The organism is Acidiferrimicrobium sp. IK, assembly GCF_025499425.1.
Lineage (GTDB): Bacteria > Actinomycetota > Acidimicrobiia > Acidimicrobiales > Palsa-688 > Acidiferrimicrobium.
In genome coordinates this window covers 1-54,516 of sequence record NZ_JAIMCB010000022.1, presented here as the reverse complement: position 1 = coordinate 54,516, position 54,516 = coordinate 1, and the positions used below count along the sequence as shown (strand labels likewise).

The window sequence follows — 54,516 nt, the reverse complement described above, 5'->3', positions numbered from 1 at the left end:
CCAACCTCGCCAGCACGCTGTTGTCTGTAGGCGCCATCGACCAAGAACCGATCTCTCGGCTCCGCCCGCCACATGACTACCTCACCCGAACCCCGCAGGTGGTGGACCCCGCTATCCAGTTACCGCTGGTCTTCTGATCGGATGCAAAGGTCTCCATTTATCTCCCTCCCAGGTATGCGTCGAGGACTTCCTGGCGGGACCGGAGCTGTCCCATATGGCCGCTGGCGATCTGCCGGCCCCCGGCCATAACCAAGACCCGGTCGCAGAGGCGCTCCACCGAGCCGAGCTCATGCTCGACGAGGAGTAGCGTCAGCCCGTCGTTGCGGAGCGCTGACAAGGCATGTTCGATGTGGCGGGCCAGGCTGCGGTTAACTCCGGCCATCGGCTCGTCGAGCAGGAGCATCTTGGGCCTGGCCATTAGTGCCCGGCCGATCTCCACAAGCTTGCGCTGTCCGCCGGATAGGTCGCTGGCGTAGTCGTTTTCCTTTTCGCGTAGCTCCAAGCGGGAAAGGATCTCCCGGGCCCTACGGATCTCGGCGGCATCCTCGGCGCCCCACCACCTTCGGCCGCCGAGCGCGCCCCAGATGCTCTTGCCTCGCTGGCGAGGCACAGAAACGAGCAGGTTCTCCATCACTGTGAGCCGGGCGAACTCGCCGCCGAGTTGGAAGGTGCGGATCATGCCGGCCCGAGCGGCCACATGTGATGGGCGACCGGCGAGGTCGATCCCGTCGAAGATCACCCGGCCCGAGGTGGGCCTGGTCTCGCCGCCGACGGCCTTCAGCGCGGTGCTCTTACCGGCACCGTTAGGGCCGATGAGACCGACGGCGGTGCCCGTCTGCACCTCGAACGACACCCCGTTGACGGCCCGGACTGCGCCGAAGTGGACCTCAAGGTCGACCACCCGCAGGATGGCCGCGCCGGTCACCCGGTCCGCCTCCGAATCGGAGGAGGTGGACTCCGCCGGCGTGTCGGTGAGCTGATCAGCCACGAGCGCTCCTTCTGGTGAGTGCCGCTGGCAGGGCCGCCATCCGGTTTCGCCGGGTGGTGATGTCGCTTGAGTACGTGCGACGTCTCTCCGGCAGTACGCCTTGGGGACGGAAGTACAAGAAGATGAGGATCAGCGCTCCGAGGCTCATCCACTGGATGGCACCGATGAGCGCCGGGTTGCCGATGTTCGGCAGGAGCACCGTGCCCTCTAGGAACAGGCCCTGCACCAGCAGGGCTCCGAGGGCCACCCCTCCAAGGTTGCCCCGACCGCCGACGATGACCGCGGCGAACAGGCCGAAGGTCTCGGTGTAGTCCCATCCGGCCGGGGCCCAAGCGGCAATGAACTGCACCTCAATGGCTCCGGCTAGGGCTGCGATTGCGCCGCCGATAACCATGACCAGGAGCTTCACGGCGGCCACGTTGTGCCCGACAGCAGCGGCGGCCGCCTCGTTCTCCCGGACGGCCCGCAACACCCGGCCTAGCGGTGAGATGTGGATGCGGCGTACCACCTCAAACACCACCGCCGCAGCCAGCAGAGCCAGCGCCAGGTAGAACACCTCGTAGCCCACCTGGCTGAGGTGCAGCACACCCTTGAACGGCTGGGGAATCAGGGCCAGACCAACCCCGCCGTTGAGGAACCCGGGGTCGGCAGAGACAATGTAGGAGCCCATGATGGATACCACCAGCAGGACCATGGCCTGGTAGTCACCGCGCAGACGGCGGAGAACCAGCAGGCCGACCAGCAGGCCCAGCAGGCCACCGACCACCGCGGCCGCTAGCCACGGGATTGGCCAAGGCATGTGGGCCCCCCAGAAGTAGTGCTGATAGCTGGACGAGTTGGGATGACCCAGGCTGAGAATACTGGCGGTGTAAGCGCCCGCAGCCACGAAAAGGATATAGGCGAAGTTGAGCACCCCAGTGTCGCCGAACTGCAAGTTCAGACCCCAGCAGGCGATGACGCCAACCACGACGTATACAGCTAGGGTGAGCAAGTAATAAGCCATTTAGGCGATTCCCTTCGCTTCCGCCGCCCCGGCCATGATGCCGGTGGGTCGGACCAACAGGACCAGGATGAGTACAGCGAACGCACTGATCGGTGCATACGCGCCGCCCAGCACGATGGCGCTCTCCTCGAGCAGCACGCCGATCGCTAACGCCCCGAGCATCGCCCCGTACACCTGGCCAACCCCGCCAAGGACGGCTGCGGCGATAATTTCGATAAGGAACGTGTCACCCATGGTGTAGGAGACGCTCGACAGGCTGATACCGAGCATTACCCCGGCTGCCCCACCCATTAGGCCCGATATCAGCCAGGCGATGTCCGTGATCCGCTGGGCCGGGACGCCGCTCGAGCGGGCCAGGTCGGTGTTCGAGGCCACCGCCCGGATCGCCTTGCCGATACGGGTGTACTTGAGGAGGCTATGGGTCGCCACTGCGATCCCCAGTCCGATGGCCATTACCACCAGTTGGGAGTGGGTGAATGACATGGCCCCGAGGTGAACCACGCCCGTACCGGTCATCTGGTAGTTCACCGACATGGTGCCCCAGATGATTTCAACCAGATACTCGATGAGAAGCGCCAGGGCGATGGTCACCACCACCATGCCGAAGAACGTCGTTCCCCGCTTCGCGAACCGAGCGAGAAGGAACCGGTTGAGCAGTGCCGAGAACACCGCCCCGAACACCGCGCCCAGCACTAGTGCCAGCCAGATGCTCATCCCGGCCTGCGTGCATATGAACGCGATGTAGGCGGCGAAGGTCATCTGCGCCCCAAAGGCGATGTTCAACACGCCAGTGGCGGAGAACTGCAGGGTGAAGCCGACCGCTGCCGGCAGCAGTATCGATGCAGTGACGATCCCAAACCCGAGGGAGCTCAACATGGAGTTCATGCCCGCCGTCCTCCTTTCCGACTGCAGTGGCAGCCAACCATGATCACCCCGCCGCCTTGACCATCAGATCGGTGGGGGCTTGGCCGAGGACCTGCGGGTTGCTGCTCTCGGTCAAGGCGTTGAAGTCCGCAGCAATGTTGTGGTGTGGGTCCAGACTGATTTGGCCGAGCGCGCCGACATACTGAATCTTCTGGCCCGCCTGCAGGTCCTTGACCCCGGTGGCGAAGTCGTGCACCACCGTCTTGCCGGCCCCAGCCTCGGTCAGGCCCATGATGTCCGAGTTGTACACCGTTGGCTTGATCGAATGGGCCTCCACCATGGCCAACGCAACCAGGTTGGCGGCGTCGTAGTAGGACAGGGTGAAAGGGTCCTTCAGGTACTGGTTGATGCTCGGCACATTTTTCGGGGCGTTGTGCATGGCTTGGTTGAATGTCTGCCAGCCGGCGGTCGAGGTGGATGGGGTGGACGCCTCGAAGGCAGTGAAGGACTGCAGCGCGCTGGCACCGATGGCCCCTGACACGGCGGTGATCCAGGCGGGCTCCTCCTCGGTCTCCACCACGTAGGTGGGAGGAAGGTTGGTCAGTTGCTTCAGTTCGGCGAAGAAGGTGGCCGACATGGGCGCAGAACCGTCGTAAAAGATGACCTGCGGGTGCGAACTGGCCACCTTCTGGGCCTCCGTGCTGTAGGACGGCTGCCCAGGGGTCAGCTGCACGTTGGCCACGATCTGACCGCCCAGCTTCTTGAACCCGGAGATGGCAGCGGGGCCGTCGGCCTGGGACTGCGAGCCGGTCGCGAACACCGCGGCCGCCCTGGTGAAGCCCTTACTCTCGGCCCACGCCGCCATGGCATAGCCCTCAGCGGCGTCGGGTGGCACTAGCCGCCACATGTAGGGGTCGGTATTTGAGTCGTACTGGGTGTCGCCAGTCATGAGGAAGGACGGGATGTGGGCCTGTTGAAAGAGCGGCTCAGTAGATAGCGCCTCGTCCGAGCTGGGCCCGAACACCGCTACCACCGAGCTGCTGTGCGCTACGAGGGCGTTGGCCGCCGGCACCGCATCCTGGGGGTCACCACGAGTGTCAGAACTGGTGCAGGTGAGCTGGTGACCGAGCACTCCGCCCGCCTTGTTGATCAGGTAGGTCGCTGGGTAGCAGCCCGACAGCGCCAAGTCGCCGTACGAGGCGTCAGCTCCGCTGAAGGGCACGAAGTTCGCAATCTGCAGTCCCCCGGATCCGCTTCCTCCTCCGGAGGACGATCCTGATCCTGCTGCTGTCGTGGATTGGCCGCTGCTGCCGCATGCCGACAGCGCCAGCGCCCCCACGGCCACGGATGCGACTGCTGCGAAAACGCGACCCCGCTTGCCGAGAACAGCTCCTCCAAGATCCTGCTGGGAAACCCCCACACTCTTCCCTTTCTCACTGTTGGATTGTGAGTCCCCGGTCCGACATTCCCGGACCTGTGCGGTACTCGAACTCTGATGTTGCGAAGTGTACGGATGCCCAAGGGGCACTTCCATGTACAGGGTGCATAGCTGCCAGCGATCCACATGGGCGGGATGACGAAGAGCTCCCTGGCCGCCATCGTCGGTAATAGCGAGCTGTCGGAGCCGTCTTCTACGGGAACTACTCCGAAGCAAGAGTTGAATTGAGGTAGGGAAACATGCTGTCTCGTCCATGGCAGAAACCCTAACGACGGCCCGTCACGGGCCGATGCGGGGACGGTTAACGCCATGTTTCAGCGCCGTCAGCGCCGGCCGAAAGCCGTCTGGGAGGTGTGCCAGTAGCCGCGCCAAGGACTACAACCGTGCAGAGACAATGCCGCGTAAAGCCCGGGCTCGCGCCATCGAGCTAACCCGAATACCGCAACTTTCTGGTGACACAAGTCCATTAACCAGCCCCCCGACCAGCGACTTACCAAGTAGAAAACACGTCGATGGTAGTCGGCTCGCCCGCCGGTTGTCAGGTACGGGCCGATGCCACCGCGGCTGTCGCGTTCTCCAGGGCGGCGGCCAGCTCGGCCGCGCCCACGGCGACCACAAGGTCGCTGTGGTCAGCCAGCTCGGGGACCATGTCCGCTCCCACGGTCACCACCAAGCCGGCGCCGCGCACTGGGTCCAAGTCTCGAGGGCCCTCAAGGTCCACCCCGATGAACACCGACGGCGAGATAGATCGCTTGACAAGGGATACCTCAGCCCGTGAGGCGACCAGCCCTCCGGCAACCGCAGCAGCGGTGCCACCGAATCCCCATCCTCGGGTCTCGACCTGTCGCTGCAGCCGGTCGGCCAGCCTGGGGTCAACCCCGGCGCCCACGCACAATAGGACGGACGCCAAGTCACCCTCCATGGCGGAGGGGTGCGACGGCTGGCCCCCGGCACCGAGCACGCTGGCGGCTGCAGCGAGGGCCGATTCGTCGAGTTCGACTGTTTCGACCGTCCCAGTCCGCCCATGGTCGAGGGCCAGCGGCTGGCAAGCCCCGGGGCGCAGGGTCCCAAGTGCCGGCGTTGTGCGAGCCACGACCCGTGCCATGGCACTGCCGCACCAGGCCGGCTTTAGCCACACTAGGTCTGTGCGGCCGCCGCCCGCTGGGTGAGGAGCGGTGTCTAGGCCCACGAAGTCGCCGGTTAGGCCTAGCTCGAGTCGAGCCGCTACCCGGGGAAGGTAGTGACGGCCACGGCTCGACCAAGGGGCGATGACCGCGACCGGCTGATGCTGCTCGATTAGGGGAGCCAGGGCTGCGGCCATCACCTCGGCCGGCTGCCCCTCGAGGTGGGCCGCGGTTCCGACCAGCACCCGGTCAGCACCGGCGGCGATCAATCGATCCGGTCGGGTCCCCGCTGAGTCTCCTAGGAACACCGCCACCACCTGGGCGTTCAGCCGTCCCGCCACCCTGCGGGCACAGGCCAGGCCTTCCAGGGATGTCGGATGCAGATCATCGCCCCGACTCTCGGCCATCATCCATATAGGCCGGGCTCCGCTCTCGGGGGCGAAGGCTTCAACGACGGGGACGTCGCCGAGCGGGACCGCGACGCGGGCGTTGATCACCTCGATGGCCTCGTCCAGCCCGGCGGTCCGGCCCGACCGAACGTGTCTGATATCGGTGACGTTCTGCACGTAGGTGCGTGACCCGCGAATGCCGTACCCCGCCGGGTCACCGCCCAAGCGCTCGATGTCCCACACTTCGATGGAGCCGGACCGGGCGACGGGGGCCGCCGGTCCGGCAGCGCATCCCGCCTCCACACTGATAACTGCCGGGGTCGGCAGGATACGCCGGTTCTCCCCATCGTCGGTCTCCTCTACTACGGTGACGTATCGGTCGCCGAACTCCATCGCGACCACACCGGAGGCGAAGGCCAGCCCGGCGATCTCGGCGATCTGGGCGGGGGTCTGGGCGGTGCCGCCATCCATGGCACTGCGACCGCAGAGGAGCACGTCGGCCTGCTCGATCCGCATGGCCTGTGCCAGGGCGCGGGACGTGGCCAAAGTGTCAGCGCCAGCCAGGCCGCCGTCACACAGATGGATTACGCGGTCCACACCCAGGCCGGCGACCTCATCGAGGAGAACCCCAATGCCTGGGGGGCCCATAGTCAAAGCCACCACCTCCTGCCCGTCTGAGCAGGACCTGCCAGCCAGAGCCACGTCCAGTGCCAACAGGTCCAGCGGATTGACCATGCTGGCCACCCCCTCGCGCACGATGCGATTCAGGCCCTCATCGAACCGCACCGCGCCGGGAGCCGGGACCACCTTGACCGCCACCAGGATCTTCATAAGAGCTCTCCCCCTCCTTCTTCCTGCCCGGGTCAGCCGGCCCTAGAACCGGCCGCCGTCCTGCCATTGCCGCCGACGTCACCGTCGCCGTCGGCCATCAACCGCTCGAAGGCGGCGATGGCTGCTGCTCCCACCGCCTTGTCCTGGGTGCCGTTGCCGCCGCTCACGCCGATGGCGGCGACCACCTGGCCGTCGTGGACCAGCGGAAAACCGCCGACGAAAATGGCGAACCGGCCAGGGATCATCTGGTTGATGCCAAAGGCCTCATTGCCCGGCAGGGCGGGGCCGTTGGGCGGCTCGTTGAAGAGGTGCGTGGCCCGCTGGTGCCCGGCCGACGTGAATGCCTTGGCCGTGGCGATCTCCACGCCCGTCAGACGGGCGCCAGTCATGCGGTGGAGGGCCACGATGTGCCCGCCATCGTCGGCGATACAGACGGTCTCTTTGACCCCGATCCGTTCCGCTTCCTCCTCCGCTGCCCTCAACACGACGAGCGCATCCTCTAGGTCAATTCGATAGACCTTGTGCACTGGTTTCCTTCCTGTTCGATGATCTGTGCCTGTTGTCAGTCGTAGGTGCTGTAGACGGTCTTGGTCTCGGTAAAGAAGTCGATGGCCTGACGCCCACCCTCGGGGAAGGCGCCGGAGCTGGACGCCCGCCACCCCCCGAAGGGAGGAGCCACGCCGTTGCCTGTGGTCCTGCCGTTGATCTTCACCAGCCCACAGCGCACGTCCCGGGCGAAGCGGCTCGCGGTGGTCAGACTGGCGGTGTGGAGGGCGGCGACGAGACCGTGCCCGTCGGCGTTGATGTCACGGACCGCCTCGGCTACCGAGTCGACAGCGACGATGCTGAGCACCGGACCGAACATCTCCTCGCGAAGCAGGCGGTGATCGGCGGGGACGTCGCCGTAGAGGACGGGCGCCACCCAGTAGCCGTCGGGGTCCACGTCCTCGGCGATGCGACCTTGCGCCAGAAGCCGGCAGCCGGCATGGCGGGCAGAGGCGAAAACGGCTTCCAGGCGCGACTTCTGCTCGGCCGTGGCGACCGGCCCGAAGCTGACGTCGGGGCGGACGCCGGGGCCGACCACGAGCTCAGACACCCGAGCGCTCAGCATCTCGGTGAGCCGGTCGGCGACGGAGCGCTCGACTAGGACCCGGTCGGTGGCGGTGCAGGTCTGGCCGGCCTGGCCGAACGCCGCCTTGGCGATATCGGTGGCAGCGCGCTTCAAGTCGGCGTCGGCGGCGACCACCGCCGCGTTGCGGCCGCCCAGCTCCATCTGGATTCTGGCGAAGCGGTGCAGCGAGCCAGCTAGGCGCTCACCTACGCCATCGGATCCCGTAAAGGTCACAGCCCTCAGCCGGGGATCGCCGGCCAGCGCGGCCATGGTGGCCGGGTCGGCGCCCTGCACGAGGCCCAACAATCCGGCGGGCATACCGGCGTCGTTGATAATGCGGACCAGCCGGTCCCCGGCGGCCGCCACGACCGGCGACGGCTTGAACACTGCCGCGTTGCCGACAGCCAGAGCAGCGGCCAGCTTTCGGGCGGGCAGTGAAAGGGGGAAGTTCCAGGGTGTGATGGCACCAACCACCCCCAGCGGGGATCGCAGCGTATAGGCCGCGGTGCCTGGCTCCTCCTCGGGGAATTGGGTGCCCTCGACCATGTAGGCCAACTGGGCGGCGAAGGTGAACTGCTCGGCCGACTTGATGACCTCGACCGTGGCCTCGGCCACGGTCTTGCCTTCCTCCCGGACGATAAGGGCGACCAGCTCGTCCGAGCTGGCGGCCAGCCCGGCGGCGATGGCGCCCATGACCGCAGCCCGGCGGGACGGGGTGGTACGGGCCCAGCCAAGCTGTGCGTCGACAGCCGCGTCCAGGATCTTTTCCAGCTCGTCGGGCGTGGTAGAGGCGATCTCCGCCACGACGTCGGAGGGGGCGGCTGGGTTGACGCTGCGAATGTCCATAACTATGCCGCCTCGTCCCTTACAAAAAGGTCATTTTCGGCCCCGCACAAGGGACACCACCGAGGCGGCTCGACACCCTCGTGGACGTAGCCACACACTGTGCAGCGCCACCGGTAGGTGACGGTGCCGTCCTCGCCGAGGAGTACCTTGACTCCGTCGGACACCTGAAGCTCGAAGTCATCGAAGATGATTCGAACCCCCGCCGCTATCTCTTCGGGATCAAGAAGATCCAGCTCCCGATCTGTCAGTGCTGTCGACATCTAGCCCGACGGTCCTTCCCTGTCTCCGCTGGTCGGGCGCCATGCCCCGATGTCGCCCAGCCTGGCAGCCGGTGACGGGTGGAACAATGAACAGACAGCACGGAGACCCTGAGGAGAATCGTGCATCCTGCACAGGCACCCCCGGCACCGGTCGGGTTCCCGGCTGTCCCGTTTCCAGGTCAGACCGCTTCGGCTCGGGCCGCCTCGGTAACGGTCCTGGCAATAGCAGGGACCACGTTGGGGTCGAACACGTTCGGGATGATGTAGCTGGCACTGCGCCGCTCGGGAGTCACCATGGAGGCAAGGGCCCGCGCCGCGGCCAACTCCATGCTGGTGGTGACCCGCCGACAGCGGGCGTCGAGAAGGCCGCGGAAGAACCCGGGGAACACCAGCACGTTGTTGATCTGGTTTATGTCGTCGCTGCGGCCCGACGCCACCACCGCGGCGTGACGACGGGCCACGCGCAGGTCTACCTCGGGGCGGGGGTTGGCCAGGGCGAAGACGATCGAATCGGGTGCCATTGCAGCCACGTCGTGTTCGCCGAGCAGGTCCCCAACACTGACGCCAATGAACACATCAGCGCCGGGCATGATGTCGGCTAGCCGACCGGTTAGCCGGCGGGAGTTGGTGCGCAGGGCGACCTCCTGGCACGGGCCGATGAGACCCGCCTTGCCATCGTAAAGAACCCCGTCGCGGTCGGAAGCCACGATGTCGGTGGCCCCGGCGGCCAGCAGGAGATGGATGACCGCAGTCCCCGCCGCCCCCACTCCCGACACCACAATGCGGGCGTCCTCCAGGCGCTTTCCAACTAGCGCCAGGGCGTTCCACAGCGCTGCCAGCACGGCGATGGCAGTGCCATGCTGGTCGTCGTGGAATACCGGGATGTCCAGGCTGGCTCGCAGGCGCTGCTCGATCTCGAAGCAGCGAGGCGCGGCAATATCCTCCAGGTTGATACCGCCGTAAGCGGGGGCAATGATCTCCACGGTGCGGACAATCTCGTCCACGTCCTGGGTTGCCAGGCACACCGGCCAGGCGTCCACGTCGGCGAACCGCTTGAACAGAACGGCCTTGCCCTCCATAACCGGCAGAGCAGCCTCCGCACCCAGGTTGCCAAGCCCGAGAACGGCCGACCCGTCAGTGACCACGGCAACGGTGTTGCGCTTCATCGTCAGGTTGTAGACGTCGTCGGGATGGCGGTAGATGGCCTCGCAAACCCTGGCCACCCCGGGGGTGTAGATGCGGGCCAGATCATCGCGATGAGCGATGGGCGCCCGGGCCGAGACGGAGATCTTGCCGCCCAGGTGCGATAGGAAGGTCCGGTCGCTGACGTTGCGGACCTCCACGCCGGGGAGGCTCTCGAGACGACTCGCCACGAGGCGCATATGCTCCGCCCCGAGGGCGTCACAGCTGACGTCGACGGTGAGGTAGTCCCCGAGGGACTCCACAACATCGAGAGCGGTCAGCACCGCCTGGGAGGCGGTCACCGTGGCCACCAGGTCACCAGTGGCGGTCGCGGTGTTAGGGACCGACACCCGCAGGGTGACGCTGAAGCCAGGGCTGGGCTCGGCGGCCAAAAGCGTCGACGCCGGGCTGGGGTTGGTGAAGTCGACCATCAGAGGTCACCGGCGGCCCGAATGGCGGCCACCAAGGCGACCTCCACCGGCGCCCCGCCGGGCAGGGAAGTCACCCCGATGGCAGCCCGGGCGGCCGGGGGGCTGCCCAGCATGTCCGCGAGCAGCGCCGAGCCGCCGTCTGCCACCGCTGTGTGGCCGGTGAAGTCGGCGGCAGCGGCGATCCACACCGTCATGGTCAGCACCCGTTCGACCCGGTCCAGGCCACCGGCGCCGGCGGCAACCGCGGAAAGGGCATTGGCGGTTGCCAGGGCGGTGGCCTGCCGGGCCTGGACCGGGTCCAAGTCGGCGCCGACCCGGCCGGTGAAAATCAGTGCGCCGTCGCGGCGGGGGGTCATCCCGGCGGTGTAGGCGATGCCCTGGTGGACGACCACCGGCTGGTAGTGGCCCTGGGCCACCGGCGGCGGGGGCAACTGGCCGCCGGGGGGCAGGCCGGCGGTCACGCCGGCACCACCGCTCCTACAGTGCGGGGATCCGCGGAGGCGATCATGGACCCGCAGGCGTCGCCTCGGACGACCACCTGTTGGGCGCTCCGGAGCCCAAGTGGGCCGGCCCACTCCAACCGGGGCTCCTCCACCGCCAAGGCAACGACGTCGTGGGGACTGAAGTCTTCCTCCACCCGGATACCGGCGTGGCTGGGCATGAGTTCCCAACGGGGCGTGACCACAGCATCGGACGGCCAGGTTTCGGAGCGGATCAGATCAGCCATCAACTGGGTGTTCCAAGGCACCTGGTTGATCCCGCCCGGGGTGCCGCCTACCGCCACCGCAGGCGAGCCCTCCCTCGCCACGGCCCACGCGTGCAGGGTGGTCGACGGTCGGCGGCCGGCCTCTGGGAAGTTTCGGGAGCCGACCCGACTGGAGAAGCCCCGCCCAGCTCGGTTGGCCAATATCAGGTCCAGCCCGTCGACCACGAGGCCGCTACCGAAGCGGGGGAAGGAGTTGGAGTGAATGACCACCGCCATGTTCCCGTGCCGATCTACGCCGCTTACGATCGACGTGCCCCCATCGGCCACCGACTCGCCGTTCCGTATACGGAATCGCTCCACCGCGCCGACCACCGACCGGTAGGTGCGGGCGGCGGTCAGGGACCCAAGGTCACCGAGTCCGCCCAATGCGTCGAGGAGGACCGGTCCGTGAGTAGGGGCCGGGGTTGTCCACACTCGATGGCCGCCGACCCGGCTCTCATCACAAGCCTTCCAGACAGCGCCCCCGTAGTCGGCCAGGTCGTCCATCTCGAGCACCCCGGCCCGGGACTGCACCGCGTCCACAACGGCCCGCCCCACCGGGCCGGTCATCAGGCCGGCACCGCGGACCACCCACTCGTCGAGAACCTTCGCCAGTCCTGGAAGGCGGGTGACCGCGCCTGACGCGATGGGCGATCCGCCAGGGAGGTAGACGGTGCCAGCCGGGTTCTGGGCGGTCAGCAGCGAGGTGGACAGCGTCGTCAGCAGGGTGCATACCTTGGACCAGGCGAACCCGGTGGTGGCGGCACGAATGGCCCCCTCGGCATGCCGAGAGCGGTCGAACACCCCCAGCTCAGATAGCGCAGCGTAGCCAGCCGCGGCGGCCGGGACCCCAACCGACGTGGGCCCATCCACCGTCATCCGGCCGGCGGCGGCCAACGCGGCCAGACGGCGGGGTGCGCCCCCGACGGCGATCAGGGCCTCGGGCCGGGATTGGCCGTCCCGCACCACCAGGGCTACCAGGTCCCCTCCCAGTCCGCATTTGGGCGGCAGCAGTACGGTCTCGGCCAAGGCAGCGACGGTCACCGCGTCGAACACGTTGCCGCCGTCCCTGAGGCACTGGGCCCCGAGGGCGGCGGCCAATGGCGCGGCGGCGGCCACCACCCCGTGGGGGCTGCGCCCGGTGCACTGCTCGGCCACCACGGCCCGCATCCGGGCCCATCCCAGGGACGCGTCCTGGCGGCCGTCAATCAACCCCTGCGCTTCAGGTTTACCCAAATCGTCCTCCGGTCGGTGAAATTCTCGATGGCGCTGGAACCCAGGTCGCGGCCGACGCCCGAGTCGCCGCCCAGTCCCCCCCACGGGAGGCGATTGTCGGTGTGGCCATAGGTGTTGACCCAGACGGTGCCGGCCCGGATCCGGTCGGCGACCGTGTGGGCCCGGGCCAGGTCGTTGGTCCACACCGCGGCGGCCAGCGTGTAGGGCGAGTCGTTGGCCATCGCCACTGCCTCCTCCTCGGAGGAGAACCGCATGACTGAAACCACCGGACCGAAGATCTCCTCCCGGCCGACGACCATCCGGTTATCCACGCCGGAGAACACGGTTGGTGCCATGTAGTAGCCGGGGCCCTCTAGGCGCTGACCGCCGGTGCGCAGCACGGCACCCTCGTCGATGCCCTGCTCGACATATGAAAGCACCCGGTCCATCTGGCGCTGGGAGATCAGCGGGCCCAGGTAGGTGTCTGCGGCGGTCGGTTCCCCCACGCGCAGGTTGGCGGACCGTTCAACCAACCGGTCGGTGAACTCCTCAGCGATGCGCTCGTGGACCAGCACCCGGGTGCCGGCCGAGCAGACCTGGCCGCTATTGAAGAACACCCCGGCGACGGCCGCCTTAACGGCCGAGTCCAGATCTGCGTCGTCGAAGACCACATTCGGCGATTTTCCGCCCAGTTCCAGAGTGATACGGGGGACATTGGGCGCTGCTTTTTCCATGATCAGCTTCCCGACGCCGGGGGATCCCGTGAAGGTGATCTTGTCGATGCCCGGGTGGGTGATCAGCGCCATGCCAGCTCCAGGACCGGGCCCTGGCAGGATGTTGAGCACCCCGGGGGGGAGGCCGGCCTCCAAAGCGAGCTCTCCCAATCGCAGCGCCGAGAGGGGTGTCTCGGCTGCCGGCTTCATGACCATCACGCACCCGCAGGCCAGGGCCGGGGCAATCTTCCACATGGCGTTCATGAGCGGGAAGTTCCACGGGACGATTCCGGCCACCACTCCGACCGGCACCCGCTTGACGTACGTGAGGGCGTCGGGGCGGACCGGGACCACCTCGCCGGTGATCTTGTCGCACCACCCGGCGTAGTAGTCCAGGCAGTCGATGACGGTGGGCATGTCCTGGCGGCGCACCGCGGCCAGAGGCTTGCCGGCATCGAGAGACTCAAGGTGGACCAGCTCTTCCTCGTGGGTTCGGAGCAAGTCGACCAGGCAGCGCAACATCTTGCCCCGCTCGGACGCCTGCATCTTCGGCCACGGGCCGTCCTCGAAGGCGGAGCGGGCGGCCAGCACGGCGAGGTCGATGTCGCGCCCGTCGGGTTCGGGCAGCTCGGCGATGACCTCCTCGGTGGCCGGATTGATGGTCGCGTAGCTGGCCCCCGAAACCGACTCGCGCCACTCGCCGCCGATGAGCAACTTAAGAGTCGGCAGCCGGACGGTATCTGGAGGGCCGGCGGCCGGCAGAGGGGACTGGGCGACGACCATCAGATGGCCCCCGCCTTCTGAAGGTCGGCGATGCGCTCCTCGTCCAGGCCGAGCATGTCACGCAGGATCTCCGAGGTGTGCTCGCCGAGAAGGGGGGCGGAGCGGTATTCCACCGGGGAGTCCGAGAGCTGCAGCGGGCAGCCGACGGTCAGGTACTCGCCCCGCTCGGGGTGTTTGATGGCGGCCACCATCTGCCGCCCCCGGAGGGCCTCGTCGCTGATCAGCTCGGAGGTATCGAGCACCGGCCCGCACGGCGCGTCGATAGCGTTGCAACGCTCGTAGACCTCGAACTTGGTGAGAGTGGAGGTCCATTCCTCGATGGTGGCAAATACCTCTGGGAGGTGGTCCAGACGGGCCGCTGGGGTAGCGAAGCCGGGGTCGTCGATCAGGTCCGGCCGGCCCATCTCCTCACACAGCGAGGTCCAAATCTGGGGTTGGAGAATCAGGTACACGAAGTCGTTGGGGCCGCCGGGGGCGCAGCGCAGCGCCGCGCCGGGGTGGCCGCCGCCGGATGCGTTACCCGAGCGGGGCACGGCACCGGTGGTGCTCTGCACGGGGTACTCGTTCAGCGGACCTGACTCGAGGCGCTGTTGGTCGCGCAACTTCACGCGGCACAGGTTGAGCACCGAGTCCTGCATGGCGCACAGCACCCGCTGGCCCCGCCCGGTGTGCATCTCGCGCTGCAGGAGGGCTGCCATGATAGCTGCGGCCAGATGCACCCCGGTCCCGGAGTCACCGATCTGGGCGGCGGTCACCGTCGGCACTCCGTCGGGGTCGCCGGTGGTGCTCATGGAGCCGCCCATGGCTTGAGCGATGGGCTCGTAGGCCTTGGCATCGACGAAGCGGCCCGAGCCGAAGCCCTTTACCGAGGCGTACACCAGCCGGGGATGGCGCCGGTGCAAGTCTTCCCAGCTGAAGCCGAGGCGGTCGAGGACCCCGGGACCGAAATTCTCTACTAGCACGTCCGCCTGGGCCAGCAGGTCGTGCAGGAGGGCCCGCCCGTCCTCGGACTTCAAGTTGATGGTGATCGATCGCTTGTTGGAGTTGAGCATCGTGAAGTAGAGACTGTCCACGCCGTCGACGTCCCGCAGCTGTTGGCGGGTGATGTCGCCCCGGCCAGGGACCTCCACCTTCCATACGTCGGCTCCTAGCCAGGCCAGGAGCTGGGTGCAGGAGGGCCCGGACTGGACATGGGTCATGTCGACGATTCGGATACCTTCAAGCGCTCGGCTGTCACGATCGTCCGCGCACCTGGAAAGCACGTCGTCCGAAGCGAGCGGAGCTTGGATGTCGCTCAAGATTGTCCCTTCGGTCACTTGTACATGGTCTGGTTCTGCGTGCCGGGGGCGTAAGCGTCGGGATCCAGCCACACGTTGATCACCGCGCAGGTTCCCGATCGGCGGGCCCGTTCCAGCGCTGGGGCCAGGTCCTCCGGGCGGCGCACTGCCTCCCCGTGGATGCCGAGCATGTCGGCAAACTTCTCGAAGTGAACGTCGCCCAGGTAGTTGGCAACTGCTCCCCGCTCCGGTCCATATTTCTGGATTTGCCCGCAGCGAATTTGGTTCATGTACGAGTTGTTACCGACGATTGCTATGTAGGGGAGGTCGAAACGGACGGCGGTCTGGATGTCGAAGGCAGTCATGGCGAACGAGCCGTCACCGAAGAGGGCGACCACCTCCCGGTGGGGGTAGGCCAGCTTGGCGGCCATAGCGAAGCCGGTCCCGACCCCGAGGGTCCCGAGCGGACCGGGATCCATCCAGGCGCCCGGCGACTTGGGTTGGATGACGTTGCCTGCGAAGGTGACCACGTCGCCGCCGTCACCGACGAATATCGACTCTTCGGTCAGGAACCGGTCGATCTCGTAAGCCAGCCGGTAGGGGTGGATGGGGGTCTGATCGTTCCGCAGCTCAGGTAGGCGGCGCTCCACCAGCTGGCGTTCCTGGCCGCGCAGCCGCTCGATCCAGCGGTTGCGGGTGTCCTTCTGGGAGGCGCTCAGCGGGCCGGCGGCGGCGGTGACAGCACTCAAGATCGCACCGACATCCCCGACCATGCCCAGATCCACGTCGCGGTTGCGGCCGACGGTGGTGAACCCCATGTCGACCTGAACCACGGTGGGGGCCTTAATGCTGGCCCCGTAACGAAGCCGGAAATCGAACGGGGTGCCGACCACCACCACCAGATCAGCCTCGGTGAAGGCGGCTCGGCGGGTCAGCTGGAAATGCAGCGGGTGGCCGGGGGGCAGCGTGCCCCGGGCCGCTCCGTTCATGTACACCGGAATCTGAAGGGAGTCGGCGAACTCGAGTGCCGCATCGGTGGCACGGCAGGTCCACACCTGCTGGCCGAACAGCACGCACGGCCGCTCTGCCTCCTGCAGCAGCTGAGCCAGCCGGGCAATGTCGTCGGGATCTCCAACCGAGCGCGTAGACGCCCGACTCTTGCCAGCGACAGGAACGCGGGCCGCGGAGAGGGACACCTTGCGGTCAAGGATGTCGCGAGGAATCTCCAGGTACGAGGGACCACACGCCCCGGCGAAGGCCTCCCGAGCAGCCATGGTCACAAAATCGGCCACCCGAGTGGTGTCGGGCACCGTGGAAGCGAACTTGGTGATGGGTCGCATCATTTCCACGTGCGCCAAGTCCTGCAGACCGCCCATGCGGTGCTGGCTGAGGGCGGCCTGGCCCCCCACTAGCAACATGGGGCTCTCGGCCCGCAGCGCATTGGCTACCCCGGTCACTGCATTGGTGGTGCCCGGCCCGGCCGTGACCACCGCGCAGCCAAGCTGTCCGGTCATGCGGGCGTAGCCGTCGGCGGCATGGGCTGCGACCTGCTCGTGGCGCACGTCGATGATGCGGATGCCCTCGTCCAGACAGCCGTCATAGACGTCGGAGATGTGGCCACCGCACAGGGTGAAGATTGTGTCGACACCCTCGCTACGGAGGGCCCGGGCCAGTAGATGGCCTCCAGATACCGGGGCATCGACCGGTTCGGACTCCCTCCCCCCTACCTCGCCTTGGCCTTCTGATGCCATCCCGAACTCCCCTCTTCTCGAACTGGTCTTGGACGTATGTGCGGGCTGGCTCAGACCTCGCCGTAACGGCGGACCAGCTCCCGGTGCAGGCCGTCCATGTACATCCAGCGCATTTCGGTGGCCTGGTGGACTAGGTCCAAGCAGCGCTGTTTCTCGGCGGGGGTGTCGGCGTACTTCTCCACGATCTGGTAGCCGCGCTCGCCGTGAACCACGTCGGAGGAGATGTGTACGTCGAAGAAGATGGTCTCATCGGTGGTGAACCCGTACTTCTCGCGCAGCGGCGGCAGCTGGCGGATGTAGATGCCCGGCGTCTGGGACTCCAGGCCCACGATCAGCGCGGCCGATGCACCGACGAAGTCGTGGGACTTGGCCAGTGTCTCGCACCAGTAGCGCAGACCATTGGTGGTAGGCAGAGCCGGAGTGGACAGGATCTGATCCCGGGTCCAGCCGCAAGCCTCACCGAAGTGGATAAGAAGCTCAGTGTGAGGGGTGCCCATCTCCTCTTCCCACATGTTCTGAAGGAGGAAATCACGGGCGTCCTTGTGCGGACAGTCGGCGAACATGGCTCCCAGCCATTCCGAAAAATGCCCCACGTAGTGGAGGTGCTGTGCCACCCAGAACGCGAAATGATCCTTCTGCAGGCGCCCCTCCGACCATGCCACTGAAAAAGGCGATGCCTGAGAGTGCTTACCGGCCACCGCAGCCTCTAACTGCAGGCGGAAGGGGGTCTTCTCCTCTTGCGCCGGGGGGGTAATGGTGATGGACATCAAATGCCTCCTCAGGGACGATTCTTTAGTGACGTCGAGCGCAATCTAAGGGTCATCCTCAGCAGCTACAATGGTCGACGTGCACAACTTTGGGGTTCCATCTCTGGCAGTTGTCACAGACGGTCAGCCGACGCACCCGGGAAGCCGGTTGCGGCCGTGAGCGTCCACCACAGTCCGGGCGAGGCGGGGATGCAGCACTCGTTCACGGTGGCGTCGCTGCTCGAGGAGCCACTGCTGCGGGCCTCCGCTGTGGTCGGCGGCAGCCCAGAGAGCCGGGAGGCGCGAGTGGAGTGGAGCCTTCCCCTCTCCGATGCCCTCGTCGCTGGAGCGGCGCTCAAGGGGGTGGTGGTGGTAGGCCAGGCGGAGTTGTTGGACTCCGATCCGGTAGTGGCGGCCGAGCAGATGGACCGGCTGCACCAGGGGGGGGCCGCTGCGCTGGTCGTGCTGACCGGCCCGGCCCAGCAGAGCGCGGCCCCGGAGGTGGGGAAGTCCCCGCCGCTACCGGTGATCATGGCGCCGCCTGGCACGAGTTTCGCAGCCGTCAATCGGCTAGTCGCAGAGAAGCGGCTGACGCAGGACGCCCATGCGATGGCCTACGGCGTGAGCGTGCACCGGGAGTTGGCCGACGTCCTCTATCGGGGGTCAGGCCTGTCGGCCATGGCTCGGCGGATCTCCCGGCTGTCGAACTGCCCGGCGTTCCTGCTCGGCATCAACTTCGAGGTGCTGGCCTACGAGTCGTTGAGCGCAGCGGCAGTGCCCGATCCCGAGGAACTGATTCGAGTGCTCCGCCAGCAGTTGGCATCTGAGCCAGCACCGCCCGGAACTCACGTCGGCGCCCGGTGCCTGGAGGTGGACCTGGAGCAGCAGACGGTCAGCGTCGTGGTCGACCCCATGGTGCTGGGCGGCACTACGTACGGATGGGTGGTGATTGTGGAGTTCGACCATCCCCCACACCGCCACGACCTCGCCCAGCACCTGGTGGTGGCCGAGCAGGCGGTGATGATCACCGGCTCCGAGATCCTGCGGCTGCGCAGCATCGAGGAGTCCGAGGAGCGGGCCCGGGGAGACTTCGTTCATGCCCTGCTACACGGCCGGTTCACCAGCTCCCACGAGCTGTCCAATCGCGCCGCCCACCACCACTTCGACGTGGAAGGGGTTTACGCAGTGGTGGTGGCACGTGGCGTGCTCGACGCGGCCACGACCACCGGCCTCAGCCGGTCGGCCAGCGTGGTGCGCACCGTGCAGCAGCTTTCCGACGGGCCCGAAACGACCATGGCGACCCCGCTCGGCGACTTGCTGGTGGTCGTGCGCAAGGTGTCACGGGCAGGCCGATCCCGAGCCGCGGCGAGCCCGGCGCAGGAGGCCGGCGAGTTCGCCCAGGCGCTGCTCGACCTGCTCGGAGGGGCGGAGTCGGGCGTCAAGGCGGCGGTAGCCGTGGGCAGGCCCGGCAAGGGTGTGCCCGGCATCATGAACAGCTACCGGGAGGCCCGGGTGGCCTTGGAGGTGGCTCGTAGCCTGCGCTTCGACGGCGTGGCAAACTATGGCGACCTGAGGGTATTCGCGGTGCTGGCCCATGTGGCCCAGGAGGCCGACGGCCGAGCCTTCGCGGAGGAAACCTTCGCTCCGCTACTCGGTGCGGTAGACCGGAGCGAGGACCTCGAGGCGGTACTGATGGCCTACATCGAGAGCGGCGGGAACCTAAACGCCGCAGCCCGCAACCTGTACATGCACCGCAACACGGTGCTCTACAAGCTGGACAAGGCATCTCGGCTTCTGGGCGTAGACGTCCGCCAAGCCGAAAACCAGTTCACCATCTGGCTGGCGCACCGCATCCGGGTACTGACCGAAGCGGAGACGGAGGTCAGTCGAGAGATCGGCCCGTTCCCCTGAACGTCGCCTACCGCGGGTAGGGCAGGGTGGCTAATCGAGTCCGTCGGTTTTGTGCAGAACGCTCGTTGATTTGCCCGGGGGTTGATTCCAACCTGATCCGGTGAACCGCGGAGGGCTGCAACCGGGATCGTTCGGGTCCCGCCGGGCGGAGTGGCTCGTGCAGACCCCGCTGCTGCTCGGCTCGTTCGTCGGCACACTAAGCAACAACATCGTCAACGTCCCGCTTAAGCAGATCATGGGCGGCCTGCACGTGCCCCTGTCCCTGGGGTTCCTGGTGGTGGTGTCGTTCAACGTGACCTTCGCGGCACTGATGCCGGTCACCGGCTGGGCCGGCGACCACTTCGGCCGACGACGGGTCTTCTGCGCGGCCCTGGCCGCTTTGGCCGTGGGCTCGGCCGGAGCGGCCGTAGCCCCCAACCTGACCCTGCTCGTGGCATTCCGGGTGATCCAGGGGGCGGCCACGGCAGCCATTCTGCCCAACGTGATGGCCCTCACCACCCAGATCTACGGCCCGGCGCGACGGGGGCGAGGACTCGGGCTGTGGTCAGCGGCCAACGGTCTGGGCCAGGCCACCGCGCCGCTGCTGTCGGGGGCGTTGGCCGGATGGTTATCGTGGCGAGCCATCTTCTGGCCGAGCGTGCCGGTGGCGATCATCGGGTTGATCGCGGCGTTGCGGCTGGTGCCCGAGACCCCACCGGGCCGGTCCGCCATCGAGTGGCGCGGCGCCAGCTCGATCACGCTCGGAGCCGGTCTGTTGCTCTCGGCCGCGGCCATGGCTCCGGTGGGCGGCACGGCACTGATTGTTGGCGCCCCAATGGCGGTGGCGGGCCTGGTGTCCATGGGCATGTACGTGCGGGCCAGCCACCGCTTCGACCCACCGTTCCTTCCTCCGTCGTTGTTGTCGGAGCCGTCGTTCCTGCGCAGCTCAGTAGCAGTCATCGCCCAGATGTTCTGCTTCGCCGCCGTCATGCTTGCAGTACCGCTGAACCTGGCAGCGGGCAGCGGCGTCTCACCCGCAGCGGTCGGCTTGTACTTATTCGCCCTGCCGGCGACCATGACCGTGCTCTCCCCCCTGTCGGGCGTGGCCATCGATGTCTTCGGACCTCGACGCACCATCCGCCTCGGCTTGTCCATCCTGGCCGCAGCCTTGGCCGGGCTGGGAGTCCTGCTCAATCATCCGGCTCACGCCTCGCTGGCGCTGATCGCCCTCTTGGTAATGGCCGGATGCGGGGTGGCCATGGTCCAGACTCCAGCCGCCACCGGGGCCACCCGCTCCACCGCCGGAAGGCTGGGCGCCGGGATAGGCCTCTTTAATCTGCTGCGCTTCGCCGGCTCCGCCCTCGGCGGGTGCTGGGTGGCGGCGGTGCTCAGCTCGGGGGATCTCTACGGTCCGCTCTTCGCTGGGTGCACGGCGGTCGCTCTGGTCGGCCTGGGCGCCACGTGGGCCGGCACCACACCGGCGGCGGAATCTGCGTCCACCGAGGCGGCCGCCATCTGAGCCTCGATCCACCGCGCTGAGCGTGCAGTGACCGCTGGAACTGGTCGTCCCTCCACTCCACCGCATCTGGCGCACCGCCATCCTTCCCCTGCTCCAGGACCACTTCTTCGGGGAGTGGAACGCGTGGCCAACCGGTTCCCCCTCGAAGATCTCCTTCGGACGGTCGGCGTGACTCCCGAGCACGCCCCAGCCGAAAGGGGCGGGGAAAACGACGGGAATGCCGACTGACCCCGCCGGCCCGGGGAGCGACATCCGGCTCCAGGAGGCGGCCCACCAGCAGTCGTCGAACTCGACGAACGCACCGCCTACCGCTTGGCCGAAGCGGGGGTCTGCGCAGTAGCGCCGCTCGGGCCCGGCCGGTGGGAGGTCCGTGACGCCGGCAAGGTGGGCGTCGTGCGCCTCGACGGTGTCACTGTCTGGGTGCGCCCGAAGGTGCCCGTGGCGAGGCTCCTCTGGCTGCTCGGGTACGCCAAGAAACCGGGATGGCAGGTCGGCGACCTCGTCAGCTACCTGCCCGACGGCGAACTCGTACCGCTGCTCGCCGACGCCTACGCCACCCAGGCCGAACGAGCCATCGCCGCCGGCCTCCTCCAGGGCTACCGCCAGGTCGACGAGGCCAGCCCGGTCCTCCGAGGCCGCCTGCGGACCGACGACCAGCTGCGCCGCCAGTACGGCATCGCTGTCCCCCTCCTGGTCCGCTACGACGACCACACCACCGACATCGCCGAGAACCGCATCCTGCGCGCCGCCAGCGACCGGCTCGCCATCCTCCCCGGCGTCGGCCCCGCCACCCGGCTGCGCGTCCGTCGGCCGCGCCACGACCTCGACGTAACTCCCCTGACCTCAGGAGGGAGTCTTCCGGCGTGGCAGCCGACCCGGCTCAACGCCCGCTACCACGACGCCCTCTGGCTGGCCGAGCTGATCCTCGCCGGCGGCGCCGTCGAGCACGGCCCCGGTGGCATCCGCCTCCAAGGCTTCCTCGTCGACATGTACAAAGTCTTCGAGGACTTCGCCACCGCCGCCCTCGGCATCGCCCTGGCAGCGATCGAAGGCAACGTCGCGGCCCAGGATCCGAACTACCTGGACGAGGCATCCGAAGTGAAGATGAGGCCGGACCTGGTCTGGTACATCACCCGACACCCCGCCGCGGTCATCGACGCCAAGTACAAACCCGAGAAGCCGTGGGGCTTCCCCGACGCCGACCTCTACCAGCTCCTCGCCTACACCACCGCACTCCTCCTCGACCAGGGCCACCTCGTCTACGCCAAGGGCAACGAGGCATCGAGACACTGGCGCATCCGCAACACCGGGATCACCATCACTGCCCACACCCTCGACCTCCAAGCCAGCCCGCTACAGATCCTGGCTGACGTGGACGGCCTCGCCGCCAGATCTCCGCCGCCATCAATCGAGGATCACGATCGCCGACCTGATGGCCGACTACGGGCAGTCCCGCCGGCGCTGGCCACCTCCGAGAGGAATTGCACGAACGGGAAGTAGGTGGCCACGAGGCGCTGCGCCACCCCACTTCGAGCCGGACCGCAGTCCCCCGCCTTGCGCCAGGCCGGCGTCGGCGTCGGCATCGGCGATCGAGGCATCGGCAGGACCGTCCTCCTCAACGAGATCGAGCGGGGCGTGTCCAGCGAGTTTTGGTGGCCGGTACTCACCCACCAGGCGACCCCCGACGACGATCTCGTGGGGTCGCTCGTGGACAAGCTGCCGGGCGCGGCCACTCGAGCGTGGAGTCGAACCGGGCGGCTTCTGCGTGACCTCGACAAGGAGCTCACCGTCAACCTCGGCGTGGTGCGCGCCGACGCCAAGCCGACTGCGTCCCGCTCCGCCAAAGCGACCCGAATGACCGCCTGAAACGCCTGCCGCTAACCGCAGGGGAGTTCGCCCGCTCCCGCCGTAGCGGACTTCTCGTCACCGTCGACGAAGTACACGTCGTGGCCGCCTCCCCGATCTCCACCGCTGAGGATCGCCGAAGTCTCGTGGCCTGCGGTGCGCATCTAAAGACCTCTAAAAACTCTAAAGCGCTCTAACCAGCCGGGGTAGGATCGATCCTGTGGCCAACCCCTTCAAGCCTAGCTTCGGGGTCAGCCCGCCCCTGCTGGCCGGGAGAGACCCCTTGATCGAGCAGTTCGTCGAGGCGCTGGAGGACGGGCCTGGTTCTGCGGGAAGGGCCACCCTCTACACCGGCGCGCGCGGCGCGGGTAAAACCGTGATGCTCAACGCCGTGGAGGCCCAAGCCCGTCAGCTTGGGTGGCTCGTAGTGTCGGAGACGGCGTCGCCGGGATTCGTGGAGCGCATCGCCCGCCAGCACCTGCCCAGGCTCCTCGCCGAGCTCGATCCTGACGCCGTGAAGCGTCGGATCAGCGGAATCACCGGACCTCTCAGTTCTGGAGCAGTGACCTGGGAGACGGAAGACACCCACGTGCCCGACTCCAGCTTGCGAGACCGGATCCAGCGGCTGACCGACCTCCTCGCCGGGAACGAGACCGGCCTGCTGATCACCCTCGACGAGATCCACCGAGACCAGATCGGTGAGCTACGAGAGCTGGCAACAACCGTCCAGCACGCCTTCCGAGAGGAGCGCAACTTGGCATTCGTCGGCGCAGGCCTCACGTCCGCGGTGAGCGATGTCGTCAACGACAACGTCCTCACGTTCCTCCGCAGGGCAGAGCGCCACGCGCTCGGATCCGTCGGCAAGGAAGGTGTCCGCCGGGCGATCCAAGAGCCCACCGAGGCATCCGGGCGGCGGATCGACCCCGAAGCACTCGAGATCATGGTCGAAGGCACCAGGGGCTACCCGTTCCTGATCCAGCTGGTCGGGGCGCAGACCTGGCGTCTGCACCCAAAGGTACGGTCGATCTCGACAGCAGACGCTGCAGAAGGAGTCGCGCGTGCGCTCCGCCGGCTCGGGGCACTCGTCTACGAGCCGGCGCTGAAAGACGCCTCGACCATCGACAAGTCATTTCTCCTAGCGATGGCCAAAGACGACGGCCCGTCGAAGATGGCCGACATCCAACGCCGGTTGGACGTCGACGTCAACTACGCGTCCCAGTACCGGCTGCGTCTCATCGCCGCTGAGCTCATCGAGCCCGTCCGCCACGGCTACGTCGACTTCGCCCTCCCTTACCTCCGGGAGTACTTACGCGACCACGCCGTCGCTGACATCTGACACGGGTCCTTGCTATTGCCTAACTCCTACTCACCGGCAGCCGATTGGCGCATACTGGTGGGATGGGAGGGCCGGTGCTGGACGGGGACGCGCTCGGCGCCGTTCGTTACCGCGGTGGGCACCTGCAAATCATCGCCTCGGCCGGCTCAGGAAAAACGGAGGTGGTGTCGCAGCGCGTGGTGGGCCTGTTGGCTGACGGAGTTGCGCCGGCTGGCATCGTGGCGTTCACATTCACCGAGCGCGCTGCCGCAGAGTTACGCCGGCGGATCGCCGAACGGGCCGAGGAGCGGCTTGGCGTCGCCGTGCTGGATCAGCTCGGTGCCCTCTTCGTAGGGACCATCCACGCCTACTGCTTCCGGCTTCTGCAGAAAGTCGTCCCCCGCTACGAGACCTACGACGTCCTTGACGAGCACGAAGTCACGGCGTTCTTGGCCCGGGAGGCAACCCGGCTCAACCTGAAGCAGCTCGATCCTCGCAACCGGCTGTTCGGATCCATCAGCCGGTTCCTGGCCGGCGCCGAGATCGTTGATAACGAGCTGCTCGACCCGAGAACTCTGCCCGAACCCTTCCGTTCGGTCCTGGCGGAATACCTGGCCACGCTGGAGCGGTACCGGCTGCTCACCTACGGCCAGCAGATCGCGCTGACCGTCGAGGCCCTCGGGGACCAGCAGGTGGCCGGTGCAGTCCATGCCGAGCTTCGACATCTCATCGTCGACGAGTACCAAGACGTCAACCCGGCACAAGAGCGACTCATCCGGCTTCTCACCGGACCCCACACGGCGTTGTGCGTGGTCGGTGATGACGACCAGGCCATCTACCAGTGGCGCGGATCTGACGTCGGCAACATCGTCACCTTCGTTGACCGCTACCCCGACGTCGCGACCTTCGAGATCACCACCAACCGTCGGAGTCGCCCCGGCATCGTCGCTGCTGCGAACCGCTTCGCATCGACGATCCCCGGGCGACTCGACAAAGCGATGGGCGTAGCCCGGCCGCCGAGCGGCGCCTCGGAGGTTGTCGCATGGCGGGCAGAGACCGAGGCGGAGGAAGCGGGCTGGATCACCAACCTGGTCCTCGACGCCCGTGACAACGGCGTCGCGTACCGGGACATGGCGATCCTGGTCCGGAGCCGGGCGGCCTACCGGGCGCTGGTCGACGCGTTCAACTCGTTCGACGTCCCGGTCCAGCCCGGAGGGCGGACCGGGCTGTTCGACCAGCCCGAAGCCCAAGTGCTCGGCAAGACCTTCGCGTGGATGACCGACATCGAGTGGAGGGCGGCGTTCGGGCCAGGGGCGTTGCTCCACGAGGGTGATCTGCTCGAGGAGTACCGCCACGTCTTCGACCTGGACGGCCCTGCAGTCAACCGCCTCCGTCGGCTGCTCCGAGAATGGCGGGGCGCCGTGCCGGCGAAGGACCGCACAGCAGATCTGGTCGGTGAGCTCTACGAATTGCTCGGCGAGTTGGGTGTTCGCCGCTGGGACCTGACCGATCCGCTGCAAGTGAACCGTCTGGGCACCCTGGCCCGTTTCTCCGCACTCCTCGCTGACTACGAATCGGTCCGTCGCCGCGCCCGTGTCGATGTCGACACCCCAGGCGAGCAGGTGGGTGGGCAGGACCGTGGCGACTGGTACTACCGCAACCTGGCCATCCACATCGTCAACTACGCCCAAGGCGCCTATGAGGGCTTCGACGGGGAGGCCGACGTTGCCCTCGACGCCATCGACCTGACCACCGTCCACCGAGCGAAGGGCCTCGAGTGGCCGGCAGTGTTCGTGCCGTCCATGACCGCCGGGCGGTTCCCGTCCCGAAGGACCGGCACGGTCGGGGATTGGCTCGTGCCACGCGATCTCTTCCCGGCCGCCCGGTACGAGGGGAGCGACGCTGACGAGCGACGCCTGTTCTACGTTGCCATGACACGAGCCCGGGATTGGCTGTCGGTGTCCCGTCACGAGCGGGTGACCACGCGGGCCGTCGCTGCGTCGCCCTACTACCTGTCCCTCGACGACCACGACCTCGACCCTGCCGTCGTCGCCGCACCGACGGCCGAGGCCACGACCGTCGCCGACACGACGCTCGAGATCACCTACAGCGAACTGGCGGCGTACCTCGATTGCGCCATGGCCTACCGGCTCCGGACCCTGCTTGGCTTCAAGCCACGCCTGGCCCCCGAGCTCGGCTACGGCAAGGCCGTCCACCACACGCTGCGCACCGTGGCCGACTACACCGCTCGCACCGGTGCGGTGCCCGGAGCGGCGGACATCGAGCGTCTGTTGGACGGTAGCTTCTTCCTCCCGACAGCCAACAAGCCGGCGCATCGCCTCCTGAAGGACGCCGCTCGCCGACTGATCGTGGAGTACTGCACCAGTCACGGTGACGACCTACACCGGGTGTGGGAGACCGAACGGCCCTTCGAGCTGCACCTCGACGGTGTCACCGTCTTGGGCCGGGCCGATGTCATCTTGGACCATGAGGGCGGCGTGGCAACCAACCTGGCCATCCTCGACTACAAGACCTCCACCCGGCCCGGCGACGACCACGACCTCCAGCTGCAGGTGTACGCCGACGCGGGACGCCGCGAGGGACTCGACATCCGAGGCGCCTACGTCCACGACCTAAAGGCCGGCGCCCGGGACCCCGTCGACGTGCAACCCGCGACCTTGCAGGCAGCGGAGGACACCGTGCGCTCAGCAACGCAGCGGTTGCGGGACCGGGACTTCACTCCCTCGCCAGGAGCGCAGTGCCGACGATGCGAGGTGCGGACCGTGTGCGCGGCGGCTCGGACGTAGCACCCGCCGTTTGACCGCCCAGCGCCGCGCAGCGGACCGAAGGCAGGATGCCCGAGCGGGGTTCGTCGGGACGGGGGTTTCACGCCCCGATGACGAACCGGGCGTGCTCGGATCGCAGCATCTGGAACGGTGTCACGCACCGCACTCCCACGCCGATGCACGCGTTGGGGATCTTGATCCGCCTGAGAGTGTTGGCGACCACCTCGTGGGTGACGACGGTGTGGTCATGGGCATGCGCTTGGGCCACGAGGTAGTAGTCGGCGACCTGAAGAAACGTCGATACCGCCGCGGGGTCATAGCCTCCGGCGCTGGCCCAGGCGCTCACTGCCCGCAGGCTCGGCACCGTTGGAGGGTCGGGCTCGAGGAAGAAGCCGGCCACTCGCTCGGCGGCCCACTCGGCCAGCTCATCGCCGCCACCGATGAGCTCGGTACGCACGCTGTCGACGCTGAAGACGAGCCCGCCCTGGTGCGCTTGGTCGATCCAGTCCCAGAAGGCCGGGCAGAAATCGAAGCCGTAATGCAGGTTCTTCGCCTGGATGAAGACGTTCGAGTCCAGCAGGTAGGCCATTAGCTCGTCCCGAGACGAGCAGCCATCTCCTGGAAGGTGGTCGCCTTCTTGAGACCGAGCATCCGGAACGCGTCGCGATGCAGGGTCTGCCCCTCGAGGGTGCTGGTGACCACCGCCCGAGCGAACCGGCGGCTGACCCGGGCCGGCTGGGTGTTGAAGAAGTTCCCACCGCTGCGGCCGCCGCGTGCCTCGACAATCCCCATGATCCGATCCAGCTCCGCTCGGTACGCAGTCCGGTAGGCGTCCCAGGTCAGTCCGCCAGCGTCATGGACCCGGCGGAGCACGACAAGCGTGCTGACCTTGTAGCGGCGGGCGACCCGTTCGAGCTTGTCGGTCAGTGGCTCGTCGGCCAGCAGGTCGTCCCGGCCCGCAGCCAGTGGGAGCAAGACCTCGGCCGCGACCTGGTTGCACCAGCGCTCCGTCGCCCCGCCTCGCTCCGCTGCCGGATCGATGTCGTCGAGTGCCGTCCCGCCGATCCACACGTGCGCCAGCTCGTGGACGAGCGTGAAGATCTGGGCCGCCTTGGTGTCCGCTCCGTTCAAGAACACCAACGGGGCCCGGTCGTCGACCAACGCGAACCCTCGGAACTCCGCAGGATCAAGCCTCCGATGGGTGTTGCTCCCCACGACCCCGCTCACCATGACGAGCACCCCGAGATCCTCCGCCCGCTGGGCCAACAGCCGAAAGGCATCGGACCACGACCCGCCGCGCTCGCCGACAGAGAACCGAAGCGCAGACCGCATGACCGAGGCGGCGTCAACGACCGGGACAGCCACGTCCAACGACCCGACGGCCGCAACCGGCTCCTCGCCGTTGAGCTGGGCGAAGTCCCGATACCACTCCTGGCGTTGCTCGCAGAGGTAGATCGTTTCCAACAGGTCCGGGCTCGCACGCCGAACCCCGACGTCGCCCATCGTCCGGAAGTCCGGGATCGGGATCGACTCCGCTGGAGGTTCAGAGAGGAAGAGAAATCCGACCGGCGTGTGAGTGGCCTGCGCGTAGCTCTCCAACTGTTTCAATGTCGGCAGCCGCTCACCGCGCTCCCAGTCCGCCAACCTAGGAAACCGGTGCCCAAGGTCTCCGACGGTCAGGCCGGATCGCTGGCGGGCCCAGACCAGCATCTCGGGTTCGACTTCTACACGCATGGACACCGAACCATCGTGACGCGCCGGTGAGACATACCGCCCCTCGGCCGCAAGTCGCAGGCGATCACCTTGCGAGCGTCGCCTCTACATCAAGCACCTTGACCACCTCGTCGCCGTAGTCGTTGATGACCTTGACGGCGATCTTCCCAGTCGACGGCGCCGGGAATGGCCGGGAGGCCGTCTGATACAGCGACGACCAGGCCTCCTCGTCGATGTCTGCCTTGAGGGCCTGCTTGAGCCGCTTGTAGGGGTCTTGACCGCCCGTGAAGTAGCAGTGCCGGACGAAGAACGACTCCTCGTCGTAGTCGGTGTCGATCATCCACAACGCAATCTGGTCGGTGCCGCCGCTGCGGACCTCGCCAATGGTCGGGTCGTAGACGTCGACACCTCGGATCTCGACGGTCAACTGACCGTCATCGGTCTGACTGAGGGTGATGTCGGGCTCGCCGAACACGGTGAAGAGGTTGCCGGCGCCGGTCTTCTTGAGCTCCTCCCCCATCACCAGGTCCGCGTTCATCCGCACCAGGAGGACCGGGACCCGCCCGAGGCTGCGCTCGGCGGCGACGTCGAAGCTCTCATCGGTAGCGGCGAACTCCTCGGCAGCGCCGAGCACCTGGGGATCGAAGGCGAAGCCCAGGATGCACAACAGGTCGATGTCCGACGCCTTGGTGGCCTCTCGAGCCGCGTCCTTGACGAACTTGGCGGACACGGTGCCGTACTGCGGGCCGATGGAGACGCCGACTCGGGACGGCCCAGCGCCGTCCCCCTCCCGGGTGCCCACCGCTTGGATGTGGAGCCCGGCGTAGGACTCAACGTCGTCGAAGGTCAGACGCTCAGCCTTGCGACCGTTCTGCACGCCGGCGGCTCGAAGGTTGTCGAGGATCGTCTGCTCGAAGGTCGGGGCGTCAGGATCCTTGGCGGCTTCTCGCTCGGAGACAGGCTCACTGCTCGGCGCGAACGCCAACGAACGGTGCGGTGACAGGCTCTCCACCGTGAACGGACCGGTCACCCGGACCTTGCGCTTGTCCTCGTAGGGCCTGTCGACCAGCTCCTCATACTCAGCGTGGCGCTTGATCGCTGCGTCGATCTGCTCCCGAGACATCCCATCGACGATGTCAGGGTTGTTGGCGATCGACTTCAGGGTGATGTGCTGGACTCGCTCGTACACGAAGCCCTGGCGGATGTCACCGTGAACCTCAGCCGGCGGAGGCGGAGTCGCACTGAGCTCCACCTCCTTCTTGCGACCCTCCTGAGAGTCCCGGAGGAGGTAGTACGGGAAGCGAGCACCCATGACCCGTTGGCGTGCGAGAGCTAGCGCGACTCGAGAGGTGTCAATGGTGATCCACCGTCGGCCCCACTGTTCGGCGACGTAGGCAGTCGAGCCTGAACCGCAGGTCGGATCAAGGACGAGGTCACCGGGATCCGTTGCCATCAGCATGCATCGCTGCACGACTCTCAACGCGGTCTGAACAACGTAGAGCTTGTCACCCGCATATTGATTCTGACCGACAGTATCTGTCCAGATATTGCTGAGCGGGAAGACCGGGAAATCATCAGCGAATCTCAGATAGCCAAGTCCGGTCCCACTCCGACTAAGACGTCCAGCTACCTTCAGGCGTGCCATACCGCTAGCGTGAGTTTTCCACTCACCCTTCGCAGGCAAGAACGAACGGCCGTCCAATTCAACCGGAAAATACCCCGTACGGTTACTTCTGACACGGGGCGAGGTGAGGTTATCGAGTCCGAAAATCAGCGCCCCCTCGGGGAGGGTACTACTGTCCGCACGCTCCTCCGGTCTGAGCGGACGCCGGGTCCCGTCTCCGAGAAGTACGCTGCCATACAAGCTCCCCCCGGCGCCGCCTATTATTTTCGTGGCATAAAGCTGACGGTATTTCATGTCTGGTTTAGACCTTGCATACCAGAGCATGAAATCTCCGGTCGCCGCCAGACCTTCGCCTGTAGTAGTCGCAGTTTTTCCGAACGTTATTTGGCTAACAAAGTTCTCAGGACCAAAGACCTCATCGAGGAGGCACCGTACTCGGTGCACGTTTTCGTCCCCGATCTGGACAAGGACGCTCCCCGATTCTGCCAAGAGGTCCCGGGATACCAATAATCGATCCCTGAGATACGAGAGATAGGATGAAACCCCAAGCTCCCACGTGTCACGGAACGCTTTGATCTGTTCGACCTCTCGGGGAAGGTCCTCGAGCTTGCCGTCGCGGACGTCACGCCGGCGGGTGGAGACCTGCCAGTTGGACCCGAACTTGATGCCGTACGGCGGGTCCATGTAGATCATCTGGACCTTGCCTCGGAGCCGTTCCCGGCTGTCGAGGCTCGCCATGACCTGGAGGCTGTCGCCGAGGATCATGCGGTTGGACCAGTTGGCCTCATGCTTGTAGAACTCGACGAGGTCGAGGTCGGTGAGACCGTCGAAGCTGTCGAAGAGTGTCGGCGCCTCCGCGGGGTTGGAAGCGCCGTGCTTCTTGAGGTCGTCGATGATGGCCCGGGGGTCGATCTTCTCCTGGATGTAGATCGGGGGAGCCTCGGTGGTGAGGTCGTCTTGGTCTGCCTCTTCCTTGCCCTGCCACACCAGCATCGGCGTCGAGAGGTTGCGGGGATACCTGACGGTGAGATCCGCGTCGATGTCGGGGCTGACCAGGTCCTGGGCGTCGGCGGTGGGGAGGTTGGCCCGCTTGTCGGCGTGGGTGATGGCCTCGACCGGTGTCGGTCCCGAGGGCTTCTTCGGCGGCATCAGGAGGTTCCTCCGGTGAGGTAGTCGATTCGTTCGGGGTCGCCCGTGATCGGTGCGTCGGCCCGGAGGGCTTCGATGGCGTCGCTGAGGGCGATGTCGGCGCCGAGCATGCTGGTGATCTCGACGTAGCCCCAGCGTCCGAACCCGCCGTGGTTGTTGACCGCCGTGCACCACTGGTCGCGAGCAGTGCGGGCTTTGACCGCTGCGGTCTCTTGGTCCTTGCGGCCGCCGGACACTTCGACGACGAGGGTTCGGGTGTGCTCGTCGCCGGGCCGGTCGACCAGTCGGACGAGGAAGTCGGGCCAGTAGTCGTGGCTGCGGCCCTTCCACAGGTAGGGGATGGTGAAGCCGAGGTGGTCGTTCTTCACGTAGGCGGCCACCCGGTCGTCGGCTTCGAGAAGGCCGGCGAGGGTCTGCTCCCAGCTGTTGCCCTTGGCGCCGTCGAGGACCACGTGGCTGACGTGGGACTTAGTGGCGTCGATGACGACCTTGCGGGTGACGAAGCTGACCGTGTCGGTCGACCCTTCCCCGTCGTAGCGACGGAGGATCGGGCGGAGGATCTCGTTGCGGGCCTCGGGATATCCGGCGATGGCGGAGAAGAGTGCTTGGGCGGCCTGGGCGGACGGTTCGGCGAGCAGCAGGGTCCCGACCGGAGTCCCGGGCGCGAACGTGACCCGCTTCGATTCGGGGTCGAGCCATTGCTTGGTCAGGTCGACGATGGCCGGGAACAGCCACGGCTTGAGGGCGCCGTCATGGCCGGGGAGGTGCCGGCGGAGGACGTCCGCGGCGACGGAGTATGCGACCTCCTGCGGGCGGGCGTGCTGGATGCGTTCCAGCTCCTGGCGGTCCGAGCCGCCGGCGAGCCCCGAGGTCTCGGTCCAGGTGGGGACCAGCTCCCGGTCGACGTGGAGCGTCGAGGTGTCCGTCTTGTCGAAGGCGACCGGCATCTCGGGAACCTCGATGCGGTAGCCGTCGACCTTGGGGAAGGTGATCCGCAGCGGGAGGCGTTCGTCGAGAGCCCGTACCTCGATCGCCGGTCGGGACGGCGGGGCGGGGGCGATGGACTTCTCGCTGGGCAAGAACGCGAACGGGACGCCGTAGACCTCGGCGTACTCCGGCTCGAACCGGCCGTTGTCGTTGGGGGCGTAGCTGCGGCGGCGCAGGCCTCGGCCGACGACCTGTTCACAGAGGAGCTGCGAACCGAAGCGGCGGATACCAAGGATGTGGCTGACGGTGTTGGTGTCCCAGCCCTCGGTCAGCATGGAGACTGACACAACGGCTCGGACGTGCTCGCCCAGCCGGCCCTTTTTGCCCACCGTGTTCATGACCTCGCGGAGGAGGTCCTCGTCGGTGAGCTTGTCGACATCGGCGCCGGGGTTGCGGCGGCGGAACTCCGCTTTGAACACGTCGATCTCTCGGGCAGCGACGTCCTTGAAGTCCTGCTTCATGGCTTGCCCGGATTCGAGCTGGGCGGAGTCGATGAGGATGGTGCGGGGTCGACGCAGCCATTGCCCGTCCGCCACGTTGGAGAGCAGGTCGAGTTTTCCGGGTCGGAGGACCTCGCGGCCGTCGGCGGCTTCGATCTCCACGCCTGAGATCCAGTCGTAGACCAGCTTGGACACGATGGTGTTGGGGCACACGACGATGAACACCGGGGGCGGCTCGCCTCGGGCCTCGAGGGTCGCCTGCCATTCGGCGTAGCGGCGCTGGTAGCTGCGATACAGGCTCTCAAGGGCCCCTTGGAGCTCTTTCGGCGGCGTCCATTCGGCGTCAGACTGGGCTTTGCGGCCAGCCCGCTTCGGCAGGTGGTCACCGATGTGGTCCCAAAGGGCCAGGTAGGTGGGCTGCTCGCCGGCGGCGTCGTCGTCGGTGGGGACTCTTGGGACCTTGACGATTCCGGACTCGATGGCATCCATGAGGGAGAAGTCGCTGACTACCCAGGGAAAGATGTAGCCCTCCTGGTAGCCCGAGCCGCCCAAGTAGAAGGGGGTGGCGGACAGGTCGTAGACCGCCTTGACGCCGACAGCTCGGGCAACCGCCCGGATGCCACGGAACCACACGCGGGCGCCTTCGTTGCGGTCTTTGGCTTCCGCCTTGGTGGTGGCGTCGAGGACGGTGTCGGCGGCCAGGGGCCGGTCCTGGTAGCAGTGGTGGGCTTCGTCGTTGAGAACAACGATCTCACCCTTGCCCCGGCCGGCCAGGTCGCGCAGGACCCGCTCGACCATCTGGGGTTCGGTCTCCTTGAACGGGTCGACGGACTTGCCGGCGGTGAGGAGCTTGCGAGTGTTCGCGGCGACCCCGCGCATCTCCTTGGCGTCGCGGAGAAGGAAGGTGTGGTAGTTGACGATAGAGATGGACGCGTCGGCAAGGGTGGGCCACAGGTCCGGGGGGACAAGGTCGCGCTGGCGGTAGTAGTTCTCGGAGTCGGCCGGCAGGATGACCCGCAACCGGTCGCGGATGGTGATGCCAGGAGTGACCACCAGGAACCGGTTGGTGAAGCGGGCGTCGCGGGGACTGAACGCCTTGTTGGCGGTGTGCCAGGCGATGAGCATGGCCATGACGACGGTCTTGCCGCTGCCGGTGGCCATCTTGAGCCCGACCCGGGGCAGCCCGTCGTTGTGGGTCTGGTTCTCGGCGTCGATCCGGGTCCGGAAGTCGGGCTCGCCTTTCCGGCCGGCAGCCTCTGCCAGGTAGATAGCCGTCTCGGCTGCCTCCCTCTGACAGAAGAGCATTCGGTCGTCTCGAGTCGGGTCGGCCCAGTGCTGGAGGAGCTTGCGGGTCACGGGTGTGACGCCCGGGTAGCCGTAGGCGCGCCAGCGGTCCACGCGTGAGCGGATGTCGTTGATGAGCGAGTTGACCTCTCGACGCTCGCCGGTCACGTCGAAGTCGAGTCCCGTCTGCTCGCCCGAGTCGTCCCTCAGGACGGGTGCATTACCGCGGCGCCGCCGCCCAACCGGCACTGGGATGAACGATTCGCTCGGCCGCCGCCCCGGCTTGACGGCGCCCGTGGGGCCGCTCGGACCGAGAACGAAGTGCTCCCCAGGCGGGTCGTACGGCGAGTTGAGGATGGGGTTCGCCAGCCCAGCAACCTCGGTCACACCCGGAGGTTAGCGACAACCTCCCTGACGCCCGATTGGCGACAGCCCGGGCCCCCTGCCACCAACGCCTCTACCAGAAGAATGGAGGTGGTCGGCGCTAGCACGCCGCGGCAAGGCTGCAGCTCCAGGGTGGAGTCACCGGGCGTCTGCCCAGACGTGCAGGTGGGTGTCGACGGACCACCGTTCGATCGCTGACCGGTCCACGGCAGGCGGGATCGAGGTGTCGTCGGTGAAGGTGGCGAGGGTGGCGTCGAGTTCGAGGCTGCGACGCCACCAATCGTCGAAGGGCACTCGACCATGGCGGACGTCGAGGAGCCATCGGGCCGGCTCGCCTTGGATCGGCAGGTTGAGGTGCCCGGTTGTCAGCAGTTCGAGGCACTGGAAGCCGAGGCGGGCGCAGTGCATCGCGTACTTGGTGTCGTAGCCGAACTCTTCGATGAGTTCTAGGCGGCCGCCGCCCCCTCGCTGACCGTGTCCCCTCCCGCGGATACCGAGCAGCCGTTCGGCCTGCGCCCGCATGTAGCCGCGGTAGCGGGGGACGATGTGGCGGCCGACGAACTTAGGGCCGAGCGCCTGGAGCTGGCGTCCTTGGTCGGTGGCGTGGAAGACCGGCGCCCATAACGCCATCAAGATCGAGGGGTTGCCGGAGCCGGCGAGGCGCAGGAACCGTCGGAGCGAGTGGAGCGTCCGGTCGATGTCACCAGGCCCCGACCTGCTGCCCTCCGGCTGGGTGCGTTGCATGACCGAGCGCATCCCCGTCTCGCCGAGCCCTAGGACCTCTTCAGCCGACTCGACCACTACGCCGAGCTGATCGAGGTCTTCGCCGCCGGGCAGTCCCGTGCCGTGCGCGGTGGAGCCGACCTCGACGAGCAGGATGGTCCCGCCGGGGAGAGGAGGTATCTCGAGCATGGTCCAGTATCTCCCCGGTGTCCGGTCCGCTTCTCGGACTTTCCACTCCGACGCTCCGGCCGTCTCGAGGGTCCCCTGAGGTCGCCCCAAGGCGAAAGCCCCCCGGTGGGAAGCACGGCCAGGACAGCAGCGACACATAGGCACCCAAGGGTGCAAGGCCCTGGCGGCCCCCGACCGTGCCGCGGCCAACGAGGGCGGTGAGCCCGGCGCCGGCCCCTGAACCCCTGGGATCGACCACCACCCTGCGTGGCCGCAGCCTGCCGCCGATACGACCCGATGCAGGTGCGGACGCCGGTGCGGATGTCGGCTGCGCCGGCGGTCGGAGAGGCCACCCGTAGCGGGCGTCGCAGTGCACTGCTGGTGGTGCGGCTGCCGCCCCCCTCCCTGCCGCCCGTCCCCCCTCCGGGGGGACGGTTGGCCTCTGAGGCGGCTGCCCCGACCTGGCGGCTGGCGGACGCGCCGAGCGTGGCGGCGAGCCCGGACGGGGTCCCGGCTGTCGAAGGCATCAGGGCGGCAGGTTCGACGCCGACCGGGCCCCCGCTGCGGAGAAACCGCGGGTCGGGGACCTTGCCAAGATCCTTGACAGGCGCCAGGACACTGCCTCTGAGCAGGTATTTTCCTCTTCCGGGACCGGGCTGCACGATTTTGGTGTGGCAAGGGTTGTGTCAAGGATCGCGTCAAGGGTCGGGGCGCATCGTGGCGCCCATGACCACCGCACCTGCCCTGTTCGCCCGTCTCGCCGCCGACCTGGAGCAGCGCCTCAGCCGGCCCGCTACCGGACCGTCGGCCGCGACGTGGGCCGCCCGCGAGCCCGCGTTGGCCGGGATCGGTCGGGCCGCTGATGCTGTCGCCCGGTGCCGCACCTCGGATCCGCTCGAGGCCCGAGCGGCGCTGAGCGCGCTGCTCCGGCTGGCCGGCGACGATCGGCTGGCGGCCGACGCGGCGATGGCCGCGGTCATCCCGGCGCTACGGGCAGTGGCCGGCGGGTTGACCCGTGCGTGGAGGGCCGACCCCGACGAGATCGACCAGGCGACCGCGGCCGCGGGCTGGGAGCGGATCGTGGCCCTGGCCGGTCACACCGTGGCCTGGCCGGACCGGGTCGTCGCGGCCGGCGCCCGTGACCTGGTCCGCGACCGCCTCCGCTCCGGGACCCGGCGGCGCCCGCCCGACCCGCTCCCCGACGGTGACGGTGACGGGCCTGGGATGGCCGCCCGGGCACCGGAGGGCTGCGAGCGGGCCGAGGTGGTCGACCTTCTCCGCCGCGCCGTCGAGGAGCGGGTCGTGACCCCTGCGGCGGTCGCGGTGCTCTGGGATCTGCGGGCGATGCGGACCCCGGCCGCCGACGCCGCCCGACGCGACGGACGCAATCCCGCCGCGGTCCGGACCCAGTGTCGGCGAGCCGAGGCGGCGCTGCGCCGTCACCTGTCGGGCGGCGAGCCGGCCGGCCTGGCCGACGCCGGCTGAAGCGGGGGGCGGATGCTGTCGATCGGGATGCTCGCGGCTGGCGACGAGGACTACTACCTGTCGGTCGGCAGCGCCGGGCCGGTCCGGGCCGACGAGTACTACCGGGAGGGAGGCCAGACCCCCGGCGAGTGGATGGGCGGCGGCGCCGGCACCCTCGACCTGCACGGCGATGTCACCGCCGCCGATCTGCGGGCGGTGCTCGCCGGTGTGGACCCTCGCCTCGGGGTGCCGTTGGTGTCGGGTCAGGCGGCGCAGGGCCGGCGCCGGCCGGGGCTGTTCCTGACCTTCTCCGCGCCCAAGGGGGTGAGCCTGCTCGGGGCGCTCGGCGACCGGGCGGTGGCCGACGCGGTCGACGGGGCGCACCGTGCCGCGGTCGGCGACGCTCTCGGCTACCTGGAGGACAACGCCCTCTTCGCCCGGCGGGGCCGGGGGGGAGTGCAGCGGGTGGCGACGGGCGGGTTCGTGGCCGCCGGGTTCGTGCACCGGACCTCCCGGGCCGGGGACCCGCAGTTGCACACCCATGTCCTGGCCGCCAACCTGGTGCAGGGGACCGACGGAGGGTGGTCGGCGCCTGACAGCCGCACCCTGTTCCGCCATGCCCGCACCGCCGGGTTCGTCTACCAGGCCGCGCTCCGTCACTACCTCACCGTCGGCCTCGGTTTGGGGTGGGGTGCGGTGCGGGCGGGGATGGCCGAGCCGGCCGGGATCGACCCGGCGACGTTGCGGCGGTTCTCGACCCGCCGCGTCGAGATCGAGGGCCGACTGGCTGAGACCGGCGAGACGACCGCCCGGGCCGCGCAGGTCGCCGCTTACCGCACCCGCACCGCCAAGGACACCCACCTGTCGGCTGGGGTGCTGCGGGCGTCGTGGGAGTTGCGCGCCGGCGATGCCGGGCTCACCCGCGACGCGCTGGACGCCCTGACCGGGCCGGGCCGGACGCCTGAGGCTCTGGACGTGGCGGATCTCGCCGACCGTCTGACCGGACCGGGCGGTCTCACCGCGAAACGGTCGACTTTCGAGCGGCGCGACGCCGTGCGGGCTGTCGCCGAGGCTGCCCCCGACGGGATCGACCGCCGGACGTTGGAGCGGACGGTGGACCTGGTCCTGGCCGACCCGAGGGTCCTCCTCGTCACCCATCAACCCACCCCGACCCGCCCCGACCCGACGCCCCCTGGCCCAGCCGAGGCGCTACCGGAGGGCCGACCGGGCGGCGACCCGGCCGCCCCGGAACGTCCGGCAGAGGCGCGCCATACCACCCGCGACATGTGGGAGGCCGAGGCCCGGGTCCTCTCCGGCGCCCTGGCCCGGCGACGCGGCAACGTTGCGGTCGTCGCGCCCGGCGTCCGGGACCGGGTGTTGGGGGCCCGGCCGGGGTTGAGCGACGAGCAGGCCCGGGCGGTCGAACGGCTCCTCGCCGACGGTGACGGGGTGTCGGTGCTGGTCGGTCGGGCGGGGACGGGGAAGACTTTCGCTCTCGACGCCGCCCGGGACGGATGGCAGGAGGCCGGGTTGCGGGTGGTCGGCGCCGCGCCCTCCGCGCGGGCCGCGGCCGAGCTGCAGGCCGGGTCGGGGATCCCCTCCACCACCCTGGCCCGGCTGCTCCTGGATGCCGAACGCCCGCCGGGCGACGGCGGCGGCCTCCCCTCCGGCGGGGTCGTGGTGGTGGACGAGGCCGGGATGGCCGGGACCCGCACCCTCGACCGGCTCCTCGCCACGGCGGCCCGGGATCGGGCCAAGGTGGTTTTGGTCGGCGACCCGGCCCAACTGCCGGAGATCGACGCCGGCGGCACGCTGCGGGCCCTCGCGGCGCGCCTTGACGCTCCCGAGCTGACCGTCAACCGCCGCCAGGCCGAAGTGTGGGAGCGCGACGCCCTCGACCGGCTCCGTTCCGGGCGGCCCGCGGCGGCGGTCGCGATATGGCGGGATCACGGCCGTCTGGTCCTGGCCGACACCGCGGCGGACGCCCGCCAGGCGCTCGTCGGTGACTGGTGGGAGGCCAGGCAGGCCGGCGCGGACGCCGGGATGTACGCGCTGCGTCGCAGTGACGTCGACGCCCTCAACCGTCTCGCCCGCCGGCTCCACGGGGAGGCCGGCCGGCTCGGCGGGGAGGAGATCGAGGTCGGCGGGCGGTGCTACGCGGTCGGCGACGAGATCGTCGCGCTCCGCAACCACCGGCTGCTCGGGCTCACCAACGGCACCCGCGGCACCGTCACCGCCGTCGATCTTCACGGCGGGTCCCTCATGGTCCGCGCCGTCGACGGGCGGGACATTCACGTCCCCTCCGGTTACCTGCAGGCCGGGCTGGTCGACCACGCGTACGCGCTCACCCTCCACAAGGCGCAGGGGGTCACCGTCGACCGGGCGTTCCTGCTCGGCTCCGACCGGCTGTTCCGCGAAGCCGGCTACGTCGGCATGTCGCGGGGCCGGGCCGGCAACGACTTGTACCTCGTCGCCGGCACCGAACCCGACCCCGACAGCCACACCCGGCCCGAGCGCCGCTCCGGTGTCCGCAACCTTCCAACGGCCGTCGAAACCGGACAAGATGGTGCCATCCGCACGCTCGTCGAGTCCCTCGACCGCAGCCACGCCCAGCATCTCGCCGCCGCCACCGGCGTGGTCGGCCCCGGGCCCGGCCGCCCCCTCGCCGACCTGCCCGCCGCCCGCGAGCCGGCCGGCGCTTACGGCCTGGGTCTGGGTGACGAACGTCGGCGGCTCCTGCGGCGCGCCGCGCTGGCCGACCCCGGAGCCCACCTGGCGCCGCTCGGGCCTCCGCCCGCTGGCGGCGTCGCCCGGATCCGGTGGTCTGACGCCGCTATGGAGGTCGACGCCTACCGTGACCGCTATAGGGTCACCGACCCCGCCCGCATGCTCGGGGCGGTCCCGGCGTTCGGGACCCTGCAGGCGGAGGACCACGCCCGGGCCCGCATGGCGCTCCGGGTCGCCGCGGCGGCCCTCGACCGTCCCGATCCTTTCGCCATCGCCGACGACCGCAGGCTCGCCCGTGACGAGCGGGCCGACGAGCGGGGGTGGTCCCGGTGAGCGACACCCACGCGTCCGGCCCCGCCACCAATCGTCCCAGCGTCGACCGGTGGCCGCCCCCGACCCCTCCGACGCCTCCGACGCCGCCGGCTCGCATGTCGGTGCCGGCCCGGCAGGCGCCCCCGCTGATGGCCGCCTGGCACGGCCTGTTCCTCGGCGGCGGGACCGTCGGCCCGGTCCTCGCCGGCGCCCAGCAGTGCGTGCTGGTCCTCGGGCCGCCCCGCTCCGGGAAGACCACCGCGCTGATCGTCCCCAACGTGCAGCTGGCGCCGGGCGCCGCGGTCGCCACGTCGACCAAGACCGACGTGATCGGCTGGACCGCCCGGACCCGCGCCCGACGGGGCCGGCTGTGGCTGTTCGACCCGTCAGGGACCATCCCCACCCCCGCCGGGCTCACTCGTCTCGGCTGGTCACCGGTGCCCGGCTGCGAGCAGTGGCGCGAAGCGGTCGCCACCGCGCACGTCCTGGCCCGCGCCGCGACCAGACCCGGGCGGGTCAGCACCGACGGCGACCACTGGAGCGAACGGGCCGAGGCCCTCCTCGCGCCGCTGCTGCATGCCGCCGCGCTCGCCGGGCTCGACGTGTCGTGGGTGCTGCGCTGGGTGCTGCGCCGGGAGGTCACCGAACCGGCCGGGCTCCTCGTGCGCCGCGGCGGCGACGAGATCGCCGCGGAGACCCTCTCGGGGATCGCCGCCACCGACGAACGGGAACGCTCCGGGATCTTCTCCACCGCGGCGGGGGTCCTCGCCGCCTACCGGTCCCCCGACGCGCTGGCGGTGGCCGCCGCTCCGAACTTCGATCCCGACGCGTTCGTCCGTTCCTCCGACACCCTCTACCTCGCCGCGCCCGCGGAGGACCAGGAACAGTTGGCCCCGATCGTCGTCGCTCTCCTCGACCGGCTCCGCCGGGCCACCTACCGGCGCGAGCCGGGCTGGCCGCCGGTCGTTTGGGCGCTCGACGAGGTCGCCAACATCGCCCCGCTCCCCAACCTCCCCTCGATCGTCGCCGAGGGCGCCAGCCAGGGGCTGGTCACCATGGCCTGCCTCCAGGACCTGTCCCAGGCCCGGGTGCGGTGGGGGGCCGCCGCGGACGGGTTCTTGACCCTGTTCGGGACCAAGGTCGTTCTCCCCGGCGTCGCCGACATGCGCACCCTGCAGCTGGTCTCCGCGCTGGCCGGCGAGACCCACTACCCGATCCAGTCGCTCACCGAGCCGGTCGGATGGTGGAACTACGACAAGGCCAGCCAGCGCACCACCTCGTGGGAACGGCGGCCGGTGCTCCCCGTCGACCGGGTCCACCACCAGACGCCCGGCACCGCGCTGGTCATCCAGCCCGGCCAGCCGCCCGCCCGCGTCGACCTGATCCCGTGCTGGGCCGCGCCGATCGGCTGACCGGCAGGAGAAGAAAGCAGCGCCACGGCAACGGCGCCGGCCGGGGAGGAACGCTTGGTCAGTCGACGCCGGAGCGGAGACTGTCGTACACGCCCGACAACGGGCCGTCGGTCGCCTGATCGCCGAGGGTCGCCTTGGCGTCGCGCCACGCCCGCTCCAGGCGGGCCGGGCCGCCGTCCGCGGCCGCCGCGGCCATCCGATCCGCGAGGAGCTGCTCGTCGGTCGGTACCGCCATCAGGCCCCGCCGCGCCGCCCACTCCGCGAGGCGGGGCCGGCCCGACGCCAGGTACGCCTCGGCCGTCGAGTGGGCCACCGCGACGATCGTGCTCTCGATCTCCGACACCAGCATCTCGTCCCACACCCACCCGAACGTCCCGTCCGCGACCCCGGCGAACGGCCGGCCCCGCACCAACCCCAGCGCCTCGCGGCGCAACTCCAACACCCGTTCCGCATCCGCGTGGCGGGCCGCCTCGACCAGCGCCTGGAACCGGAACCAGTCGGAGCTGACCGTCGACGCCAGCTGCCAGCCCACCTTCCCACCCGCGTCGGGCAGGTGCTCGGAGCCCAGGCAGCGCCGCAGACGGGACATGTACTGCCCGACCGTCTCGGCCTTCACCTCCCGCTCCGGGCGCGCCGAGTCCTCCGGCCACAGCGCGTCGCGCAGGTCGGCGACGGTCACCCGCCGCTCCTGGTGGGTCACCAGGTAGGCGGCCAGCTCCACCAGCATCCGCCGGTCCGGTTCCTTCGCCCACCCCACCGTCACCACGGGGCCGAGGATCAGCACCGCCGGACCGGACCACACATGACCGGGCGGCTCCCCGACCGAGTCATCGCCAGCACTCCCGGTCTTGCCGTTCCCGTTCGCTGGGCCGGTCCCTGCGACCGCGGGCGGCGCCGAGACCACAGCCGGAGCGGAAACGACCGGCGCCGCGACGGGAGCCTGCAGCGGCCCCCCGGCCCGGGACGGCACCGGTGGCGGGTCGAGCAACGTCGGCGATGGCGGCACCACCGGCGGCGCCCACGCCCACCGCCGAACAGACTCGAACGACGCCATCTTCGACCGGCTCTGCTCGGCCGCCGCCAGCTCGGCTCGCTGGCGGGCCAGGCGCCGACGACGGGATCTCGGCAGCGCCAACGCCATCCCGCCCGCCGCGACCATCCCGAGCGTGCCGACGTCGATCGCGACGTTCGCGTCGTGCAACGTGGCGGCGTGGACCGACGACACCTCGGCCTGATCGAGCGGTCCGACCGTCCCCGACCAGCCGTGCGGGTCGAGCAACCCGGTGCCGGAGGGCAGCGCCCGCTGCGCGTTGGGCGTGTCGGGGATGACCGCGGTGATCGCCGTCCCGGCGCCCTGCCGGGCCAGCGTCAACCGGTATACGTCCCACACCGGCCGGCCGGTGCCGTCACCCGTCGGCCCGCACGCCAGCATCGCCGAAGCGGGAACGAAGTAGCAGCCGACCCGGCCCGCGCTGCCCGAGCGGTTCCCGCCGGAGGCGTCATAGGTCCGCACCGCGGTGTTGTCCACCGCCACCGCGTTGGTGACCGTCGCCCCCGCGATCACCACCGGCGACGTCTCGGCCTGCACCCCCGCGCTCACCGCCGCTCCCCCGAACGCCGCCACCAGCGACACGCCGCCCACGACCAGCACGTACAGCCCCTTCACGCGCCTACCTCCCTCCGCCCGCACATCTTGACACCCGCACCGCCCATTCGCCGCGAATCCGACACCGATGAGCGAGGACTGGGAGGTGGATCTCGTGACTTCCTCGGATCGACGCCAGACATCGATCGCCGTTTGCCACGTCGGTATGGGTCGCGCCGGTCTGGTCGCAGCGGACATCCTGCAAAATGACCGTCGACGACAATGGGAGCCGATGGTCAGCGAGACGAGCATGGTTGAGACAGCCCGACCCGTCGTGACAGAGAGGCAACGCGATGATCCGATCCCCCAGAGGCTCAGCCTCCGCAGCGGCCTGCTGATCGAATCACCCCTCGACAGACTCCTCGAGTTCGCCCAGCTGGACGGCACCTACCAAGGCTATGACCAGATCAGCCCGGACCCCTTCGAGCTGAACGACCTGGATCTTCGCCTGGCTACGTCCGAGTAGCCGGTACGGCTCGACCTGGCGTGGGTCGCTGTCCAGAAGGTCGGTTATCACCGCTTCCGCCACACCCCTCAGCGTAGGTGTCCGGGGATGTGGTCTCGGGGTGGCGCTAGCGGCGCTCGAGCCAGGGCCGAGGAGTGCGGGGATCCACGAGCGCCATTAGGTTCAGGACCATCCGGCAGGCGTTGTTGGCCATGTGGTCGGCGGTGAGGGGTTGGTAAATATCGGCAGGCCCCGCAACCCTCAGCAAGGGCTGCATGCGCTGGTACTCGTAGTGGGTCTGGTGCCAGCGTTGGCGAACCTGGCGGTAGTGGTCGTCGCTAATCCAAACCTTGGACGAGCCTCGCAGATCCGCCCGCAGATCCTTGGCGGCCCACTGGCTGGCCCGGGCGTGGTGTGTCGAGGTGAACGAGCTTGGCAACCGAGTTGTCCGGGTCGTCGAGCAGCTTGGCGAGGTCGAAGGTGGAGGTGTTGTGGAACGGCAATCCGAGCTCCCGGCGTACGACGAAGTCCAGCTGGTCGAGATTCGGGACCTCCTTGGCCCGGGCGAGAACATCAGTCTTGGTGGGTCCCAGGACACAGTCCAACCTCCGAAGAATGGTCATGGGCAAAATGACGTCGCCGTACTGTGGGGCTTGTAGATGCCACGCAGTTGGTCGGCGATCAGACGAAGCCGCCGAGCTGGCTCATTGGGGGCTCTCCATCGGGCGTGGTCTGGCAGGATTGACGGGTGCACCCGATTGAGATTCGTCAGTTCGAGCCGTGATGCTCGACCTCGATCACGTGATGGTCCACGTGCCCTGCCCGCGCTGCGGGTACGGCGTTGAGGTCCAGCTCCTCGACGCACGGACCCAGGTCTATCGCTGGTGTCCGTGCTGCCGTGTAAGCATCCATCTCGTCGAACCGGACGGCACCGTCTCCGTCTCGACGTGCTTTCGATCTCCGACACCAGCATCTCGTCCCACACCCACCCGAACGTCCCGTCCGCGACCCCGGCGAACGGCCGGCCCCGCACCAACGCCAGCGCCTCGCGGCGCAACTCCATCGTCGAGCACGTCGAGACGGATCAGCTCCCGCCGGTCCCGGTAGCCGATGGTGGTGAACTTGCGGACGTGGACCGGGACCTGGCCGCCTCGCCGGGCTGGAGGGGTGGGGGGGGTCACGTCGGGCTGTCCTCTAACCAGCGAACGGCTGATCAGTTCGACACTTCCTTGAGGTCAGAGGTTAAACCGAGGGTGATCGGGAGACGAGATGCCAGCACTGATTTACCAGATGCTAGCTACAAAAGCTCCCAGCCTTGTAGCGCCTTTGCAACTGGGCTCTTGGCGGATGGGATCCCAATCTGTTCGGAGAGGACTAAAAGGGCGACTTCTTCCCGGCTTCCAAGGCTGAACAGGGGTTAGTCGAGTCCTCCGCCGTCGCTAACATCCGCGCCGAGGGTTCGTAGTGCTACATACCGACGAGGCGAGCCCCTGCGTAAGACGTCAGATGGAGACATTTATTAGAGTGCTGCAGAACACCGCCGTTGCCGCTCATTCCGCCGAGCAACATTCAAGAGGACTCCAAGAGCAGCGAAGGAAGCAACGTTCTCGGAACCACCAAACGAGATCAATGGAAGTGGAATGCCCGTTATCGGAAAAAAGCCGATGTTGGCGCCGATATTCAGATACGCGCCGACGACGACGATCGCGGTGGAGCCAAGTGCGAGAAGGCGTTGATACTCGCTGCCTGCGCGATAAGCCACTCGTATCCCGGTCAAGGCCAACAAAAAGAAGAGAACTACAATAAGGCAGGCCCCGATGGCGCCAAGCTGTTCCGCAGTAACAGCGTAGATAAAGTCGGTGAAGGGGTCGGGCAAATACCCGAGTCTCGCGAGCCCGTTCTGTAGCCCGACACCCATAAGATGACCTCTGTAGATTGCGTCGAACGCTTGAACAGCTTGGTAACCCGCACCCGAGCTGTCTCGATACGGGTGAAGAAACGAAAGCAGACGCTGTACTCTATACGGCGCAGCAATAGCAAGAGCACCGAAGAGGATGAAGGCCCCTGCGGCTAATCTCCATAAGAGCGTCCCGCGGACGTTGCCACCTATGAGAACCACCATAATAATGGAACAGACGACTGCGGCGGTACCGAAGTCGGGTTCGAGCATAATGAGGCACGTGACGAGGATGGTAGCTATCACAAGTACTTCAGGCCCGTCACGCCACCGAGTCGTCCGCACATCCTCGCCCGAAAGCACCGTTGCCGCGAGAAACACGATGGTGAGCCTAATAAACTCTGAGGGCTGCACGGAGAAAGACGACCAGCCTATCCATCGAATCGTACCTGAGACGTTTACGCCTACCCCAGGGACGAGAACGATAAGGAGTAGCAGCAGATTCAGACCAAACAGTACGAAGCTACCCCGACGTACGACCTGTAAATCCACGCGGCTAAAGAAAAAGAGCACACCCATGCCGGTGCCGCACGAGACCAACTGCCTCATCACGAAATGAAACGGGGAACCGTATTCATTTTGTGAAATCGCTGAGGACGCCGAGAATAACAGCAAGAGTCCGAATGGAACTATGATTCCGAGAAGAGCAAGAATAGTGACCTGGCTGCCGAATCGAGGAGAGGAACCCAGTGCGCGCCGTCCGACGCCTCTCGCATCATCCATCTGTTCCACCGGAGCCACCCCGCGCGGTTCCTGATCTTCTCCGGACGTCTTGTTACTATTAGCAATTAAGAGGTCCCACCTTCCGCTCACTGCTCGCTGGCGAATTAGTACACCAATGGCCCCGTACAAGGTCGCAAACGCCAGAAGCCCAGCTAGGTGTCCGGCGAGCCACGAAACGAGACACGCGACAACGAACAGCAGGCCCTCCAACAAGAAGGGCCGCCGAAGGTACCGAGCGGAGAACAAGAGGAGCAGCAGGCCGACGATAGCCACGATGACGCCGTCGCCGATACGGCTGAAGAATCGGTTCGAAAAGATCAAGGGAACTGAGATCGTCGCAGACTGTGAATACAGCTGCCCCCCAACTTGTACCTGCAGTACCTCATGTCCTACGTATGTCGACGCTGCGACGAGCGGAGCTTGGACAACCCCTGTTCCTGTCACAACGAAGTGTTCACCAGGCGAGAGTCTCGGAACGCTTGCGCGTATTACGGGAGACTTACGCCTCTCGGCCATGGGATAAATAACCGACGAGGCAGGGAGCAAGACGTCGCCTGGTGAAGTCTCTGTGGTGCCTATGTTCGTAATCGCGACACTGAACCGAAGAGCGTCGCCCGGGTACGCAGACAAGTCAACGCCGAGAGTCGTTGACCCGACGGGCTCGGCCCCGAAAACGATCTTCACCGGGGCGGTCCTAATCAAGAACCTCTGAACAACGTAGCCTGTCAGCGATTCACCGAGACTCGGTGCTCCCAAATAGAGGCCTTGACTCTGAACAGTCTTGAGGACGTCTGCACTGCGGGCTGTCGGTGCTACAGACGGGTCGGAGGTCGCCCATCCAGCGCCGGCCGATGCTGGAGCCGCAGACGGATCAGCCACCGATGTCGCATAGAACGTGGTAGCGGTGAAGGTAGGGCCGCCGCTGGTCGATATCGTCGAAGTGAGAGCGATTAGCCCGGTGGAAAGGTTGGTAGCTACGGAAACTCGGAGAGTAGAGGGCCGTTCTCCCCGAACCTTAGACGCGACGATGTTGAATTGCGTCCTCAGCTGCAACTCATCGGTCTCGGATCGAGGAAGGGCGCTTGGGACGTGCGAGACGGACACCGTAAGAGTCTGCCCCGACGGGGGCCCGCCATTTATCTCGGACAAGGCGACTGTTCGGACGATATAGGAGAGTGATAGAACTAAGAGCAAAATGAACAGAAGCGGTATGCGTCGGCGGCCTGGAGCGGTCCGAGACGAGTGCCCAGTTGTTACCGCGTGGTTCATGCGGATTTGGGGGCGGCCGTGACTGGAAATAGCAAGAGGGCGAATACTAAGCGACACTTCACGACGGATCCAACGGTCTCGGACGCCAGAGCTGCTCCACCGTCGCTAGCCGAATCAATATGTCCTGGGTGAGGCGGCTCCGTAGAGTACAGAGCCACTCCGTTAAGCCCTCTTGTCATTAGCACTGTTGTAGGTGTGTCGAATCAGCTCAGTGAAGTTGACTCTTCGCTTGACTACGGTGTCCGCACTATTTTCGGGGTGCCCTTCCCATCGGTCGTCTCGCCAGAGGAGATCCTCGCCGAGGATGACGCCTGCGTAGTCATATTCGAAGCCTTGGGCGGTGTAGACGCAGCCAAGCCGCTCCAAGCCCCTAGGGTCCCTCGCCCAGAGTTCGGCGGGTGGTGCGCCATGGGCTTTCTTGACCGGCTTAGCGTTCCAAGGTCTTGTCCACCGGCCGATGGTGGTGTCGTCGATGAGGGTTCCGTCTTGGGTAGGGTCGGACCATCGCCAACAGACGCCGGCGGCTATGCGGGCGGTGTGTCCCCTGGAGTTCTGGGCTCGGACCCACGCGTCCATCTCTTTGGGCGAGTCGACGACGGTGACTTCGAAGGCGTGGTCGTCGGTCCAAGGCTGTGCGCGGGTGTCGGTGAGGTCGAGGAGTGCGTCGGCCCCGTCGATGTAGGCCTGGGAGCCGCCGGAACGGAATTGGCCGTTGAGGTCGATCTCGATGAGGTCGATGCCGTTGCGGTCGCCGGCTTCTCCGATGACATCGCTGGTGCCGGTCTCTCTGGGTCGGACGATTTGGCGTTCGTCGAGGAGGAGGACCGGTACTCCGGCGACCCGAATCAGCTCGTCGACCTGGGCGAGGTTGGAGCGCTCGGCTTTCGGCGTGAATCTGCTGTTGGAGGTGAGACCGATGCAGTGGACCTCGTCGGCGATGAGGCAGTCGAGTTCCTTGGGTGAGGCTGAGCCGAAGTTGTTGAAGTACCGGAAGATCTGTACGGCTCGGTCCCTGACTCGGCTTCGGAGGGTGAGGGTGAAGGCTTTGCTGCCGGCGGCGCGGCTGCAGTTGTAGCCGGCCTTGCTGAGGTCGGCGAGGACTGTGGTGGTGAGGACACTTTTGTCGGTGTCAGGACCGCTCTTGCCCAGGACGATGGTCTTGGAGTTCCGACGGCTTTCGGCGACGGCCTGGGAGACGAGGTCGTAGGCGACGAGCTGCTCGTCGAGCAGGGTTAAGGTGTCGTGGCCTTTGATCTGCTCGGCGACGTGGTCCATGAGCTTCTTGGCGGCCCTGATCCGGCCGGCAAGGAACTCGTCGCATACGGCGCCGAGGCTCGCGGGGGATAGGCGGCGGTCGGCGAGGAGGGTGCGGGCGGCGCCGAAGGTGTCGGCGGTGAACATCGGGTATTCGGCGACGTCGTGCTTGGTGGCGTTGTGGAGCAGCACGGCGCCGGAGATTGTCAGGGAGCCTTGTTCGTGGAGCTGGTTGAAGTCTTCGAGGTGCTGGACAACTTGCTGCTGGGGGCGGAGCAAGGATCTGCGGAGGAGTGTGGCTCGTCGGGTATCGATGTCCTCAATCTCGCCGTTGGCCCACTGCTCGTTCTCGACCACGACGGCGCTTATGCCGCCCGAGGGGTTGCGGCCGCCACAGAGAGCGACGATCCGCTTCGAGGTGAGCGGAAGCTGGTACTCAGCCAGGAGCTCCACCTGATCGAGCCCTGCATCAACTAGCAGGGCTGCCAGAGCGGGGATTCTTCTGATCCAGCTGTTGGCCTCCGATTGGGACGGCGGGTACCCAAACACTCCGAGGAAGTGCTCAGTCGTCGCCTCGGTAAGGGCCCCGCTGAGGGCGTCTCGTCGAAAAGCGTCCGTCGTTCCTCTGTAGAGCTGCACTCCGCTCGGACCCCCCGGCTAGATCAGTGTGGTGCTTTGTCCGCCAAAGCCACCGTAACGCTCGGGAGGATACCGACGTGCGTTGTCGGCGAGCTTCTCCTCGACCGCGTGTCGGACGTCGACGCCGAGAAGGTCGGCGAGTCTGGCGAGGTAGATGAGGACGTCAGCGATCTCTGCCTGCACTGCGCGGTGCTGCTCCGTTGTGAGCCCGCAACTCTCGTCGGGGGTCAACCACTGGAGCTAGGCGAGGAGTTCCCCGGCCTCGGCAGCAAGGGCCATCGCGAGGTTTTTGGGAATGTGGAGCTTGTCCGAGACTGGGCGGCCCTTGCCTTGCAGTCCTGGCAGGAGTCTCCTTCAGCATCCCCGAGGCGGCCTAGTAACGGGACTCGGGTCTCGTGGACAAAGGCCGTGGAGAGCCACAGTACCGTCTGCCTAACTTTCATCACGCCTCATCCCCTCTCGCGCTATCTCACGATAATCTCACAGGGCTGGACGAAGGTGAGAACGTGCGAGCGGAGCAGAGCCAAGGCGCGCTCGCCGTTCCCACCGTACACTCTGGCCTCGTGCTCGCAGGCGGGAGAAGACGTTGACAACAACTAACGGATTCCCGGCTACAGCCAGCCAGGGTGGAATCCAGCCCGTGCATGCCCCGACGTTCACCACCTGTATGGAGCAGCTCCAAGAGGGATACGTTCAGGGCGTAGCTGCAACTGCGGGATGCACCGTCGAGCCTATTCGCCGAGACGTTTTCGGATTAGATGTCGAGATTATTCAGGCGCACGACCCTGACGCCGAGGAACTGACGATACGGGCACAGCTTAAGAATACCACGACCGTGAAGCCAGACCCGACCGCAGTTCACTTCAGCTATCAGCTCAAGAAGCGGGACTACTTCGTACAATTAGCTAAGCATCGGACAGGAATCAAGGCCATTCTTTTGGTGATGGTCACGAGTCCAGACCAATCTTTATGGACCGCAGCGGATCATGGTGCACTCACGATGGCCCATTGTTGCTACTGGGTAAACCTTGAAAACCAGCCTGTACCTGCGGCTCAGAGCCCCACTGTTCACGTCCCGCTTCAGAATATTTTTGATGCAGCATCGCTAACAGCAATGTTTGACCGGATGAGGGCCGGGGTGGCGATATGAGCGATCTGAGCATTCCAGAGCCGGCCTTCTCGCCAGCCCGGCTCCTCGAAACACTCGAAGACTGCGGTTGGACCGTTATCGGACAGCGCCACGACCTCTACAAGCGAATCCAACCTCCAGCCGAGCTTGGCGACACACGGTCGATAGTCATACCCCTTAATCGGGAAATGTCAGACTTTGAGGAGCTATTCTCGGGTGCTGTCTCTCTGCTGAAGTCTTCGTTTCAGGAGCTTTGGATCCGGCAGCTGTCCCCGCGCCTCGAAGCAAACCTGGCCGATGCCTTTAGGTTCCGGAAGGAGTCCGAGGCGCCGAGCGGCCTCATTCCGTGGGTGGCTGGTGAAGAACTGATTGGCTCAGCCAAGGCAACCTTGTTGGCGGGAGCCAAAGCCCACATGGAGCCTGCTCGACATTTCGGCAATAGGTTCGGCCAGTTCGCAAATCGATACCTAGACACGGTACTAATGGGTCAGACATCCCCGGGTAGCTATATTGTTACCGCTTTGGCGCCGTCCTCCAGGCTTGTGCCCTATCGTGCCACTACAACTGCATCGTTCGCATACGAGCATATTGACGGAGCGAGCGGCCGGGACGTAACCAACTCGGTTGTCCGGGCGCTAATAGCCGTGAAGGAGGCCCTTGCTGAGTACCGCGAGGAGTCTTCGCTCGACGTGTTTGAGGCCGGCGTCCCAGATGGCATATCCTACGAGCTAACGTCTGCCCTGGAGAAATTGGCAGCGAAGGCTATTAGTAGTGAGATCGAGATCGAATTCAGCACTGCTCAATCTGGCGGATCCGCTGGAAGGGAAACTCTTGCATTCGAGTTCAGCCGTCAAGACGCCCCCGTACTGAATTCTGCAGCGCTGCGACTGGCCGCCAGTACCGAGCGCGCCGAGGAGGTAGTAACCGGACGGGTGCATCTTCTTACAAAGAAGGAAGCTGGTAGCCCCGGCGTGGTCGGCGTCGACGACGGAAGGCGTAAGTACAGGGCGAGACTAGGTTCTGACGAGGAATATCACCGTGCTGTACAGGCGCACGATCTCGATCAAACTGTCGTCATTAGTGGTGAAGTATCGAGGGAAGGAAACGTCCGATGGCTGTATGGTGCCCGTCTTTTGGACGTAGGTGCTGAGCAGCGGGACGAATCTGCGGGAACAGAAAGGGAGGTCGGCGCCATGCGGCTCTTCGGCGAAGAACAGCGTTAACGGAGCAGTATGGGCTCCGCTAGATGGCGCTCTTTTTCGACGCTCGGGTAATAAGACGACGCATGTGAACAGGAATTCCGATCTCCTCACCAAGGGCCTGCAGTTGGTTCCGGGTTGTTGTAGGCCCACCCGTCTCTGTGACGGACCGTCAATATGAGTTCCCCGTCTTCGTAGTGTTCACAGCGGACGGTGCCCTGGAGACCAAGGTCTTCAAGATTAGGCCGTCGGATTCTCGAGCGGCCATTCGAATCAGGCCGACTTCCGGAACCACTCGACCAAACGTTCTGAAGCCAACCGGGGAACTCTAGTTGGCCGCGATCAGCGCAACGGATCCTGCTAGCCAGCCGAGCGCAGCTACCCCGAAGGCAAATCCGTAGAAGCCATCTATAGCTGAACAAGCGCTTGGAGGGCCTCCCGTATTTGGGCTCGGGATCGGCAACTGGCGTAGCTTTGAGAGAGGAGTCTCTGGTGAACGAAGTCCAGCGATATCGCCGAGAACGGATAGTGCGACACCGAGGCCAAGCGGCACTCGCCCTAGTATTTGATGCGATCGGCGGGATGGTGCACGTTGGAAGTGACCTGTCGAAACGGGTACCGGAGAGAGTTGTGCTCGGCATTATGGCCACCTGCTTAGTTTAGTCAATGCCTTCTTCCAGCTGACCACTGTCGTAAAAACGATCTCGCAGTTAGCTGTCGTTGGGCCCATACTTGAGCGACTCACAGATAGTCGTCCCGAGGAATGGGACGTCGGCGAACTAGTGCCCCATCAGGCAACGTTTGCGCGCTTTGAGATAGCACGAAGTCCTTCGTCGCAGGCGTGGCGGTTCCGCCCAGGCGATGTAGCGGCGGATCATCTCGTTCTGCTCTTCGTGGCTGCGGTGGTCGGTGCCATCGAGCGCGAAGTGGCGGAGTGCTTGGAAGTGACGCTCGATCCGGTTCAGCCAGCTGGTGTTTGTCGGCGTGTAGGCCAGTTCGACGTCGTGGGCTTCCGCCCACTTCCCGACGCGGTCATCGACTCGGGTGGAGAGGTGCGGGCTGAAGTTGTCGAGCACGATCGCAATCCGGAACTGGGCCGGGTATTGGGCGCGGATCAGCTCACGGAAGCTGAGGAACGCGTCGCGGTTCTTGTGGTTCACGACCCTCGACAGCATGTAGTCCCGGCCCAAATCGAGCGCGGCCATGGAGGGTGGGTGACGCCGCCCTAACGGTCGACGACGCGGTTCTTCTTGGCCTCGAAGTCCGGGTCGTTCGACTGCAGGAGATTAGAGGTCGGCGATGAAACCAGCTACCGGTGCGGTGGTGGTTACTCACCAAGTAGACGTGAAAAAGGTCCCGGTCGCGGGCCCTCGAACACCTTTCGGGAAGGTCACGTTGAGGCGGCAGAGGACCCCGGCGGGGCCGGTGGCCATTCGGCATCGGGGTATGGGGCGACCCGCAGGTGATCGGCAAGCCGGTCGGCGCGGCGGCGGCGCTCGAGGTCGCCCCGGGCTGCTTGCCTTAGTTCAGTGGGGGGGTGTCCCCATGTTCTTGTCAAGGCCTCGGGAGAGGTTTCCGGGGTTAGGCAGCCTGTGCGACGGCCGGGGTGGCGGGGTGGCCGGGGTTGTAGGGCTGGCCGGTGCGGAGCATGGCGAGGATGACGTTGCAGCGCCGCCGGGCGAGGCAGATGAGCGCTGCGTTGTGGCGTTTGCCCTCGGCTCGTTTGCGGTCGTAGAACGCCTTGGACTCCGGGGAGCGCAGCGACGCGAACGCGGCGAGGAACATGGCGTTTTTGAGGCGGTGGTTGCCTCTGCGGCTCTTGGACTCGCCGTTGAGAGACTTCCCGGACTGGCGGGTCACCGGGGCGAGACCGGCGTAGGAGGCGAGGTTGTCGCCGTCAGGGAAGCGGGTGCCGTCGCCGACCTCGGCCAGGATCCTCGACCCGGTCCGCGGACCTATCCCAGGCATGGACGAGAGCAGCTCACCGAAAGGGTGCGCGAGGAACGCCTCCTCGATCTCCCCAGCGAGAGCGTCACGGCGGGCGAAGACCCGGTCGAGCTCGACGGCCAGCTCGGCGATCACCCGGCCGAGTGTGGCCTCAGCCGGCACAGTCACGCTTTGCGCGTCGAGGGCTGCGGTGACCGCGTCGACGATCTTGGTGGCCAGGCGAGGCGAACGGCCCTTGACCGTCCGGGCGATCCGGGCCGTCCCCGCCCCCCGGAGGGCGGTCAGGGTCGGATATTTGGCCAGGAGATCCCGGACGCCGGCGTAGTGGAGCCGGGAGCCAACCGCGCGCTCCAACGCCGGGGACACGCTGGTCAGCGCGTCACGGCACCGGTTCGTGAGGCGGGTCTGATCCGCGGCCAAGTCGATGTCGAACCCGTTGAGCACCCGGAGACGCTCGAGAAGCTCGTCAGAACCGACATCGAGCCAGTGCACCTGCTTGCGGCGGGTGCGGCCGGTATCCGCGATCACGAACGCGTCTCCCTCCCCCACCTCCGCTCCGCCATCGCCTAACACCCGTCCTCTCGAGGGCGGCCTGACCCCGAACCGGCTGCCGCGAACCTGCTGGCCCACGAACGACTTGTCGGCCGCCCTCGACCACCCCCGACCCGCTGGCGCGTGACCCAATAAGAGCCTGCCCTCCACCGAGTGGCCACTCCCTGTCCTGTCCGCACAACCAGCAAACAGCCCCTTGATGTGATGAAGGAGCGCAGCGCTGCTCTTGCGTGATGGGCCCGGATGGTGCGTTCGGGTCAGGCGCCGGCAGGAGGGAGTCTGATGGTGGGTGCTCCTCGGAGCTCCTCCCGGCAGCGG

Annotated in this window: 40 protein-coding genes and 1 pseudogene; 12 read left to right on the top strand and 29 right to left on the bottom strand. The window is 67.0% G+C overall.

Features of this window, described 5'->3' with window-relative positions:
• Window positions 1–157: 157 nt before the first annotated feature.
• From K6U06_RS22975 to K6U06_RS22905, 15 genes are all read right to left on the bottom strand, one after another.
• Window positions 158–988 carry an ABC transporter ATP-binding protein gene (locus K6U06_RS22975; RefSeq protein WP_262324320.1) on the bottom strand — a complete coding sequence of 277 codons (831 nt, stop codon included), beginning with the start codon at window positions 986–988 and terminating at the stop codon, window positions 158–160.
• On the bottom strand, window positions 981–1,991 hold the full coding sequence (locus K6U06_RS22970; protein ID WP_262324319.1) for a branched-chain amino acid ABC transporter permease: 1,011 nt from the start codon (window positions 1,989–1,991) through the stop codon (window positions 981–983). Before K6U06_RS22970 ends, K6U06_RS22975 begins: the two co-directional genes overlap by 8 nt.
• Complete coding sequence (locus K6U06_RS22965; protein WP_262324318.1) at window positions 1,992–2,876, bottom strand: branched-chain amino acid ABC transporter permease; 885 nt, start codon at window positions 2,874–2,876, stop codon at window positions 1,992–1,994. It lies immediately after the preceding gene.
• 43 nt (window positions 2,877–2,919) lie between these two features.
• Window positions 2,920–4,389, bottom strand: coding sequence for an ABC transporter substrate-binding protein (locus tag K6U06_RS22960; RefSeq protein WP_262324317.1), 1,470 nt, complete (start codon window positions 4,387–4,389; stop codon window positions 2,920–2,922).
• Window positions 4,390–4,831: 442 nt separating this feature from the next.
• Window positions 4,832–6,637, bottom strand: coding sequence for a hypothetical protein (locus tag K6U06_RS22955; protein WP_262324316.1), 1,806 nt, complete (start codon window positions 6,635–6,637; stop codon window positions 4,832–4,834).
• A gap of 32 nt (window positions 6,638–6,669) precedes the next feature.
• Window positions 6,670–7,164 (bottom strand): GlcG/HbpS family heme-binding protein, encoded by a 495-nt coding sequence (locus K6U06_RS22950; RefSeq protein WP_262324315.1) that lies wholly within the window; start codon window positions 7,162–7,164, stop codon window positions 6,670–6,672.
• Window positions 7,165–7,199: 35 nt separating this feature from the next.
• Window positions 7,200–8,594, bottom strand: a complete 1,395-nt coding sequence (locus K6U06_RS22945) for an aldehyde dehydrogenase family protein (protein ID WP_262324314.1) — start codon at window positions 8,592–8,594, stop codon at window positions 7,200–7,202.
• Between the two features lie 2 nt (window positions 8,595–8,596).
• Window positions 8,597–8,854 carry a rubredoxin-like domain-containing protein gene (locus K6U06_RS22940; protein ID WP_262324313.1) on the bottom strand — a complete coding sequence of 86 codons (258 nt, stop codon included), beginning with the start codon at window positions 8,852–8,854 and terminating at the stop codon, window positions 8,597–8,599.
• A 179-nt stretch (window positions 8,855–9,033) separates the two neighbouring features.
• Window positions 9,034–10,467, bottom strand: coding sequence for an NAD-dependent malic enzyme (locus tag K6U06_RS22935; RefSeq protein WP_262324312.1), 1,434 nt, complete (start codon window positions 10,465–10,467; stop codon window positions 9,034–9,036).
• Window positions 10,467–10,928 carry a RidA family protein gene (locus K6U06_RS22930; protein ID WP_262324311.1) on the bottom strand — a complete coding sequence of 154 codons (462 nt, stop codon included), beginning with the start codon at window positions 10,926–10,928 and terminating at the stop codon, window positions 10,467–10,469. Before K6U06_RS22930 ends, K6U06_RS22935 begins: the two co-directional genes overlap by 1 nt.
• Window positions 10,925–12,382 carry a gamma-glutamyltransferase gene (locus tag K6U06_RS22925; RefSeq protein ID WP_262324310.1) on the bottom strand — a complete coding sequence of 486 codons (1,458 nt, stop codon included), beginning with the start codon at window positions 12,380–12,382 and terminating at the stop codon, window positions 10,925–10,927. Before K6U06_RS22925 ends, K6U06_RS22930 begins: the two co-directional genes overlap by 4 nt.
• 38 nt (window positions 12,383–12,420) lie before the next feature.
• A complete protein-coding gene (locus K6U06_RS22920; protein WP_262324309.1) occupies window positions 12,421–13,923 on the bottom strand; it encodes an aldehyde dehydrogenase family protein in 1,503 nt (500 codons plus the stop codon).
• Window positions 13,923–15,185, bottom strand: a complete 1,263-nt coding sequence (gene frc, locus K6U06_RS22915) for a formyl-CoA transferase (protein WP_410051132.1) — start codon at window positions 15,183–15,185, stop codon at window positions 13,923–13,925. Before frc ends, K6U06_RS22920 begins: the two co-directional genes overlap by 1 nt.
• Before the next feature lie 50 nt (window positions 15,186–15,235).
• Entirely contained in the window at window positions 15,236–16,951 is a 1,716-nt protein-coding gene (locus K6U06_RS22910) for a thiamine pyrophosphate-binding protein (protein ID WP_262324307.1), read from the bottom strand.
• Between the two features lie 50 nt (window positions 16,952–17,001).
• Entirely contained in the window at window positions 17,002–17,718 is a 717-nt protein-coding gene (locus K6U06_RS22905) for a TenA family transcriptional regulator (RefSeq protein WP_262324306.1), read from the bottom strand.
• 156 nt (window positions 17,719–17,874) lie between these two features.
• On the opposite strand from K6U06_RS22905, the gene K6U06_RS22900 reads away from it, so the two are divergent.
• The 4 genes from K6U06_RS22900 (at window position 17,875) to K6U06_RS22885 (ending at window position 22,972) form a co-directional block, all read left to right on the top strand.
• On the top strand, window positions 17,875–19,608 hold the full coding sequence (locus tag K6U06_RS22900; protein WP_262324305.1) for a PucR family transcriptional regulator: 1,734 nt from the start codon (window positions 17,875–17,877) through the stop codon (window positions 19,606–19,608).
• A gap of 100 nt (window positions 19,609–19,708) precedes the next feature.
• Complete coding sequence (locus tag K6U06_RS22895; RefSeq protein ID WP_262324304.1) at window positions 19,709–21,106, top strand: MFS transporter; 1,398 nt, start codon at window positions 19,709–19,711, stop codon at window positions 21,104–21,106.
• A gap of 312 nt (window positions 21,107–21,418) precedes the next feature.
• A complete protein-coding gene (locus tag K6U06_RS22890) occupies window positions 21,419–22,606 on the top strand; it encodes an McrC family protein (protein WP_262324303.1) in 1,188 nt (395 codons plus the stop codon).
• Complete coding sequence (locus tag K6U06_RS22885; RefSeq protein ID WP_262324302.1) at window positions 22,607–22,972, top strand: hypothetical protein; 366 nt, start codon at window positions 22,607–22,609, stop codon at window positions 22,970–22,972. It abuts the gene before it with no gap.
• An 11-nt stretch (window positions 22,973–22,983) separates the two neighbouring features.
• Here the strand turns inward: K6U06_RS22885 and K6U06_RS22880 are convergent, their stop codons facing one another.
• Complete coding sequence (locus K6U06_RS22880; RefSeq protein WP_262324301.1) at window positions 22,984–23,115, bottom strand: hypothetical protein; 132 nt, start codon at window positions 23,113–23,115, stop codon at window positions 22,984–22,986.
• Window positions 23,116–23,171: 56 nt separating this feature from the next.
• Between K6U06_RS22880 and K6U06_RS22875 the strand changes: the two genes are divergently transcribed.
• Both K6U06_RS22875 and K6U06_RS22870 read left to right on the top strand, forming a co-directional pair.
• Entirely contained in the window at window positions 23,172–24,287 is a 1,116-nt protein-coding gene (locus K6U06_RS22875) for an ATP-binding protein (RefSeq protein ID WP_262324300.1), read from the top strand.
• Between the two features lie 62 nt (window positions 24,288–24,349).
• A complete protein-coding gene (locus K6U06_RS22870) occupies window positions 24,350–27,073 on the top strand; it encodes an ATP-dependent helicase (protein ID WP_262324299.1) in 2,724 nt (907 codons plus the stop codon).
• 79 nt (window positions 27,074–27,152) lie between these two features.
• Here the strand turns inward: K6U06_RS22870 and K6U06_RS22865 are convergent, their stop codons facing one another.
• The 5 genes from K6U06_RS22865 to K6U06_RS22845 all read right to left on the bottom strand — a co-directional run bounded on the left by K6U06_RS22865 (window position 27,153) and on the right by K6U06_RS22845 (window position 35,545).
• Window positions 27,153–27,641, bottom strand: coding sequence for a DUF4411 family protein (locus tag K6U06_RS22865; RefSeq protein ID WP_262324298.1), 489 nt, complete (start codon window positions 27,639–27,641; stop codon window positions 27,153–27,155).
• Complete coding sequence (locus K6U06_RS22860; protein ID WP_262324321.1) at window positions 27,641–28,786, bottom strand: helix-turn-helix domain-containing protein; 1,146 nt, start codon at window positions 28,784–28,786, stop codon at window positions 27,641–27,643. The genes K6U06_RS22865 and K6U06_RS22860 overlap by 1 nt, the downstream gene beginning before the upstream one ends.
• A gap of 64 nt (window positions 28,787–28,850) precedes the next feature.
• Complete coding sequence (locus K6U06_RS22855; RefSeq protein ID WP_262324297.1) at window positions 28,851–31,538, bottom strand: site-specific DNA-methyltransferase; 2,688 nt, start codon at window positions 31,536–31,538, stop codon at window positions 28,851–28,853.
• Window positions 31,538–34,636, bottom strand: coding sequence for a BPTD_3080 family restriction endonuclease (locus tag K6U06_RS22850; protein ID WP_262324296.1), 3,099 nt, complete (start codon window positions 34,634–34,636; stop codon window positions 31,538–31,540). Before K6U06_RS22850 ends, K6U06_RS22855 begins: the two co-directional genes overlap by 1 nt.
• 135 nt (window positions 34,637–34,771) lie before the next feature.
• Complete coding sequence (locus K6U06_RS22845; RefSeq protein WP_262324295.1) at window positions 34,772–35,545, bottom strand: nucleotidyltransferase domain-containing protein; 774 nt, start codon at window positions 35,543–35,545, stop codon at window positions 34,772–34,774.
• A gap of 705 nt (window positions 35,546–36,250) precedes the next feature.
• On the opposite strand from K6U06_RS22845, the gene K6U06_RS22840 reads away from it, so the two are divergent.
• The 3 genes from K6U06_RS22840 to K6U06_RS22830 are packed head-to-tail and all read left to right on the top strand — an operon-like array spanning window position 36,251 to window position 41,439.
• Window positions 36,251–37,009, top strand: coding sequence for a hypothetical protein (locus tag K6U06_RS22840; protein ID WP_262324294.1), 759 nt, complete (start codon window positions 36,251–36,253; stop codon window positions 37,007–37,009).
• A 12-nt stretch (window positions 37,010–37,021) separates the two neighbouring features.
• Window positions 37,022–40,048 carry a MobF family relaxase gene (gene mobF, locus K6U06_RS22835; protein ID WP_262324293.1) on the top strand — a complete coding sequence of 1,009 codons (3,027 nt, stop codon included), beginning with the start codon at window positions 37,022–37,024 and terminating at the stop codon, window positions 40,046–40,048.
• Window positions 40,045–41,439 (top strand): type IV secretory system conjugative DNA transfer family protein, encoded by a 1,395-nt coding sequence (locus tag K6U06_RS22830; RefSeq protein ID WP_262324292.1) that lies wholly within the window; start codon window positions 40,045–40,047, stop codon window positions 41,437–41,439. Before mobF ends, K6U06_RS22830 begins: the two co-directional genes overlap by 4 nt.
• A gap of 58 nt (window positions 41,440–41,497) precedes the next feature.
• Here K6U06_RS22830 and K6U06_RS22825 read toward each other — a convergent pair whose 3' ends face one another.
• Window positions 41,498–43,105 (bottom strand): BTAD domain-containing putative transcriptional regulator, encoded by a 1,608-nt coding sequence (locus K6U06_RS22825; RefSeq protein ID WP_262324291.1) that lies wholly within the window; start codon window positions 43,103–43,105, stop codon window positions 41,498–41,500.
• Between the two features lie 67 nt (window positions 43,106–43,172).
• On the opposite strand from K6U06_RS22825, the gene K6U06_RS22820 reads away from it, so the two are divergent.
• Window positions 43,173–43,550 (top strand): hypothetical protein, encoded by a 378-nt coding sequence (locus K6U06_RS22820; RefSeq protein WP_262324290.1) that lies wholly within the window; start codon window positions 43,173–43,175, stop codon window positions 43,548–43,550.
• Between the two features lie 106 nt (window positions 43,551–43,656).
• Here the strand turns inward: K6U06_RS22820 and K6U06_RS22815 are convergent, their stop codons facing one another.
• From K6U06_RS22815 to K6U06_RS24875, 5 genes are all read right to left on the bottom strand, one after another.
• A complete protein-coding gene (locus K6U06_RS22815) occupies window positions 43,657–43,968 on the bottom strand; it encodes a hypothetical protein (RefSeq protein ID WP_262324289.1) in 312 nt (103 codons plus the stop codon).
• A complete protein-coding gene (locus tag K6U06_RS24880) occupies window positions 43,868–44,152 on the bottom strand; it encodes a hypothetical protein (RefSeq protein WP_410051130.1) in 285 nt (94 codons plus the stop codon). Before K6U06_RS24880 ends, K6U06_RS22815 begins: the two co-directional genes overlap by 101 nt.
• An 896-nt stretch (window positions 44,153–45,048) precedes the next feature.
• A complete protein-coding gene (locus tag K6U06_RS22810) occupies window positions 45,049–46,893 on the bottom strand; it encodes an FtsW/RodA/SpoVE family cell cycle protein (protein ID WP_262324288.1) in 1,845 nt (614 codons plus the stop codon).
• Between the two features lie 747 nt (window positions 46,894–47,640).
• Entirely contained in the window at window positions 47,641–49,371 is a 1,731-nt protein-coding gene (locus K6U06_RS22805) for a DUF2075 domain-containing protein (RefSeq protein WP_262324287.1), read from the bottom strand.
• A gap of 18 nt (window positions 49,372–49,389) precedes the next feature.
• A complete protein-coding gene (locus K6U06_RS24875) occupies window positions 49,390–49,554 on the bottom strand; it encodes a MazG-like family protein (RefSeq protein WP_410051131.1) in 165 nt (54 codons plus the stop codon).
• A gap of 484 nt (window positions 49,555–50,038) precedes the next feature.
• Between K6U06_RS24875 and K6U06_RS22795 the strand changes: the two genes are divergently transcribed.
• Together K6U06_RS22795 and K6U06_RS22790 are read left to right on the top strand one after the other, a co-directional pair.
• Entirely contained in the window at window positions 50,039–50,521 is a 483-nt protein-coding gene (locus tag K6U06_RS22795) for a DUF4365 domain-containing protein (protein WP_262324285.1), read from the top strand.
• Window positions 50,518–51,723 carry a hypothetical protein gene (locus K6U06_RS22790; protein ID WP_262324284.1) on the top strand — a complete coding sequence of 402 codons (1,206 nt, stop codon included), beginning with the start codon at window positions 50,518–50,520 and terminating at the stop codon, window positions 51,721–51,723. Before K6U06_RS22795 ends, K6U06_RS22790 begins: the two co-directional genes overlap by 4 nt.
• Before the next feature lie 766 nt (window positions 51,724–52,489).
• Here the strand turns inward: K6U06_RS22790 and K6U06_RS22785 are convergent.
• Window positions 52,490–52,958: pseudogene (locus K6U06_RS22785) on the bottom strand (transposase); the annotation flags it as partial.
• Between the two features lie 322 nt (window positions 52,959–53,280).
• Window positions 53,281–54,195 (bottom strand): IS110 family transposase, encoded by a 915-nt coding sequence (locus tag K6U06_RS22780; protein ID WP_262324283.1) that lies wholly within the window; start codon window positions 54,193–54,195, stop codon window positions 53,281–53,283.
• Between the last annotated feature and the right edge of the window lie 321 nt (window positions 54,196–54,516).

Coding starts and splice junctions, on each gene's coding strand:
- K6U06_RS22970 (WP_262324319.1), bottom strand. CDS start 1,991: ATGGCTTATTACTTGCTCACCCTAGCTGTATACGTCGTGGTTGGCGTC.
- K6U06_RS22965 (WP_262324318.1), bottom strand. CDS start 2,876: ATGAACTCCATGTTGAGCTCCCTCGGGTTTGGGATCGTCACTGCATCG.
- K6U06_RS22960 (WP_262324317.1), bottom strand. CDS start 4,389: ATGGAAGTGCCCCTTGGGCATCCGTACACTTCGCAACATCAGAGTTCG.
- K6U06_RS22955 (WP_262324316.1), bottom strand. CDS start 6,637: ATGAAGATCCTGGTGGCGGTCAAGGTGGTCCCGGCTCCCGGCGCGGTG.
- K6U06_RS22945 (WP_262324314.1), bottom strand. CDS start 8,594: ATGGACATTCGCAGCGTCAACCCAGCCGCCCCCTCCGACGTCGTGGCG.
- K6U06_RS22940 (WP_262324313.1), bottom strand. CDS start 8,854: ATGTCGACAGCACTGACAGATCGGGAGCTGGATCTTCTTGATCCCGAA.
- K6U06_RS22935 (WP_262324312.1), bottom strand. CDS start 10,467: ATGGTCGACTTCACCAACCCCAGCCCGGCGTCGACGCTTTTGGCCGCC.
- K6U06_RS22925 (WP_262324310.1), bottom strand. CDS start 12,382: ATGCGGGCCGTGGTGGCCGAGCAGTGCACCGGGCGCAGCCCCCACGGG.
- K6U06_RS22920 (WP_262324309.1), bottom strand. CDS start 13,923: ATGGTCGTCGCCCAGTCCCCTCTGCCGGCCGCCGGCCCTCCAGATACC.
- K6U06_RS22910 (WP_262324307.1), bottom strand. CDS start 16,951: ATGGCATCAGAAGGCCAAGGCGAGGTAGGGGGGAGGGAGTCCGAACCG.
- K6U06_RS22905 (WP_262324306.1), bottom strand. CDS start 17,718: ATGTCCATCACCATTACCCCCCCGGCGCAAGAGGAGAAGACCCCCTTC.
- K6U06_RS22880 (WP_262324301.1), bottom strand. CDS start 23,115: ATGCGCACCGCAGGCCACGAGACTTCGGCGATCCTCAGCGGTGGAGAT.
- K6U06_RS22870 (WP_262324299.1), top strand. CDS start 24,350: ATGGGAGGGCCGGTGCTGGACGGGGACGCGCTCGGCGCCGTTCGTTAC.
- K6U06_RS22865 (WP_262324298.1), bottom strand. CDS start 27,641: ATGGCCTACCTGCTGGACTCGAACGTCTTCATCCAGGCGAAGAACCTG.
- K6U06_RS22860 (WP_262324321.1), bottom strand. CDS start 28,786: ATGCGTGTAGAAGTCGAACCCGAGATGCTGGTCTGGGCCCGCCAGCGA.
- K6U06_RS22855 (WP_262324297.1), bottom strand. CDS start 31,538: ATGCCGCCGAAGAAGCCCTCGGGACCGACACCGGTCGAGGCCATCACC.
- K6U06_RS22845 (WP_262324295.1), bottom strand. CDS start 35,545: ATGCTCGAGATACCTCCTCTCCCCGGCGGGACCATCCTGCTCGTCGAG.
- K6U06_RS22840 (WP_262324294.1), top strand. CDS start 36,251: ATGACCACCGCACCTGCCCTGTTCGCCCGTCTCGCCGCCGACCTGGAG.
- mobF (WP_262324293.1), top strand. CDS start 37,022: ATGCTGTCGATCGGGATGCTCGCGGCTGGCGACGAGGACTACTACCTG.
- K6U06_RS22820 (WP_262324290.1), top strand. CDS start 43,173: ATGAGCGAGGACTGGGAGGTGGATCTCGTGACTTCCTCGGATCGACGC.
- K6U06_RS24880 (WP_410051130.1), bottom strand. CDS start 44,152: ATGACCATTCTTCGGAGGTTGGACTGTGTCCTGGGACCCACCAAGACT.
- K6U06_RS22795 (WP_262324285.1), top strand. CDS start 50,039: ATGGAGCAGCTCCAAGAGGGATACGTTCAGGGCGTAGCTGCAACTGCG.
- K6U06_RS22790 (WP_262324284.1), top strand. CDS start 50,518: ATGAGCGATCTGAGCATTCCAGAGCCGGCCTTCTCGCCAGCCCGGCTC.